This is a genomic window from Phaeobacter gallaeciensis (assembly GCF_001678945.1).
Taxonomy (GTDB): domain Bacteria; phylum Pseudomonadota; class Alphaproteobacteria; order Rhodobacterales; family Rhodobacteraceae; genus Phycobacter; species Phycobacter gallaeciensis_A.
On sequence record NZ_CP015124.1, the window covers coordinates 1771232 to 1827665 of the forward strand.

Here is a 56434-nt window from a genome sequence, read left to right on the forward strand (position 1 = left end):
CACGACCAGAACCCAAATCCGAAATCCTACCCACAGGCTGTATTCACGCAGGGCTTGCAGGCAACGCGGTGACGGATACTCTGACGGCTGAATAAGCCCCCATGACCGGAGTATCCCGATGACCCCCGTTTTTGCCGCACCCTGCGATAATGCTATTGTGCTTTATGTTATTGATCAGGCGTCCTGCGAAACCTGGCTGCAAACCCAGCCAGATCAGGTCGCAGGATGGGCGCGGGCACATGGGTTCAAGGGAGCGATCGGTCAGGTGCTTCTGGTTCCGGCCTCCGATGGAACCGGCCCGGCAATGGCGCTGGCCGGATACGGCAACGCAGCACAGCGTGCGTGTCAGCGGTTTACGCTGGCGGCGGGAGCCGAAAAGCTGCCCGAAGGGATCTATACACTTGCAAGCGGGGGCGATGGCGGCAACGCAATTCCCGAGGCAGCTCTGGAACAGGAATGTTTCGGCTGGCTGATGACGCAGTATCGCTTTGATCGCTACAAGGAGGCCAAGGCGCCCGGTGCTGCTCTGGTTGCACCCGAAGGTGTCGATGCGAAAGCCGTCGAATCGCTGGTGGCCGCCGAATGCCTAACCCGCGATCTGATCAATACACCCGCCGCCGATATGGGCCCTGACCAGCTGCAGGCCGCAGCCGAAGATCTGGCCCGCGAATTCGGCGCCACGGCACAGGTGACGCTGGATCAGGACCTTCTGGAACAGAACCTTCCGATGATTCATGCCGTTGGCCGGGCCGCCACAGCGCGCCCCCGCCTCATTGACCTACGCTGGGGCGACAGCGGACCCAGGCTGACCCTGGTGGGTAAAGGCGTCTGTTTCGACACCGGCGGGCTCAACCTCAAACCCGGCAGCAGCATGGGGTTGATGAAGAAGGACATGGGCGGCTCTGCCACCGTGCTGGGGCTGGCGCGGATGATCATGGCCGCAGAGCTGCCAGTGCAGCTGCGCGTGCTGATTCCCGCGGTTGAAAATGCGGTTTCCGGCAATGCCTTCCGGCCCGGCGATGTACTGACCTCCCGCAAGGGGCTGACGGTCGAGATCAACAACACCGACGCCGAGGGCCGTCTGGTGCTGGCCGATGCCCTGACACTGGCAGATGAGGATACGCCTGACCTGCTGATCTCCATGGCGACGCTGACCGGCGCCGCGCGGGTGGCTGTGGGACCGGATCTGGCGCCCTTTTACGCCAGCGCCGATGCGGATGCCGCTGCCATTGCAGGCACGGCGGGGCAGATGGCTGATCCAGTCTGGCGCATGCCTTTCCACGACCCTTATGAGACGATGATCGAACCCGGCATTGCCGATCTCGACAACGCGCCTGCCGGCGGCTTTGCCGGCTCTATCACCGCAGCTCTGTTCCTGCGCCGCTTTGCGGGCAGCAGCCGCTACATGCATTTCGACATCTATGGCTGGACGCCCAGCGCTGCCCCTGCCCGCCCCAAGGGCGGTGTCGGTCAGGGCGCGCGGGCGATCTTTGCCGCGCTGCCGGAGATGTTGAACTTATGAGCGGCCCCGTGATGGACACCGCTGCGCAGGAGCGCGCGCGAATCGCCCTTCCGGTTGTCGATGTTCTGCGACGTCCCGATGGCCCGCGCGACCGGCAGTTTCTTTATGGGGCGCCGGTCTTGATTCTCAGCTCACAGGATGGCTGGGCGCAGATCCGGGCCGAGAAGGATGGATATACCGGCTATGTCCCGGTGGCGGCCCTGACCGCTCCGCTGGAAGCAACCCATTGGGTCAGCGCCCCGGCGACCCATGCCTATGCGCAAGGTGATTTCAAATCGGCGGACCAATGCAGCCTCAGCTTTGGCAGCCTGCTGCGGGTCAGCGAGACCTCCGGGCGTTTCGCGGCAACTGAACTGGGGCATGTCCCCGCCACGCATCTGATGCCCATCGGCAGCCTGATGCAGGATCCGGTCACGGTGGCCGAAGGGTTCCTTGGCACGCCCTACCTCTGGGGCGGCGACAGCCGCTTTGGCATCGACTGTTCCGGGCTGGTGCAAGCCGCGCTGATGGCCTGCGGCATTGCGTGCCCCGGCGACAGCGGCCCGCAAGAGCGGGATCTGGGCCGCGCCCTGCCCGAAGGCAGCACCTATATGCGCGGTGATCTGTTGTTCTGGAAAGGCCATGTTGCCCTGGTGCGCGACGGCGAGAGCATCATCCACGCCAATGCCCATGACATGGCCGTGGCGATCGAACCCCTGCAGGCCGCGATCACCCGGATCGCCGAACAGGGCGATGGCCCCGTCACTGCGCACAAACGTTTATCCTGAAAAGGAGCCTCCTGGTTTGGGGGGCCGGTAAAAGGCTCAGTCGACGGCGCGGATCAGCTTGCGCTCCAGCACCCGCAGCACGGTTTTCAGATCGTGCCCGCGCTTCAGGATCTGGCCGTCGATGCCCACCACCGAATACTGCCCTTGACGGTTGCGCAGCTTGGGGCGTTTTTCGATCCGGTAGAGCGGGTGTTCAGCGGTGCGCCGGAACACCGAAAAGACGGCGCATTCCCGCAGCGAGGAAATCCCGTAGTCCCGCCACTCCCCCGCAGCGACCATGCGACCGTAAAGGGAAAGGATCACCGACAGTTCCTTGCGGTCGAATGAAACCTGTTCTGGGATGCCAGCCCCGGGGAATGACGCCGTGTTTTGAAAGCTCATGATATCAGGTTCGCGTCAATCCGGGCGGGAATCAAGCGGTTTCGGCGCGCACGCCCCCATCGCTGCGATGCACATCGGGCACCCAATCCGCATCCGCCCGGTTCCAGAACCGGTTGGGATTGCCTTCGTCCTGTCCGCGGATATGCAGGGTGCGGCTGGCCGCAAGCAGCTGGATCACCGGCTCTTCATAAGGGTGAACGTCATAGATCGCCCGCAGCAGCGGATCGAGATCAGCACCAGTCTGCGGCACAAAGACCTGCACTTCGACGCAAGGCACCTCGACCGCCGCTCCGCTGGCTGGCCCGGTTGACCCCGCCCGGACGCGAGCGGAACTGCTGCACCCCCGTCGCGGTGGTGAACCCCACCTGATCATAATCGCCCCAGCGCAGCGGATCGCAGGAGATAATCGCATCCATCACCTTTGCGGCGTCACCCTTTGGCACCTGCACCAGCAGCCGGGTGCCGGTCTGAACGGTGTAGCGTTGATCCTGCCTGTCAGATCTGGTTTCAGACATGGGGTCCTCCCCCACTCAGTTCCGTCGCGCTTCCGGACAACTCCAGCCCCAGGATCTGCTGCAGCGCCCTGCGGCCCGGCGCGGTGAGGGTCAGCCCCCGTTTGTGGTGGCGGCGCAGCATCCAGCCGCGCTCCAGCGCATGAGACAGCAGTTGCCGCCCCAGCGGTCCCGCCACATGCAGCCGCCGTTCGGTCCAGTCGAGACAGGGCCGGGCAAAGGGCTGGCGCATGCTGCGTTGCGGATCCGGCAGGGTGACCCCAAGCGGCGCCCACAGATCGGATGGGACGGTATCGAACCCGCCATCCCGCTCCACCAGCATCCCCCGGCGCAATAAGGCCTGCGTCATCGCCACCGCCAGCGGCCCGGCCAGATGATCATAGCAGCTGCGCACCTCGGCCAGTCCACCCGCCTTGCGGCGCTGCGCCAGATACAGACTGTCGGCAGGGGCGATTGCGGCCAGCTGTTCCAGCGCCTGGGCAACCTCGACCCCGGACAGCCGGTGATAAACACAGCGGCCCCGTTTCTCCGCCACCACCAGCCCGGCCTCCTGCAACATCCGCAAATGCGCGGTCGCCGTCTGCGGCATGATCCCGGCGGCTGCGGCAAGCTCTTTGTTGGTATAGGCCCGCCCCTCCATCAGCTCACACAGCATCCGGGTGCGGCTGGCATCGCCAATGGCCTGCCCCAGAATGTCAAAGCGCGGGGTCTGCGGGGGCTTATGCGGGTCTGGTTTGTTCATGTCATAACCCTAGGCGCTGCTGCCCCCGGCCCCAAGGACAAAGACTTCGGCGCAGAGCGAAGGATCACCCCTGCAGGCCGGGCGCGTTCAGGCAAAGCTGCCTTGGCAGAACCAGCCCCGCGACAGCGCCGCGCCATGGGCAAAGAACACCCACAACCGGGCCCCGCAGGTGGTCACCACCACCCAGTAATCGCGCACTCCGCTGCGCCAGTTCGGATCCTCCAACCACCATTCCGGGGCGATGCGCTCGGGGCCTTCGGCGGTGGCCAGCTCCCAGTCGCGCCCGCGCCAACGGAACCGTTCGGGCACCTGGGGCACATCCGGGGCCATCACCAGTTCCGGGCGCCACAGCAACAAGGGGCGCGCATGGGGCGCCGCAGGCCAGTCCTGCGCAGGCTCTGACCAGGCGGCAGCCAGCACCTTGGCGGTTTTTTCCGGGATATGCGTCTCGACCGGGTGGCGCCGGGTGATCGCCTCCAGCCCGACCCGCGCGCCGATACGTCCGATCAGATCTTCCAGCGCCACGGTCTGCCCGCCCGCCTGCCGGGTTCTGGCGGCGGCAGTGGCCTCCAGATGACCGGCCTGGGTGCGGGCATGGATGGGTTCGGCCTGCATGGCCTCAAGACGCAGCATCTCGATGCCGAACCCCGCGTCGATCTGCTCCAGCTTCATCGCCAGCAGCGGCCGGATGCGGTCCGGGTCCCGGCTGGGTCGCGCCAGACCGACGGTCACGATCTGGGCTGCCTGATCGACCCGGTGCGCCTCAAGCCGCAGCAGACGCGCGCCCTTGCCGCGTTCCTCAAGCAAGGCGCAAAGCCGGGGCAGCATTCGGTCGATCCCCGCCTGAAGATCCTCCACCAGGCCGATCGGCTCGGGCAGGGTCAGGCGCACCGCAAAACTGTCAGGCACCCCCGCCGGGGAGACCGGTTCCGGGGTACTGCCCATGGCCTGATCAAGCCGCAGCACCAGCCCCCGGCCAAAGCGCCGCGCCAGACTGGCCCGGGGCTGATCCAGAAGATCGCCGATCTGCCGCAAGCCAAGTCGGCCCAGCTGCGCCACGGCTGATGCCTCCAGCCGCAGGGCCGCCACCGGCAGGGGCGCCAGCACCCGGTGCGCCTGCCCCACCGGCGCGATCCGTTCGGGCTGCTGCGACAGCTCGACCGCCTGCGGTGCCGCACCACCCCGGGTCCAGTGCCTGCGCCCCGCCTTGCCCGAAGGCGCCCCTTGCCCCGGCGCCGCCGGGCGTACAGATATGCGGGCTGCGCGGGCGCGGGTGGCGCGGGCCTCCTGATCGATGGCATCGCCGGACCGGTCCACCGGCAGCCCGGCCGCCTGCCCTGCATAGCGCGCCAGCGCCCAGGCCGCGCCCAGTGTATCGGCCAGCCCCATCCGCACCGTGATCCCCATGTCCGCGCAGTCCGCATCGATCTGCGTCAGCAGGGCCGCCTCGCCATCAAAAAGATGTGAACAGCCGGTCATGTCGAGATTGATTTCATCCGGGACCTGCGGCGCAACCCAGGGGCTGAACTTGCCCGCCCAGCGCCCAAGAGCCATCAAAAATGCCGTTTCCGCCGGAATATTGCGCTTACGAGTCAAGAGCGTAGCGCAAATGGCATGGGCATCACGCAGCGGCTGCCCAACAAAAAGCCCCTCGGCCTCGGCCGCCTCATTTAACGCAGAAATAACCTGTGTGTTGGAAAGTTCCTCCACAATGGCCAGAGGCCCGGCAAGACTGCCACGCCCCGCGCGCATCACACGCTCTGCTCCGAGACGCGGAAACCAGAGCGACAATATGCGGCGATGGGACATGACACGATCCGGTTTGATGGTCCAAAATTTTCGAAAACAAGCAGTCGGCACCGCCTATGTTCTACATTTGTTCCAATCATTCGATTCGGTCAATCCACCCCCACACACAGGAGCCGCGCTCATGACGCATCCGCTCATGCCCTCTGTCTCGCCGCGCGGCTTGCGCAGTATTCCTGTCCTTCTGGTGCTGGGTCTGGCCCTGGCAGGTGCGCAACTGGATGCAGCCGCACCGATCGCAGACAAGCACGTCAAGCGGCGGGTCGAGCTGATGGCTACCCAGAAAGCGGCCATTACCACGCTGGCTGACATGATGGCCGGGCGCACCAGCTTTAACGCCTCCAAGGCCAAGGCCGCCCGGCGCACGCTGGTGAAAACAACAGGCGACATCCGCAAACGGTTCAAGAAACCGCGCATGGATCCCAATTCACACGCCAACCCGCTGATCTGGCAACAATGGGATGATTTCGAAACCCGGGCAGAGACCGCCAAGGATGCCGCCAAACAGCTGAACGCATATACCCTGAACGGACTGCTGCGGACGGTGCCGAGCATGGTGCAGGCTTGCCTCAGCTGCCACGAAACCTACCGGAATGCGCCCAACGATTTCATCACCCACTGAGGGAGACGTGACACAGGAGGGCCGCCCAGAGGGCGGGCCTCCATCAACGGCACTGCGCTGCGCCGGAGCAGGCGACACAGACTAAGGACAGGCTCGTCCTGGTCAGCCACCATAACGGGCCAAGAACAGCTCCACCGCCCCTGCGATCACCCGCTCGCGCTCTTCGGCCGAAAACTCGGTATCGATGTTGAAGATCAGACGCGGCACCAGATCGGCCCGGCACAATTCGGCAAACTGATCCGCGGCAAGGTCGAAATCCTCGATCTGCAATTCCCCCCGTGCAGCCGCGCCTTTCAGGTAATCGCGCAGCCGGGCCCTGACCACCATCGGCCCACTTTCATAGAACTGGCGCCCAAGATCCGGGAAGCGATCTGCCTCGGCCACGCAGATCCGGAACATGCGCAGGCCGAATTCCGACAGGCTGACCGACAGGATGTGGCGCCCGGCAGCGCAAAGCACATCACGCGGTGTGCAGCAGGCCCCAGCCAGATCCATCGGCGCATCCGCCTGACGGGCGCATTCGTTGCGGGCAACTTCCATGAACAGCAGGCGCTTGTCGGGGAAATAGCTATAGAGCGTTGCCTTGGACACACCCGCAGCACGGGCGATATCGTCGACGCTGGCGCCTTCAAAGCCATCGGCCATGAACACCTCGCGCGCGCCTTCCAGAACCTGGTCAAACTTGCGTCCGGTCCTGACAATGCTGGCTTGCTCATTCATGACCGGTCCTCGTGGCGCTGGCGGGATGACCGGATCACTTTAGCCTACCCATCCGCTGTTCAACAACTCCCCAGTCATCAACACTCCAGCAGCACCCGGAACACCCGACGTCAAAGCATGAGCAACAACGACAAATGCTGCACTCTGCCGCAGCGCGCCTCTGCCGATGGGTCTTGCGCTTTGTCCTCATGCCCATATGGTTAGAACCATTCTAAAAAGATGAGGCCCAAATGCGCTTTCTTCCACAGCGAAAACGGTTTTCGGACCTGACCGGCCAGGAGATCCTGGCGCTGGCCATTTCATCCGAAGAAGACGACGCCCGGATCTATCGCGGCTATGCCGCGCGGCTGCGGGAGGATTTTCCTGCCACCGCGAAGATGTTCGATGGCATGGCCGCCGAAGAGGATGAGCACCGCACCCGGCTGATCGCCTTGCATGAACAGCGGTTTGGCCCGGCGATCCCGCTGATCCGGCGGGAACACGTGGCCGGTTATTACAACCGTCGCCCAATCTGGCTGATGGAGAACCTCAGCCTTGAGCGGATCCGCGAAGAAGCCAAGGCGATGGAGGCGGAGGCCGAACGCTTCTACCTCGCCGCAGCAGCCCGCACCCAAGATGCCGCCACCCGCAAATTGCTGGGCGATCTGGCGGCCGCCGAAGCGGGTCACCGCGACACCGCCGCCGAGCTGGAAGAGGCGCATCTGACGGGCGATGCGCGATCTGAGGAAGACCGCACCGCGCACCGGCAGTTCGTGCTGACCTGGGTGCAGCCGGGGCTGGCCGGGCTGATGGACGGTTCGGTCTCCACCCTGGCGCCGATCTTTGCTACCGCCTTTGCCACGCAGGACACCTGGACAACCTTCCTGGTCGGCGTTGCTGCCTCTGTGGGGGCGGGCATTTCCATGGGCTTTACCGAGGCAGCCTCGGACGATGGCGAGCTGTCGGGGCGCGGATCGCCGATGAAACGGGGCATTGCCTCGGGGGTGATGACAACGCTCGGCGGGCTTGGCCATGCCCTGCCCTATCTGATCCCCGAGTTCTGGACCGCGACGACCATCGCCTTTGTCATCGTGTTCGTGGAACTCTGGGCAATTGCCTGGATCCAGAACAAATACATGGAGACACCGTTCTGGCGCGCCACGCTGCAGGTGGTTCTGGGGGGAGCACTGGTTCTGGGCGCGGGCGCCCTGATCGGCAGCGGCTGACCGTCCGGAGCTACAGCGGCGGAATGCTCCCGCCCGTCGGCAACAGGCCCAAGGCCTGCCCCCTCCCGTTGGGCATAGCGCCGCGCCGACGCGCGGCGGGTTGCGCACCATCACCACCGGGGCACAGGCCGAAGCAGGAAAAACCATAGCCAAAGCATATCCCTGCCGTGCGCCAGCGCGGCGCGGTCCAACGGGAGCCCTGCATGTTTCATGAAGAGGCGACGGGCGGGAGGGGCGCGCCTTACCCTAATCGCAGTCACTGCTGCGGCGGGCTTGAAAGCCGCGAGGTTTCGCCAGACATATCCTGACAACACCCCGGCGATCCAACGTACCGCTACTTGTTTCCCAATGTCAGACAGGCAGTTCGATTTTGCAGAAATCAAAAAAACATATAGTTTTAAAGTAGTTTCAATTCACTACACGACGTACAGCACGTCGCCTGTTGTGCGTCTACTGCCTCAGTACCCCCAAGGGACGAAAGCCCGTTTTCCACAGGCTATCCACGAATTAGCCCACAGGGATTTCCAGATGGCTTTGTGATCCGGGAACACGGTATTTTCTGTCACGGGCCGACGCAGGAAGCATCTGACAGAAACCAGCGTTTGGCCCCTTGAGAACTGTCAACAATAGGATGACTAATGAACAAATCTTCCTGCAAACAACAGAAATCCAACCTCCTAGGCATCAAAAGTAAGACGCGTATTGGAGAGGTGAGCATTCTAATGCGCACCAGCAGCCCTGCATTGATCGGCTTCACCGTCGCAGCCGGTTTGGCGTTCTGGTGGATGATCCTCGGCTAAAACATATTGGTCAGGCGCCTTTGAGGGGGGCCTCTATCTCCTCCCTCACCGCCTGTTTGATGGTCCCGAATGCCGTTACGGCCAGTACATCCACCAGCCTACTGCAAACCCGGGCCGAAAATGCCAGCCGACGCAATCAGGCTTTTCGTTTTGGTAAAATCAGGTTACCAGTTCAGCGATGGCTGACATATTCTTCAGAACCCTGCCCTTCTTTGCGATCATCGGCCTTGGCTACTGGGCCGGGCGCACGCGGTTCTTCACCGAAGAGGCCACGGCCTATCTGACGAAATTTGTCTTCTTCTTCCCACTTTCGGCGATGATTTTCCGCTTTGCCGCCAACCTGTCCTTTGCCGAGGTCTTCGATCCCAACCTGATCCTCGGCTATCTGGCAGGCACCGTCGCGGTCTACCTTATCGCCACGGCGGTGGCGGCCCTCAGGGGTCTGGATGTGCCCACCGCAGCGGTCGAGGCGCAATGCGCCGCCATCGGCAACGTCGGCTTCCTCGGGTTGCCGATGATGGCGATCCTGTTCGGCGAAGCCTCCATCGGGCCGATGATGGTGGTGCTGAGCGTCGATCTGGTGGTGTTCTCCTCGCTCATCGTCATCCTGATCAATGCCGGGCGCGGATCAGGTCTGGGGCCGCGCACCCTGAAACTGGTCGCAATGGGACTAGTGCGAAATCCGATGATCGTGGCCATCGTCGCCGGGCTGGCCTGGTCCGCCTCGGCGCAGCCGATCCCGGCGCCGGTCAATGATTTCCTGTCGATCCTCGGCGGCGCCGCCACCCCCGGCGCGCTTTTTGCCATCGGCGCCTCGCTGGCCTCGAAATCGGCCGAGCGCATGCAGGTTGCCGTCTGGCTCAGCTTTGCCAAGCTGGTGCTGCATCCGCTCTGCGTTGCCATTGGCGTGTTGTGGCTGGTGCCCGTCGCCAGCTTTCCGGCCTCGGTGGCCATCGCGGCAGCCTCGCTGCCGGTGGCGGGCAATGTCTACATGCTGGCGCAGCATTACAACGTCGCGCCGCACCGGGTTTCAGCGGCGATTCTGATTTCGACCGCGCTGTCGATCCTGACCGTACCGCTGGCTATCGCCTGGGCGTCTGGACTTTAATCTCCACCAACCGGCCAGCATTCAGTCTTTTGCAAAGCTTCTGACGCAAAAAGGCTGCGACAGGGCGCCGCGACACTGGACCCGGCCCCCGTCGGCGGGTAGCTGATAGGCACTCATTTGCAAGGAGCCTCACCATGGAAACCGTATCGGAAAACAAATGCTTTGGCGGCGTGCAGGGCGTCTACCGGCACAAGAGCACGGTCACCAACTGCGATATGACCTTTGGCCTGTTCCTGCCGGAAGAGGCAAAGGATGGTCCGGTGCCGCTCCTGTGGTTCCTGTCCGGGCTGACCTGCACCCATGAAAACGCCATGACCAAGGCGGGCGCGCAGGCCTGGTGCGCCGAGCAGGGCATCGCCATTGTTTTCCCCGACACCTCGCCGCGCGGCGATGATGTGGCTGACGATGAAAACTACGACCTGGGCAAGGGCGCGGGGTTCTACGTGAATGCAACCCAGGATCCCTGGGCGCCGCATTACCAGATGTGGGACTATATCGCCGAAGAACTGCCCGCCTTTCTGGGCGCAAACTTCTCGGTCGATCTGGAGCGGCAAGCGATCTCCGGCCACTCCATGGGCGGCCATGGCGCGCTGACGCTGGCGATGAACCTGCCGGGCCGGTTCCGCTCGGTCTCGGCCTTTGCGCCGATCTGCAACCCGACCGCCAGCGACTGGGGCCGCAAGCAGCTGACCGCCTATCTGGGCGCGGATGAGGCGGCATGGGCGAAACATGACGCCAGCCTGATGATGCGCGACACCGGTTTTGACGGACCGGTTCTTGTCGACACTGGCACCGCCGACCAGTTCTATGAGCTGCTGCGCCCCGAAGCCCTGTCACAGGCTGTCGCCGAACGCCGCCAGCAGGCCACGCTGCGGCTGCAACCGGGCTATGACCACAGCTATTTCTTCATCTCCACCTTCATGGAAGAGCATGTCTCGTTTCACGCCGAGGCGCTGTACCGGGACTGATCCGCAAAAGGACCGAACCACATGAGCCAGTACGACTACGATCTTGTCATCATCGGCTCTGGCCCCTCGGGCCGGACTGCCGCCATTCAGGCCGGGAAACTCAAACGGCGGGTGCTGGTCATCGACCGCAAGGACCGGCTGGGGGGCGTTTCGGTGCACACCGGCACGGTGCCGTCGAAAACCCTGCGGGAAACGGTGCTGAACCTCACCGGCTGGCGCGAGCGCAGTTTCTACGGCCGCGCCTACCGGGTGAAGGATCAGATCGACGCCGAGGACCTGAAGGCGCGCCTCCACATGACGCTGGACCACGAGGTAGACGTGCTGGAGCACCAGTTCAACCGCAACCACGTGGACTGGCTGGCAGGGCTTGCGCGCTTTACCGGTCCAAACGAGATTGAAGTGGCGACAGAGGCCGGCGACACCACTCGGATCACCGGCGAGAAATTCCTGATCGCCACCGGCACCCGCACCTATCGCCCCGATGACGTGCCCTTTAACGGCAAGACCGTGGTCGATGGCGACGAGTTCCTGGAAATGGAGGAAATCCCGCGCTCGCTGATCGTGGTCGGTGCCGGGGTCATCGGCGTGGAATATGCCACCATGTTCTCGGCGCTTGATGTGCGAGTGACCCTGATCGAGCCGCGCGAGACCTTCCTGGATTTCATCGACCGCACCATCATCGAGGATTTCACCCATCAGATCCGCGAAAACGGTGTCGACCTACGGCTTGGCTCGGCCATCGAGAAGATCGAGGACGAAGGCAGCCATATCGAGGTCAGCATGGCCAATGGCCGCCATGTGCGCGGTGAAATGCTGCTGTTCGCGGCCGGACGCATGGGCAATACCGACAATCTTAACCTCAAGGCCGTGGGGCTGGAGACCGACCACCGAGGCCGCATCAGCGTCGAGCGCAAGACCTACCAGACCTCGGTGCCGCATGTGTATGCCACCGGCGATGTGATCGGGCACCCCTCGCTCGCCTCCACATCCCTGCAGCAGGGCCGCGTCGCCGCCTGTCACGCGCTGGAGACGCCCACCGTACCCGAAAGCCCCTGGTTCCCCTATGGCATCTACTCGGTGCCGGAAATCTCCACCTGCGGCATGTCCGAGGAAGAGCTACAGGAGCGCGGTGTGCCCTATGAGGTCGGAATCGCGCGGTTCCGCGAAACCTCCCGCGGGCATATCATGGGGCTGGAACACGGCATGCTGAAGATGCTGTTCTCCCTCAAAACCCGCCGGGTGCTGGGCGTGCAGATCGTCGGCGAAGGCGCGACCGAGCTTATTCACATTGCCCAGGCGGTGCTGAACCTTCAGGGCACGGTGGAATACTTCGTCCAGAACACCTTCAACTACCCGACCCTGGCCGAAGCCTACAAGATCGCGGGTCTGGATGCCTTCAACCGGATGCCCATCCCGGATGAGTTCAAGGTGAAGCAGCCGACCAAAGCGCCCGAGAAATCAGAGCCTAAAAAGGCGAAAGAGTGAGCGCGCTTTTCATCGATGCCGACGCCTGCCCGGTCAAGGCAGAGGCCGAGCGGGTCGCCACCCGTCACGGGCTGAAGATGTTCGTGGTCTCCAACGGCGGCTTGCGCCCCTCGGCCAATCCGCTGGTGGAAACCGTGATCGTCTCCGAAGGCGCCGATGTGGCCGATATGTGGATCGCCGAACGCTGCGGACCGGGCGATGTGGTGGTGACCGGCGATATCCCTCTCGCCGCCAAATGCATCGAGACCGGCGCCCGGGTACTGCGCCACAATGGCGAACGCTTCACCGAGGCCAACATTGGCCAGCAGCTGGCGATGCGCGACCTGATGGCCGATCTGCGCGCCGCCAACCCGCTTGGCGCGGGGGGCAGCGGCAAGGGCTTCACCAAAGCGGACCGCTCGCGGTTTCTGGACAGTCTGGAGCGCGAGATCCGGGCCGCCAAAAAGTCCTGAACGAAAACAATTTTCCGGCAACAAAGTCTCACCCAGAGCCTTGCGGCGGAGAGGCAACTCCGTCACTGATCAGGCAAGCGTGCAGGGGGGGCCCATGAGTCAGGAAATCAAAGTCAGCGTTCTGGGGCTTCTGGCCGCCGCCGGATCGGCCATCAGTTTCTCCGTCATCGACGTGATCTTCAAATTCCTGTCCGGGGACTACCCCCTTTATCAGGTGGTCATGGTCCGCTCTGTGGTGGCGCTTCTGGTGCTGGCGGCGGTGATTATTCCCCTCGAAGGGGGATTTAACATCCTGCGCACCCGGCAGCCGAAACTGCACCTGATGCGCTGCTGCGCGGTGCTGTTTGCCAACATCTGCTTCTTCACCGGGCTGGCCATCATGCCCATCGCCGAGGCCGTCGCCATCGCCTTTGCCACGCCGCTGATCGTGACTGCCCTGTCGGTCGTTGTGCTGAAGGAACGCGTCGGTCCCTGGCGCTGGGGTGCAGTGGCTGTGGGGTTCCTTGGCATTCTGATCATCATGCGGCCCGGCCCCGGCAGTTTCCAGGCCGCCGCGATCCTGCCATTCCTGGGCGCCTGCGGCTATGCCACGCTGCACGTGCTGACCCGCCGGGCGGGCGGCGCCGACAAGGCGGCGACCCTGTCGTTCTACCCCACCTTCGGCTTTCTTGTGGTCAGCGCGCTGGTCGGCCTTTTCACCGGTGACGGGCGGTTTGCCACCGGCGACAACGCCGCAGTGGATTACATCCTGCGCGCCTGGGTCTGGCCCGCGCCCCAGGACTGGTGGCTGTTCATCGGGGTCGGACTGGCCGGATCCGTTGGAGGCTATCTGGTCAGCCAGGCCTACCGGCTGAACGAAGCAGGACTGGCCGCGCCGTTTGAGTATATCGCCATGCCGATGGCCGTGCTCTGGGGCGTTCTGGTGTTCGATGAATGGCCCGATCTGCCGGTCTGGGCCGGTTCGGCCTTGATCATCGGCGCCGGCCTTGTTTCAGTCTGGCGGGAAACCCGGCGCAGCCGCCCGGTGGCCCGCCCGCGCCCACGCTCGGCCGGGTAATGTAACGGAACAGGAAGCAGCAGATGCCCATCGACGCCGTCGTTTTCGACATTGGCCGCGTGCTGATCGAATGGAACCCCGAGGCCTTCTTTGACGCCCGCCTCGGCCCAGAGCGCCGCAAGAGGCTGTTTGCCGAGGTCGATCTGCACGGGATGAATCTGGGCGTGGACCGCGGCGATGATTTCCGCGCCTCGGTCTACGGGCTGGCCGAGCGTCACCCGGAGTGGTCCGAGGAAATCCGCCACTGGCACGACAGCTGGATCGAAATGGCTTCTCCCGAGATCCCGCACTCGGTGCGACTGATGCGAGCGCTACAGGCCCGCGACATCCCAGTGTTTGCCCTGACCAATTTCGGCGTCGGCACCTTTGCCGTGGCGCGCCAGACCTATCCGTTTTTCGATGAATTCGATCGGGCCTTCGTGTCGGGCGATCTGCGCACCATCAAGCCCGAGCCCGAGATCTACGCGCATCTGGAACGCGACACAGGCATTGCGCCGGAGCGCCTGCTGTTCACCGATGACCGCCCCGAAAACATTGACGCCGCCGCGCAACGCGGCTGGCATACCCATCTATTCACCACACCCGACACCTGGGCCGCGCGCCTGGTGGCAGAGGGGCTGTTGACCCCAGAGGAGGCAAAATGAGCATTCCATCCATCGGTTTCAAAGAGGGCGAGGCCCTGCTGGACTGGGTCGGCTTCACCGAGGCGCTGGCCAAGGGGCATGATCTGCCCAAGGCGGAAATCGGCGATACTTTTCTGTACCGCGATCCCGACACGCTGCTCAGCCGCTCCGCCTGGATCGATGGCATGGGGCTGGCCGTAAAGACGGCGACGATCTTTCCCGGCAACCCCAAGGCGGGCAAGCCGATGGTCAATGGCGCGGTCTGTCTTTACTCCGATCAGGACGGTACCCTGGACGCGCTGGTGGATTTCCACCTGGTGACCAAGTGGAAGACCGCGGGCGACAGCCTGCTTGGCGCCATGCGTCTGGCCAACCCCGACAGCCGCGACATCCTGATCGTCGGAGCGGGTACCGTCGCCGGATCGCTGGTCGAGGCCTTTGGTGCCGCCTACCCCCGCGCCCAGATCCGGGTCTGGAACCGCACCCAGTCCAAGGCCGAAGAGATGAAGGCCAGCTATCCGCAGATCGAGGTCGCCGCCGATCTTGAAGCCGCCGTGCGCTCGGCCGATATCATCGTCACCTCCACCATGTCATCGACCCCGGTGGTTCAGGGCGCATGGCTGAAACCCGGCCAGCACCTGAACCTGATCGGTGCCTATCGCCCCGACATGCGCGAGACCGATGACGAGGCGCTTTGCCGCGCGCGCATCTATTGCGACAGCTTCGACACCACGCTGGATCACATCGGTGAGTTCAAGATCCCGCTGGCCGAAGGCGTCATCCAGCGCGGCGATGTGCTGGCGGATTTCTATTCCCTCGACAGTTTCCCTGCCTATGATCCGGAGGCGATCACCCTGTTCAAGAACGGCGGCGGCGCCCATCTGGACCTGATGACGAGCCGCCACATTCTGGAGAAATGGCGCGCGAAGGGCTGACGTGCGGCCAATAATCAAAGCCTATGAAATATTGAAGGGACAAGGAGTAAGCCTGATCAATTCTCGATCTCGCCAGAGGAGCTGCGGTTTTCTGACGTCCTGTCGATGCAAGTGACCTTTGAGCCCGAAGATCGAACAGCATCAGGGTTGGAGGCCAAGGCGCGCGACATCACGCACGCGCGTCTCGCAGGTACTCCAACCCAATCTCACCAGATTTTTCAAGGAAGCTCAGGACACTAAGAGTGAAACGGTTCTCCTTGCTTGGATCGAGGACGGGTTCACCATCGACCACCGTGATGCCATCAAACATCCGAGTGAATTGGCTTTGCCTTGCCTCTGACATGGTCCAGTCAGCATCAAAGGCAACGCCGTTTTCCGGCTGAACGACCAGCCCTTCTCCAGCAGTATCCAGTGTCGCATAGCCTTTATCATAGTTGGCGGCATGTACGCTGGAGAAGACGTCAACCTGGAGTCTCAACTCGCCACGCTGGAATTCGTCCCGCCGTTTGGCCAGAAGATCGGCGCGTATTGCCGCCAAATCATCCTCTTGTAGCGGCTCGCCAAGCTCCGTCCGTTCCGTGGCATCCCCCGCGAATTGCCCGAACTCATCACTGCGCGCCATCTCAAACGTGGTTTTGATTGCATTCATTTGCATATCGACCATCGCGTTGATCTGATGATCGATGAGCTCTTCTTCGGTCATGCCTACGTACTGCTCACCAAACAAGATCGACCGGGCATTACTGAGCATCTCTGCGCCCTGCGACGCAAGGGATGACTGCAGGCTGAATTTCATCTGCAACAGACCGGCTGCTTTTGTCTCATCGGACAGCTTCTGAGATTGCTCAAGCTCCAAATCGGACAGTATCGTGTCCTCCGGCAGGCCTTCTCCTGGTTCAAGTTCAAGATCCTGATTTGCCAGCCCGCGGAAAACCGCGCCAATAGTCTCCAACTCATTCCTGACGAGAGATTGGATCTTTTCGAGAACATCCTGCGTCTTTCGCGACAGCGAGGCCGAGCCAACCGACGTAACCCTTGGATCAGAATAGACGCCAGTCATGTCTGTGCTGACACCACGGCTAAAAACACTGGCCGGGCCGGGCGATGCAGCAGGTTGTCCAGCCGGATCAGCCGCCTTGGGCTCTTGAAATAGCGAAGTCGTGTAAGTGCTAAAAGTATTATTGATTTGCATGGTTTACCTCACGATACGGCGGCCGAGCCTCGAATTGACCCATCCACTGTATCACAGTGATACCCATAAAAACGGGTAAACGATGCAGGATACAATCGTTAAAGTTGTCTTGGGCGACATGCCAGCACGGCTGCTTCCGTCACACGACGTGATGCTCAAGGCTAGCACCCAGGTTCAAAAATCATCGCGGAGCTAAGAAGCATTCTTGGACGTTACGCCGCGAAGCCGACACTGCTGCGGCATTCGGCACCGGCTGAATTCACCTCACGCCGCCACGCTCCCCAGCGGGCGTTCCCGCACCGGCAAATGCACGATGGCGCTGAAGGCCCCGACGGCGACACCGATCCACCACACGAAGGTGTAATCGCCATAGGCATCATACATCCGCCCCCCCAGCCAGACGCCCAGGAAGCTGCCCAGTTGGTGGCTGAAGAAGACGATCCCGTAAAGCGTCCCCATATAGCGCAGCCCGTAAATATGCGCGACAAGGCCCGACGTCAGCGGCACCGTCGCCAGCCACAGGGAGCCCATGACGATGGAAAAGACAATCACCGACGTCGGCGTAATCGGCACCAGGATGAAGGCCGCCGCCGCGATGGTCCGCCCGGTATAGATCGCCGCCAGCAGGTATTTCTTGGAGTAGCGGTTGCCCAGATATCCCGCCAGCAGGGTGCCCCCCACATTGGCCGCCCCGATCAGCGAGATCGCAACCGCCCCCAGCGCCGAGGTCGAAGTGATCCCGAGGCTGTAGAGCGCGCCGCCCGGCATGATCGGCCCGCACATCTCGGTCACGAAGGCCGGGAAATGCGCGGTCACGAACGCCAGCTGATAGCCACAGCTAAAGAATCCGAGGAAGATCAGCGTATAGGACGGATCCTTGAAGGCCTTGATCAGGATGGTGCCCATGCTCTCTTCAAGCTCAGATTTGCTCGCCATCTGCGGCGCGCGCATAAGCGGCAGCGTCAGGATCAGCGCCAGCACCACGCCTGCAAAGATCAGGAACACGGTCTGCCACGTCAGGAAGGACAGCATCCATTCCGCCCAGGGCGCGCCAAAGATTTGCCCGGCAGAGCCTGCCGCCGTGACAATCGCCAGCGACATCGAGCGGTTTTCATCCGAGCTGGCCCGCCCCACGACCGCCAGAACCACGCCAAAGCCGGTGCCCGCAATGCCAAAGCCCACCAGCCATTCATAGGCCTGCATCTGGAACGGCGTCACCGCGCCTGCGCTCAGCACCAGCCCCGCCGCATAAGTAAGCGCGCCAAGGATGATGGCCTTTCTGTCACCGATCTTCTCGGCCACCGCGCCAAAGATCGGCTGCCCGATCCCCCAGGCCAGGTTCTGGATCGCGATCGCCAGCGAGAACTCCGCGCGCAGCCAGCCGAACTCTTCGGCGATGGGGATCTGGAACACCCCGAACGAGGCGCGCACCGCAAAGCTGACCATGATGATCACGCAGCCCACGATCAAAACGGGGGTAAACAAGGGTGTTTTCTGTGCCGCTGCGCTGCTCATTCCGGGTCCTCCAAGTCAGAGCTGCGACGGTAGGCATTGCGGCCCCGGGGTCAATTCAAGAAATCTGCGCACTCACATAAGGAAAATTGATGTGAGGGTTTGGATGTTGCGTCAACCTTGCCCCAGCAGAGCCTTGGCTCCAGCCCAAGCCTCCTTAGCCCTCATCATGATTGGAGTGACCCATGCTTCGAACCCCGTACCATAATGCGCGGCGAGAGTCAGAATGGTGTCGGAGTTGGCCAAGAACCATCCCACTAGGGCAGATCCAGCTTCCCCCAGTGGCGCCGTAGCCATCTGGCTGAGAACAAACCCACCGACAACGATTATGGCATTCCGGTTCTGATCCCTCTGCCCCGACTGCAACCGCTCCAAATGACGCGCGTGGTCGTGGAACAGCTGCGACAGCTCGCGAATACCTTCGCCAAAGGCCTCGGGCGTTCCTGCAATCGCACCGGACAGCGCATCCTGCGCAGGCTGAATCTCAGGCTGCGGCGCGGCTGCATATCGGGCAGCGCGTGCCTCTGCCGCCTCCACATCCGGGTTATCCAGAAACAGCGATGGACCAAGTTGCAGGACTCGCTCCAAGGCGTCCACCAGATCGGGGCCAAAGGCCTCTTCCCCTTCCCGCTCGCCCCGACGATCACAAACACCCCGCAGGGCTTCATGTTCAAAGTAGAGATCCAGCATATCCAGTTCATCAAAGTCCCGATCCGCGTGGACGCGATATTGGCGGACCTGTTCGGCAAGGCGATAATGCTGGTTTCCCGCCAGTTGCCAAAGCGTCGTCAGGGCTGTGATCAGCCGATCATGCGCTTTGCGTTTGACCCGATCCTGCCGCTCCGCCTCGGTCGGGAAAGAAGCGACAAGATCGGCCCGGCCATCCTCGGCGATTTCAACGGCCATGCTGTCGGACTGATCGGGGTGTTCCGTCGGTAGCGGCGGCCAATTGTCCGCAACCTCGTTCAGGTAGTCGAGGGTTTTCTGTGTTCGCTCCTGATCATCTTCGAGCACTGAAAGTTCTGCCAGCCTTGGGTCAAGATGAGTGGCAGGAGTATCAAAATACGCGAGCCCTGTCGCAAGCTCACTATCCTGTATCAGCGACGATAAATGCCGAATTGGTCGCAAGTCCCGAATAGATGAATAAGTTACACTCAGCCACTCAAGCCTTGTGCAGTCCGACAGTGGGCTAATATCCTCAACCGGTGTTTCATCCAGTGTTATTGACCTAAGGTTCGATAGGCCCTTGAGGACCCGAACATCCTTCACAGCTGTCTGGTCAAGAAACACGACACGCAGTCTATGTAAGTCGGTTAATGGATCAATATCAGATACTTGAGTATTAACAAACGAAATTAATTCTAACGCGGTGAGATCGCGCAATGGCGCTAGATCCGACACTTCCGTTTCATCAATTTCAAGAATAGTGAGATGTCTCAACTTGCTAACAATACCAAGGTCAGACACTCTCGTATTCGAAAGCTTCAGCGTCTTGATACTTGTCAGCCGCCCCAGTTCGACAGGCAGTTCTTCAAGATCCTCTAAATCTGAAAGGTCGAGATCTCTCTGACCGGCCTCCTCTGCCGCGATGATCATGCGACGGGCCTCTTCGAAATGCTCTTCTGCGCTCATGGGCTGTACTGAAATCTTTTCACTTTCCTATGACGGGTCCACCTTTACACAGCGACACAGGCCCTGTCATGCTGCAAACCGCACCAGCGCGCCTTTTCAACCGCACGTCCCCGCGTTATGGCTGACCCCATGACCCAGGTAAGCGCGCTTTATCAGTCCCGCAGCGAGGCAGGCCAGATCCGCCCGGATCCGGCGCAGCAGGCTGTTCTGCCGGAATTTGACCGTATTGCCCAAGGCCTCATGGCGCCGCCGGTGAAACGCGGCCTCTTCCGCAAGGCTACTCGGGAAGAGGTCAAGGGCCTCTACCTCTGGGGCGGCGTCGGGCGCGGTAAATCCATGTTGATGGATCTCTTTGTCGATAGTCTGGACGGGATCCCGGCGCGGCGGGTGCACTTCCATGCTTTCATGCAGGAGATCCACGCCAAGATGCACGAGGCGCGCCAGAGCGGCGTGCAGGATACCCTCGCGCCGGTGGCAAAGGAGGTCGCCGAGTCGGTGCGCCTTCTGGCCTTTGATGAGATGCAGATTACCGACATCACCGATGCGATGATCGTCGGGCGGCTGTTTGAATCCCTGTTTGAGGCAGGCGTCACCGTGGTCACCACCTCGAACCGGGTGCCGGATGATCTTTACAAAAACGGCCTCAACCGCCAGCTCTTCCTGCCCTTCATCGATCTGATCAAGGAGAAGATGCAGGTCTGGGAAATGGTCAGCCCGGTCGATTACCGGCAGGACCGGCTCAAGGGCTCACCGGTCTATTTCTCGCCTGTGAATGCCGACTCCCGCGCCCAGCTCCGCGCCATCTGGGAGGATCTGTCGGGCGGTGATGCCCAGCCCCTGACGCTTGAGGTGAAGGGCCGCGAGGTCGTGCTGCCCGGTTTCAGGAATGGCGTGGCAAGGGCAAGTTTTTATGACCTTTGCGGCAAAATGCTGGGGCCGGGCGATTATCTGGCCATCGCCGAAGAAGTGAAGGTGCTGGTGCTCGAGGATATCCCGCGCCTGTCCCGCAGCAACTTCAACGAGGCAAAGCGTTTCGTCACCCTGATCGATGCGCTCTACGAGGCGCAGGTGCGGCTGATCTGCACCGCCGCGGCCGAGCCGGAATATCTATACGTCGAAGGCGACGGTGCCTTCGAGTTCGAGCGCACCGCCTCGCGCCTGCGGGAAATGCAAGACAAGGATTGGGGACAGGACGGCTGAGCCTGCCCCGCGCCGCGCAAGCGGCGCCACGCCCAACGGGATGAGATCGCAAGATCGAAGACGGGCGGGAGCGCCCCTGCCCGCCTTTGCCTAATCCCTCAGCCGTTTTCGCGCAGGATATGGCCCGCCAGATAGAGCGATCCGCAGATCAGAACCCGCGCGGAGGGATCTTTGGCGATGATTGCCTGCAGCGCCGACAAGGCATCTTCGGCCCGGGTCGCGGTGATGCCGACGGATTGCGCCGCCGCCTCGGTTTCCTCAGCGCTCAGCGTCGCCGCCTCGCCGGGGATGGAGATGGCCGTTAGGCTCTCCACATGGGGCGCGAGCGGTGCCATGTAGCCAGTCACATCCTTGGTGTTCAGCATGCCGCAGATCAGATGCGTTGGCCGTTTCGGCAGCCCCGCCAGCACATCCGCCAGCGCATGACCAGCCGCCGCGTTATGCCCGCCGTCCAGCCAGAGTTCGGCGCCCGCGGCAGCCTCTACCAGAGGACCGGTCTTCAGCCGCTGCATCCGGGCAGGCCATTCAGCCCGCGCCATCGCCGCCTCACAAGCCACCTCATCCGCGCCGAGGTGGCGCAGGGCGGCCAGAGCCATTCCCGCGTTCTGCACCTGATGCGCGCCGATCAGCGCGGGCATCGGCAGGTCCAGCAGCCCGGTTTCATCCTGAAAGATCAGCCGCCCGCGTTCCTCATAGACATGCCAGTGCTGTCCATGGGCGATCAGCGGCGCGCCAAGGCGAGCGGCGACATCCTCGATCACCTCCATCGCCTCATCCTCCTGCGGACCGACGACCACCGGTACGCCGCGCTTGATGATGCCTGCCTTTTCGCCCGCGATCTTGGCCAGGGTATTGCCAAGGAACTGTTCGTGATCGATCGACACAGGCGTGATCACCGACAGGGCGGGTTTTTCAATCACGTTGGTGGCATCCAGCCGCCCGCCAAGTCCGACTTCGAGCAGCGTGTAATCCGCAGGAGTGCGGGCAAAGGCCAGCAGCGCAGCGCAGGTGGTGATCTCGAAATAGGTGATATTCTCACCGCCATTCTTGGCATAGCACTCGTCGAGCACCTCAGTCAGATGCGCCTCCGAGATCAGTTCTCCGGCCAGACGGATCCGTTCGTGAAACCGCGCCAGATGCGGCGAGGTATAGGCATGCACCGATTTTCCGGCCCCTTCGAGGCCCGCACGGATCATCGCCTGGGTCGAACCCTTCCCATTGGTGCCTGCGATATGGATCACCGGCGGCAGCCTGTCCTGCGGGTTATCCAGCGCCGCCAGCAGCCGCCAGACCCGGTCCAGCGTCAGGTCGATGATCTTGGGGTGCAGCGCCATCATGCGATCGAGGATGGCGTCGGAACTCGCTTTGGTCATGGGTGGCTCCCGAACCGGATCTGATGAAAAAGCCCGCCCGCCGGATCAGGCAGACGGGCGCGGCAAAGCACCCAGCGCGGGCGCTTCTTTCTATGACAGGGCTATTTGCTATCGGCCTCTGCGGCTGCGGCAGATCCCGCGTCGTTTTCGACCTCTGGCGCAGGCAACTCTTCGGCAACCGGTTCCGGCGCAGGCAGATCGCCGTGCACCTGCGGTGGCATGCTCATCAACATGCGGACGATGGTGATCAGTTCCTCACGCAGTTCGGTGCGCGGGGTCACCCGGTCCAGCATGCCGTGATCAAGCAGGTATTCCGCGCGCTGGAACCCTTCGGGCAGTTTTTCGCGGATGGTCTGCTCGATCACCCGGGGGCCTGCAAAACAAATCAGCGCATTGGGTTCGGAGATCTGCACATCGCCCAGCATCGCATAGGAGGCCGTCACACCGCCGGTGGTGGGATGGGTCAGAACGACGATATAGGGCAGGCCTGCCTCTTTCAGCATCTGCACCGCCACGGTGGTGCGCGGCATCTGCATCAGCGACAGGATGCCTTCCTGCATGCGGGCACCGCCTGCGGCAGAGAACAGGATAAGCGGCCGGTGCAGCTTTACCGCTTCTTCGGCGGCGGCAATGATCGCATTGCCCACATACATGCCCATGGAGCCGCCCATGAAGGAAAAGTCCTGCGCCACCGCCACGATGGGCGTACGGCCCATTTCACCAGCAGCGACCAGCATGGCTTCTTTTTCGCCGGTTTTCTTCTGCGCCGCCTTCATGCGGTCTGGGTATTTCTTCTGGTCGCGGAACTTTAGCGGGTCTGCCAGCGGCTCGGGCACCTCGACCTCGCTGAACACACCACCGTCGAACAGGGCCGTGAACCGGTCCCGCGGGGTGATGTGCATGTGATGGCCGCAGTTGGTGCAGACGTTCAGATTGTCCTTCAACTCGCGGTGAAACAGCATGGTGCCGCACTCATCGCACTTGGTCCACAGGTTCTCTGGGACTTCGCGGCGCGAGAAGATCGAGTTGATCCGCGGCCGGACGTAGTTGGTGATCCAGTTCATATCGTGCCTCTGTAGGGGCTGTTTGGCCCCTCAGATAAGACTCATTGCGCACAAATGCAATCAGCGGCGTATCGCAAGCCGCGCCGTGAGCCATGTCACCAGCATCATGGCAAAGTCGACCGCCAGCCAGGGGCGCAGCGCAGCGCCATCGGACATTTCATAGGGCATCAGGTAGAGCGACAGTCCATACAGACTGGTGGGAGAGGCAAAGACCAGAAGCGCGGTGACGTTGTTGAAGAAATGCACCGCGATGGCAGGTCCCAATGTGCCCGCCCGCGCGGTCAGATCCGCCATCATGCAGCCGAACACCCCGGCCCAGAGGGTGATCAAAAGCGCATTCTCTCCGGCCTCGGCCGGCAGGTAATGGCCCAGCGCGAACAGGGCCGACGGGCCAAGGATCCAGACCGCCGGGCTTTTGAAGCGCGCCGCAAGCCCCTGCTGGATATAGCCACGAAAGACGATTTCCTCGGCACTGGTCTGGATCAGCACCACCAGCAGCGACACCGGCAACAGCGACAGCCACAACCCCGGTTCCAGATTGGGCTGCAGCGGTTCCCCCATATCATAGGGCGGCAGCAGCGACAGGGCGATGCCCAGCGCCAGAAGGTACAGGCTAACCCGGATGAACTGCCGGACCAGCGGTCTCGGATGACCGACGACCGACAGGAAGGACCGATCCTGCAGCAGCCGCGCGCACAGCGCCACGCCCACGGTGATGAACAGGAACCCGCCCAGAAGCACCAGCATCGCCCCCGGCGTGCTGCCATCGCGCAGCCCCTGCAGCCAGACGCCGGGGAACAGCGCCGCCAGCAGCGGCAGCACTATCGAGGACAGGGCAAAGCTGATGAGGTAGATCAGAACCAGCCCAAGCCCCAGCCGCCACAGCTGCGGTTTCCTGCGGGCGCTGCGCACCAGCGCCTCATGGGCGGAATAATTCTGTCTATTCAGCATTCGGATCCGCATCCTTCAGAGGTCTGTCTTCACTGATCGTACCGCCCGTTTGGTGGGCAATGGACACCATTTTGTCCCGGGCAGTCGCCAGATTACCCGCCACCGTCTCTAACAAGCGCAGCGCGACGTTGATATCGCTTTCGATCACCGCGCGGTATTCCGCAGCACCGATGCGCAGGAAACGGCAATTCTCGGTAGCGCGCAGGTTCATGGTCCGCGGCTGATCCAGAATCACCGCTAGGTCCCCGATCAGCCGCCCCGGTTCGATCACCGTCACCGGCGGCGCCCCGGCGTGCGCATCGGGGAAGGTCAGATCGGCTCGGCCCGACAGGCACAGGTACACTGCATCACCGCTGTCGCCGTGGGAAAAAACCATCTCCCCGGCCGGAACCTCGTGCCAGCCAGCCGAAAATGCCAGAAGACGCTGGTTGCGCGCATCTAACTGCGAGAACAGCTCGGTTGCGGCAATGATATCGAACTTGGCAGAGAAATCGGCCGCGGCGGCGCCTTCCGGGCTGCCCAGTGGGCGCCGCTCGACCCCGTCGATCCGGCCATCGCGGATTTCGACATAAAGATCGTAGCGCTCCGGATGCTGGATGGTGTCTTCCATGAAGATCATCGTGGTCTGGGGCATCAGATCGCGCAGCTTTTCGCGTGTACGCAGCCGGTTTTCCGCCGTGTGGCTGGCCAGCACCTTGTCCAGGATCAGAATGTCCGGCCGTTTGATCGCGGCCCGGGTAAAGGCGGCCCGTTCCTGAAACACCGGCTCCAGCAGCGATCCGCCCAGTCCGGTCGGCAGATCGTAAAGGATCAACGCCAGCCGTTTGCGCAGCCCGTGGGTATCCAGCACCTCGGCCACCAGCGATTCAACCTGCGCTGCCCGCGCCCCAGCCCGCAGCGAGATCTTGCCGAAGAGAGCATTTTCAAGAACCGTCAGCCGCGGAAAGTAGGATTTCGGATCCAGAGGTCGGAACAAGCCGCCGGTCTGGGCGATCAACTGCGCCGCATGACTCTGGCGGATTTTCAGGATACGCTCCTTGAACCCGGCCGGTAGCCCGCTGCCGATCTGCTCTTCGGTCAAAAGGAACGGCACCGTCATCAGCAGCGCCTGCTCTGCCTCGGGCAGATCATCAGCCCCCTGCGCGGCATAGCGTTCGGCAGCGCTGCAAATCCGGCGATAAAGATCTTCTTCAAGGCCAAGCCGCTGGAACAGCGGGTGATCGATATCTTCGCGTCCAAAGGTCTTGATCAGGGTTTCCACCACGCCAAGACCGATCCCCATGGTTTCCCCGGTCAACCCTTGCTCACGCACCAGTCGCAGCAACAGCCCGTCCGGTGCCAGCAATTCTTCGACCGGGATGTCGCGCGACGGCGCCGCAAACAAAAGGTTGCCCGCCAGTGGCATGGCAGGGTTGAACCGCTCGGGATCGAAATGGTGGACGGCATCATCCAGACCTTCGGCCTCCAACCGTTCACGGATCAGCGGGCGCAGGCGGATGATATGCTGCACCAGCGCTGGGTGGGTGCCATCCTGGAACCGCGCGTGCAGGGTGCGCTGGAACAACTGCTCGTCGATGCCCATTGCCTCGATCAGTTGGAACCACCAATCGCGCACATCGCCTTCGGATCCCAGCCCTGCCAATTCGGGATTGACCCAATCCGCCTCCAGAAGATCGCCACTGTTGCCTGCGCGCTTGGATTCGACCTGTTTGCGAAGGGTGGCCTGATCCCGGCTGCTCTTGCCCGGGCGGCTGCGCAGCGGCATCAGCACGTTGTCGCCAAGTGATCCGGAAAACAGATAGGGATGCGAATAGGCATAGCCGATCCGGGCCGCGATCACCCCCTGATGCAGGCTGTCGAGCCGGTGCCCCGCGACCTGAATGCTGCCCTGCGACGGCAAGGTTTCACGGACCAGCAACTGGCCGAACGCCGCGCGCTCTGCGTCACTGGTGCTTTTGACCGCAACGCGGGCGCCCGCCGGAATGGTCAGCGAAATATCCTGCAGGACCACCGTCCCGTCGGCATCGCGCACCGAGACATTGCGCAACTCGATATCGCCGCGCAGATGCGGGATCTCGCTCGGCTCGCCTTCGATCAGCTCGGCATCGATCATGCCGCGCGGCGCGAACCGCTCCAGCATGATTTTCCAGCGCAGACTCATGTCCTGCACCTGATTGTAATAGGTCAGCAGTTCCTTCCACGGGGCCGACAGATCCTTGTAAGCGGCCAGCGCCGCCACCAGCGCGCCCACCGTGATATCGCCCCGGATCGCCAGCACCCCGCCGGCCGAATAAAACACGAAGGGTGTCATATGGCCGATCAGGTTGTTGAGGAACTTCATGAAGTATTTTTTGGTGTAGATCCGGCGGCGGATCTCGAACAGACGCCCCAGCCGGTCCGACACTTGCGCCATCCGGTAACGCCAGCCGCCATTGGCGCGCAGATCGCTCATCCCGGCGGCGGTTTCTCCGATTTCCGAGGCCAGCATCCGCACCTCCTGGATGCGGTCCTTGTTCAACAGGTTGATCTGCCGCTGCAACATCGGGATCAGCCAGGCCTGCAGCGGGATCAGCGCGATCGAGACCAGCCCGAACCAAACACTTTGCATGAACAGAAAGGCCACGATGGTCAGCATCTGCCCCAGCTGGAACACCGGCTGCGCCACCGCATCCCCCATCAACCCGCCCATGGGTTCGCTTTCGGAAGTGATCATCGACACCAGCTCACCCTGGCTGGTGGTGCGGAAATAGGGTTTCGGGAACCGCAGCATCCGGTTGATCAGCGTGTAGCGCAGCCGCCGCAGCAGGCGTTCGGCCACGATCCCCTTCAGCGTGTTGAGCCGCATCTTCATCATGCCGCCGATCACCACCGCTGCAAGGAAGCCAAAGCACAGGATCAGCAGGTATTCCACCTGCGCGATATCTTGGCCCCAGACCATGATGACAGGCGTTTCGGCCCCGATAGCGTCGTTGATGATCCGCTTGGGCAGCTCTAGCGAGGCGTAGAGAAACGGAAAGGTCAGGACCGTCAGCGCCAGCAAGACCAGCTGCTGACGGCGCGAATACGCCCAAATAAAAGAAAAGAGAGTCGCGGGCAGATCCTGCGGGCGCTTAAGCGGCCCGCTGCCCGCCCTCATGGGCGTCGGACGTTTCATCGTGATACCTGTGCCACGGCCGGGCCTGTGCCGGTCTGAAAGAATCCTGCGTAACTATGCATCTGGCTGCGCCTTGGCAAGGTACCCCTCGGGCGGGTGTTCACTCTTGTCGTAAGTGTTTCAGGCCTTTATCCCTTTTGTAAACGCAGGATAACGATAATCTGATGCCGGGGGGAGCAGGGGATCTGCGCGACAAAGCAATCATGACGGCTGTCACGGGCACGATCAGGACAATGTGCTCTGCGCGGCGGGACAGCATGCCCTGCGCGCAGCAGCGCCTACAACCCCGTCTGGGCATTGCTGCGCTTGGTCTCTGCGCCCTGCTCAGCGCCTGCGGCCAGGTGCCCGGCGGCGGATTTTCTTTTGCGGCGCCCGGTGGCACAGGTACGCCTTCCAGGCTGACAGAGGTTCGCATGCAGGGCGCCGAGGTGGTGCTTGCGGCGCCACGAGGTTATTGCTTTGACCCCAAGATGCTGCGGCGCGACGCGGCAGACGGGTTTGCCCTGCTGCCGCGCTGTGACCTGCTGGGCGGGCCCGGTTTCTTTGGCAGTCGCAACGCGGGCGTTATCACCGCCACTTTTGGAGAACTTCCGGCCAAGGGCAGAGTGCCATCGGTCTCCGATCTGGCAGCCAGCACGCCCGGCGCCCATATCGTCGCCCGCCGCGAGAATGGCCCGTTGCCACTGGTTAAATTGGATATGCCGGGACACAGCGCCGCCGGAGCCAGCCCCGAACATTGGCGCGGCGCCATGGTGCTGGAGGGTCACGTGATCGTGCTGGCGCTTTATGCCCCGGCAAAAAGCCCCTTGCTGACCGAGCGCGGCGCCGCGCTGCTGGAGCAGATGGCGGAGCTGACACGGGAAGCATCGCGACCAGAACCCGCCCCCGAGGAAGTCGCACAACGCGCCCCGGCAGATCGCAGCCCCCGCCGCACCGCCTCAGGCGCATTGCGTCCCCTCGCCCGCCCTGATGCCCGGACCGGTCATGCAGGCGCGCCCGAAGGTGACAGTGGCGGAAAACTCTCTCTAAGAAAGCGGATTGCCGGTTTATTTGACTGATGTTGCAGGGCTAGATTGGCGCAGGCACCAACCGCAACACCACCACGGCAACGATAAAGGCAGGGCAACCGAAGTCATGAGCAGGATCCTGGACAAACTGCTGCACCGCCGCGCCTTGCGCCGTTGGCGCCGGATCGTTGCAGGAGCTGGCAGCATTCCCCTGACCGAATTGCGCCGCCAACGCACAGAGGCGCGGCAACTCAAGACCGAGCTGGACCAGCTGATCCATGTTGCGGACGGACGTCTCGCCCTGCCCCAGATCGGCTCCTCCTCCTTTGCGCGCCCGCATGGCACCGATTGGTCCTGGCGCCCCGAACCCTGGCGCGGGCCGCTGCCGGTCGCTGGTCTGTCTTCGGTCCCGTCCAAGGCCAAGCTGGGCGAGGATGTGCAGATGTTCCACGATTGCAGCTATTCCGAGCTGACCCTGCGCCAGCTGCGTAACACCCGTGAAGAGGACCTCGCGCCCTTTGGCCTGCGTATGGATGTGTTCAGTTTCGATGGTTCCTTCCTGTCACTGGTGATCGCCCTGCCCAAGGACGCGGGCAGCGGGCTGACCCGGCAGCATCTGATCCGGGTCGACAGCATCATCGAAACCGAGAAGCCGCTGGAGATCTTTGCCCGGCTCAACATCAGCCATGGCCCCAATACCGAACAGATCGTGCGGGAACTGCCGCTGGGCGACCGCAAGGTGACGGTCGAGTACGATCTTGCCTATTCCAACCTCAACGAAAAGCGCATCGAGAATATCTGGCTGGACCTGATTTTCGAAGCACCGGACATGAACCAGGTGGTCTTGCGCGACCTGACTTTTGCGCGCCACCGCCGCGCCAACCTGTGAGGACCCGTGACATGAGCGACCTGACCGTCACCAAGATCCGCTTTCGCAATGGCAAATGGGAAGGCCGGATCAGCAACGCCCCCGTCACGGGAACACCGCCGGACATCCGGGTTCTGTATCTGGATCAGCCGGTTGAACAGGTCGCACTTAGCGAAGGCAGCCGCGACAGCGAATGGGAGCTGATCATCACCGTACCTACCGAAGCCATCGCCGATGGGGTGCACAGCTTCGTCATCACCGACGCGGCGGCGGACCAGACGCTGGCGCATTTCACCCTGATCGGCGGTGATGTGGCAGCCGAGGATATGCGCTGCGAAGTGGAGCTGCTCCGGGCCGAGCTTGATATGCTGAAACGCGCCTTTCGGCGTCACTGCGTGGAAACCGCCTGAGGCCGTGCACGCTTTGCAAGGTCGGCTTCGATTTCAATGAGCCGCTGTTTGCGCCACAATCCGCCGCCATAGCCAGTCAAGTTGCCATCCGCCGAAAGCACCCGGTGACAGGGCACCACCAGCGCCAGCTGGTTGCTGCCATTGGCCCGCGCCACCGCGCGGCTGGACGAAGGGCGGCCAAGCTCCTGCGCAATCTGGGAATAGCTGCGGGTCTCTCCTGCCGGAATGGCCCTTAGGTAATCCCAGACCTCGCGATGAAAGGCGCTTCCATGCAACGCAATCGGCGTTTCAAACCGGGCGCTATCACCGCTGAAATAGCGCTGCAGTTCTTCAGCGACCTGCTGGGTGGGCGCAGGCCGTCCAAAGCCGATGCCGCCGGGTTGCGAGGATTGCAAGCGTGCCATTTCCCGCGGCAGCGCCTTGCGGTCGGCAAATTCCAGCAGATGCAACCGGTGCGGACAGCTGACCGCGATCATCGCGCCCAGCGGCGTGTCGATCCAATCCGCCAGCAGCAGCGCGTCCTGCCGGAAGCTGCCCGGCGCCAGCCCGGTCAGCCGGGCAAAGGCCGCGCGAAAGGCTGAAGGGGACTCGAACCCCGCTTCGATCTGGGCGGCAATCACCGGCTCTCCGGCCTTGAGCGTGGTAAACCCTTCGCGCAGGCGTCGCTGGCGGGCCATTTCCAGGAAGGTCATCCCGAAATGGCGCCGGAAACTGCGCCGCACGGTAGAGGGATCAAACCCCATGCGCGCCACATCCGCTTCGCGCCAACGATAGGCGGGGCGCTTCTCCAGCGCCGCCAGAAGCTGCTGCACCATCGGATCCTCCCCGGCGGCCGCCGCCAGCGGCGTGCAGCGTTTGCAGGGACGGAACCCGGCCTCAATACAGGCGCCGGGTGTGGCGTGGAACTGGCAGTTCTCACGCTTTGGTTTACGCGCCGGGCAGCTGAGGCGGCAGAAGATCCCCGTCGAGGTCACGCCCACATAGGCGCGCCCTTCATAGGTTTCATCACGCGCCAGCAGCGCCGCATAAAGCGTTTCGGAATCAGGCAGGTCGAACATCATACCCTACCCTAACGCAGACCGGTCCCGGCTGCCGCCGGTTTCCGGGCATCTCTTCTCATCAAGTGCAAGGAAACGGAGGATACCAGCCTCTCTCCTGAATCGCGCACCTCTGGCCTGAGCACACGGAGAATCGGCCCGTGATATTGAATAACAGTTGAGCGCACACTTATTTTATAAGGAGTACGGGAATACCGACTGGATCCCCGGCAAAGCCTGTGCCTGGCCAGACGGTGAACGGCTGATGGTCATAAGATGCAGAGGCAAGACCATGCTGCCTGCATAAGGAGGAAAGTGACATGAAACTTTTGGCGACAGCAGCGACAGCTGTTCTGATGGCATCTCAGGCATTTGCCGGTTCATACGAAACAAGATGCGAAACCCAGATGGTGCCGTATCAGGAGACCGTCAAAGGCGGCAGTCCCGAAAAGGTCATTGGCGGGGCGATTGTTGGCGGCGTGATCGGCAAGGTGGTGACCGACAAGAATGCCGGCGCTGCCGTCGGCGCAATTGTTGGCGGCGCCATCGCCAATGAAACCAGCAAGAACACCGTCACCAGATACAGAGAAGTCGAGACCTGCACCAACGTATTCATTCCGGACCGCATCACCGATGACGCGCAGCTTCAGAAGGTCTTGCTGGATCTGAACGACGGCAAACCCGTGAGCAAGGAAATGACCATGGACGCGCAATACACGATTGGCGTGGCCTACGATGGCAAATGGGGGCCGAAGTCTCAGCTGGCGGCAGAGAAATATCTGGCAAACCTTGCGCCCGACGCGCCGCTCTATTCGCTGGTAGTCAATGACGTGGTCATCGTCAGTTCAGCCGACATCAATGCAATCGACGAGATCAGGGCAGCCCTGCTTGAGGCTGGTGTTGCTTCGCAGATCTTCACCGATTTGAAGTGACGCCCTGACAGCGGACGGGTTCAGCCCCCGATACCATACATCCGGTCTCAGGGGCCTACGCCTGCATAACAAAACCATTGAAAAAGGCCGCCCCGGATGGAGCGGCCTTTGGACAATCAGGTGGATTTTGGGATCAGTCGTTCGGACCCAGCGCCGACAGACCTTTTAGGATGTCAATGGCATAGGCCAGCTGATAATCCTGTTCGCGCAGCTCGGCGGCCTTTTCGGCCTTGGCGCGGTCTTCTTCGATCTGACGGATTTCATCCTCGGTCAGGCTGTCGTTGTTGAGACGCCCGCGCAGGTCCGCTTCGGAGCGGGAGCGGTTTGCAACCGAGCTTTCCTCTTCTTCCTCGCCAACACGACGGCGAGGCTGCTCGACCACGATGTCGGGGCTGACGCCCAACGCCTGGATCGACCGGCCCGACGGCGTGTAATAGCGTGCAGTGGTCAGGCGCATGGCGCCATCGCCCCGCAGCGGCATCACGGTCTGAACCGAGCCTTTACCGAAGGATTTGGTACCCACCACAATGGCGCGGCGGTGATCCTGCAAGGCACCTGCAACGATTTCCGAGGCAGAGGCAGAGCCGCCGTTGATCAGTACCACGATCGGCTTGCCACCCGACAGATCGCCGGGCGTCGCGTTGAAGCGTTCGCCATCTTCCGGGTTGCGGCCACGGGTCGACACGATCTCTCCGGTTTCAAGGAAGCTGTCGGCCACCTGGATCGCCTCGGTCAGAAGGCCGCCCGGGTTGTTGCGCAGATCCAGAACGATGCCGTTCACATTGTCGATGCCACCGGCGGCTTCGATCTGCTCTTTCAGACCGGATTCCAAGTTCGGCGTGGTCTGACGGTTGAAGGTGGTGATCCGCATCACGACAGTGTCGCCTTCGGTGCGGGCACGCACGGCGGTCAGTTTGATGGTGTCGCGGATGATCGACACGTCAAAGGGTTCCGCCTCACCTTCGCGCACCACTGTGATGATGATCTCGGAGCCGACCGGGCCGCGCATCATTTCCACCGCTTCGTCCAGCGACAGGCCGAGGACGCTTTCGCCATCCACGTGGGTGATGAAATCGCCCGCTTCGATCCCAGCCTCATCGGCGGGGGTGCCATCGATGGGCGAGACAACCTTGACGAAGCCCTCTTCCTGGGTGACCTCGATGCCGAGACCGCCGAATTCACCGCGCGTCTGCACCTGCATATTGGCGGCGTCGTCGGGCGACAGGTAGCTGGAGTGCGGATCCAGCGAGGAGAGCATGCCGCCAATGGCAGCTTCGATCAGCTCTTTCTCGTCGACCTCTTCGACATATTGGGAGCGGATCCGTTCAAAGATGTCACCGAACAGGTCCAGCTGTTCATAGACCGTTGTCTCGCGGGCGCTTTCCTGCGCCAGCAGCGGGCCTGCGACATAGGTTGTTGCAACGATCCCTGCCAGCGTGCCGCCAAATGCGGCCATCGCAAATTTTTTCATGAAACCTTCATCCACCTTTTCCGGTGCGGAACCACGTTTCCGGGTCCACCGGACTGTTGTCCATTCTGACTTCTATATAGAGCGTTTCTGTGCGGTCAGTTCCACCCCCTTCACCGCTTAGTGACAAAATCGCACCAGCCTGCGGGGTCTGACCGCCCATCAAACCCACCGGGGTGCCTTCGGGAATGACCTGACCGGCAGTGCCATAGACCTCTGCCAGCCCTGACAGGATAAACAGCGTGTCCGGCTGCGGTTCCAGAATCACCACGTTACCCAGATCCAGCAGTGGCCCGCGATAGCGGATCGTCGCCGCCGTGGGGCTGGTCACCAATGCCCTTGGTCGGGCCGCAACCAGAAGGCCCGGACGGGCAATCCCGGCGGCATCGCGGTCGCCATAGCCGCGCAGCACCAGCCCTTCGACCGGCAACGGCAGATCGCCGCGCAGATCGCTGATGTCGGCGCGGCTTTCGATCACCGCACCATCGGCAATTTCCGACAGCCCGCTGGCAAAGCCGGACAGTGTCTCGGTCGAGGAGATCAGCACCGCCGTGCGCATCGGATCCTCGGTAAACCGCCGTGGCAGATCGGTGCGGTCGGCAATCGCGGTCGAAAGCGCGGTGCGCGCCTCCTGGATGCCGCTCAGCCCCTCTTCCAGCTTGCCCGCCGCTGCCTGCTGCAACAGGCGCAGGGTCTGCACCTCTTCCAGATCCGCGCGCAGCGTCTCGGCCCGCGCGTTGAGCCCCGGTGCAACCTCGGCCAGCATCATCGCCGAGCGCGCCGCCCCCAAAGGCCCCGACGGATGCAGCATCAGTACCGGCGGTGAGGAGGTTTCAATGGTCTGGATGACCCCCAACAGCTCGGCAATTTCGCCTTCGCGCGACTGCAATTGCGCGGTGAGCTGGGTTTCCCGCCGTGCCACGCCGCGCAGCCCGTCCCGCATAGCAGCCAGACCGGCTTCATAGGCGTGGATCGTCTCGCTCAGCGCCTTGACCCGGTCGCGGGCGCCATCGGCCTGTTCCATCCGCAGCGTTGCTGCCTCCAGCTGGGCGGCGGCCTCCCGCGCGGCGCGGGCAGCTGCCGTCTCGGCGCGCAAAGGTGCGGCCATCAGCAGGCACAGGGCCAGCCCCGGGATCAGGCGAAAGGCACGGTCAATCATGCAAGCAGGCTCTCTCCGGTCATCTCATCCGGTTTCGGCAGGCCCATCAGCTCCAGCAGCGTCGGCGCCAGATCCGCCAGCCGCCCATTGCGCAGCTTGGCGCCTTCGGGGCCGCCAACCAGCGCCAGCGGCACCAGATTGGTGGTATGAGCAGTGTGGGCGCCGCCGGTTTCCGGGTCAATCATCACTTCGCAATTGCCGTGGTCCGCAGTCACCAGCATGGCGCCGCCCGCCTTTTCCAGCGCTGCGACGACCTTGGCCAGCCCCTGATCCACCGCCTCGCAGGCCTTGATCGCCGCCGGAATATCGCCAGTGTGGCCGACCATATCCGGGTTGGCGTAATTGGTGACGATCAGGTCATAGCCCTTCTCGATCGCCTCAACGAATTTCTCGGTCACCTCAGGCGCCGACATTTCGGGTTGAAGGTCATAGGTCGCGACCTTGGGCGATTTCGGCATGTAACGGTCCTCGCCCACCTCCGGCTCTTCCTTGCCGCCATTGAGGAAGAAGGTCACATGCGGGTATTTCTCGGTCTCGGCCAAGCGGAACTGGGTGAGTCCCTGTTTCGCAACCCATTCCCCCAGCGTATTGACGATGGGCGCCTTGGGATAGCAGGTGGTCATATAGGCGTTATGTCCTTCGGAGTATTCCACCATTCCCAGCAGCCCGGCCCACTGCGGACGCGGGCCGGTGTCGAAATCGGCAAAGCCCGGCTCGCCGATAGCGCGCAGGATCTCACGCGCGCGGTCGGCGCGGAAGTTGAGACAGAAGAAGCCATCCCCATCCTGTGCGCCCGTGTAGCCCGACACCACGCTGGCGCTAATGAATTCATCAGTTTCCGACTGGTTATAGCCGTGATCCACCGCGTCGTGGGCATCGCGCACCGCACGGCCCTCGCCATTGATCATCGCATCATAGGCTTCCTTGACGCGTTCCCAGCGGTTGTCGCGGTCCATGGCATAATAGCGCCCCGTGACCGTGGCCACGCGGGCACCTTCGGGCATCTTTTCCTTCAGTTCCTCGAAATAACCAAAGGCCGATTTCGGGGCCACGTCACGGCCGTCGGTCACAGCGTGCAGCCAGACCGGAACCCCTGCGTCGCGGATCGCTTTGATCGCCGCCAGGATATGGGTGATATGCCCGTGCACACCCCCGTCCGAGACCAGCCCCATCAGATGCGCGGCGCCGCCGGTTTTCTTCAGCTTGGCGATAAACTCCTGCAAGGCAGCATTGTCAAAGAAAGAACCATCCTCGATGGCAAGGTCGATCTGGCCAAGATCCATTGCCACCACCCGGCCGGCGCCGATATTGGTGTGGCCGACCTCGGAGTTGCCCATCTGCCCCGAAGGCAAGCCCACATCCGGCCCATGGGTGATCAGCCGCGCGGTGGGGCCTTTTTCCATGATCGCATCAAAAGTCGGCGTCTTGGCCAGATAGGGCGCGTTCGCCACCCCCGGCTCCCCGGCGCCCCAGCCATCAAGAATACAGAGTACGACAGGTTTGGGGACAACGGGTTTCGGTCTGCTCATCGGTTCATCTCCGCCATGGTCGGGCTGTGTCAGCGTTGAGAGGCCTTCTACAGGCTTGGCGCGAAATGCGAAACCGCCGTTAGCGCCAGATGTGGCAATGGGCGCAGGTAGACATAAGGGCCGCGCCCGACCCTGGGTGGGTGCAAAGCGCCCTCCCACGGGGGAGGGTCGGGCGCGGCCCGGCGGTGCCGGACCAAGCTGTCCTTACCCCTCTGGCGTCAGCAGATGCCGCAGCAGCGCGACGGGATGGGCACGCAAAGACAGGCGCAGGGCGACGTAATCCTCCACCACCTCTTCGCCCAGGGTCATCTGCGGCAGGTGGGCGGTGGGTTCATCAATGGCCTCGCCTTCCAACTCGCGCTCGAACAGCGGCAGGGGTTTCTTTGCGGTGATCGCCTTGGCCTGCCACAACGCCTCACGGCGCGACAACCCCAGCACGGCAAAGGCATCGGCCTCGGCCAGTCGTTCGATCACCGGCGGCGGCAGGCCCGCCTTACGCCAGACGTCCTGCACCTCGGTATAGCCATTGCCGCGCGCCGCCGTGAGCCAGCTGACGTCCTCATCGCTCAGCCCCTTGATCTGCCGGAAGCCAAGGCGCAGCGCCAGCCCGCCCTGTCCGTCCGGCTCCATCACGTTGTCCCAGTAGCTGGCGTTGATGCAGATGGGGCGCACCTCCACCCCATGGGCGCGGGCGTCCCGCACGATCTGCGCAGGCGCATAAAACCCCATCGGCTGCGAATTGAGCAGAGCGCAGGCAAAGATCCCCGGATGGTGGCATTTGATCCAGGCCGAGGCATAGACCAAGAGCGCGAAACTGGCAGCGTGGCTTTCGGGAAAACCATAGGCACCAAAGCCCTCGATCTGGGAAAAGCAGCGTTCGGAAAACTCCGCATCATAGCCATTGCGCGCCATGCCGCGCAGGAACAGGCTGCGGAACTCGGACACATTGCCATGCTTGTTGAAGGTCGCCAGCGAACGGCGCAACCGGTCGGCTTGTTCAGGGGTGAAGCCCGCCCCCACCATGGCGATCTGCATCGCCTGCTCCTGAAACAGCGGCACGCCCATGGTCTTGCCCAGCACCTCACCCAACGCATCGGAAGGGAACTCCACCGGCTCCTCGCCATTGCGGCGACGGATATAGGGATGCACCATATCGCCCTGAATGGGGCCGGGGCGGATGATCGCCACCTCGATCACCAGATCGTAGAAATTGCGCGGCCGCATGCGGGGCAGGAAATTCATCTGTGCCCGGCTTTCGACCTGAAAAACGCCGATACTGTCAGCCCGGCACAGCATGTCGTAGACCGCCGGATCCTCGGGCGGCAGCGTCGCCAGCGCGTAGTCCAACCGGTGATGCTGCCGCATCAGGTCAAAGGCCTTGCGGATGCAGGTCAGCATGCCAAGGCTCAGCACATCGACCTTGAGAATGCCCAGCGCGTCAATATCGTCCTTGTCCCAGCAAATGACCGTGCGCCCCTCCATGGTAGCGTTCTCGATCGGCACCAGTTCATCCAGTCGGCCCGCGGTGATGATGAATCCGCCGACATGTTGGCTAAGGTGCCGCGGAAAGCCGATGATCTGCCCCACCAGATCTAGCGTCTGGCGCAGGCGGGGCGCGTCGGGATCCAGTCCGATCTCGCGCAGGCGGGCATCGCCGCCGCCGCTGCGGTCAAAACTGCCCCACAGCTGCGAGGACATGGCAGCAATGGTATCTTCGCTCAGCCCCATGGCGCGGCCCACCTCGCGGATGGCGCGCTTGCCCCGGTAATGGATCACCGTCGCGCAGAGCCCCGCCCGGTGGCGACCATAGCGGTCATAGATCCACTGGATCACCTCCTCGCGGCGCTCATGCTCAAAATCCACATCGATATCCGGCGGCTCATCGCGGGCCTCGGAGACAAAGCGCTCAAACACCATGGTGCCGGTTTCCGGGCTGACCGAGGTGACGCCCAGGCAATAACACACCACCGAATTCGCCGCCGAGCCACGCCCCTGACACAGGATCCCGCGGGAGCGCGCGAAATCGACGATGTCGCGCACAGTCAGGAAATAAGGCTCGTATTTCAAACGGGCGATCAGGGTCAGCTCATGCTCCAGCATGTCGCGCACCTTTGGCGGCGCGCCTGCGGGATAGCGCCAGATCAGCCCCTCTTCTGCCAGACGGCGCAGACGCGCGGACGGGGTTTCACCCTCCAGCCCCTCATCCGGGTAGTCATAGCGCAGCTCATCCAGCGAGAACGTGAGCCGCGCTGCGAGATCCTGCGCCCGGGTCAGCGCCCCCTCATGCCCGCGAAAGATCCGCTGCATCTCATGCGGTGCGCGCAGGCGCTGTTCGCCATTGGCAAGAGCAGCGCGGCCCAGATCCTCGACCCGGCAGCGCAGGCGAATGGCGCTAAGGACATCCGCAAGACGGCGGCGCGCGCCGTGGTGCATACGTGGGGCGGCGCTGGCAATCGTGGGTAGGTTCAGCGCATTTGCCTGCTCCTCCAGCCTGGCAAAGCGACGCCCGTCCCGCCCATCATAAGCAGGCGCCATCATCAGATGCACCCGCCCGGCAAAGCGGCGCGTCAGCGCCTCCATATGCGGCGCCCATCCGCCCGCGCCGCCCGGCAGGTGTTCCGCCGGTGGCAGAAGCAGCAGGTGCAACCGCTCGCCCTGCTCCAGAAGATCAGCCAGTTCCAGATGACAGGCACCTTTCTCGGCCCGCAACCGCCCAGCCGAGATCAGCCGACACAGGCTCCCCCAGCCCATGCGATCCTCTGGCAAGGCGATCAGCGGCGGCGCATTGGCGAACACCAGCCGCGCGGCCGGGATCAGCCGAGGCACTGCATAGATCGGAAAAGACGGCGCTGGCGGCACATCCGCAGGCCGGGGCGGTCCGATCAGCGCATTGTCCCGGTCCCAGGCCTGCCGCTCTGCCACACGCCGGGCAATATCGCGGCAGTGACTGTGCGCGCGCACGATCCCGGCCACCGAGTTCTCGTCCGCAATGGCCAGCGCCTCAATCCCCAACGCCACCGCACGCTCCACGTACTCCTCCGGGTGCGACGCCCCGGTGAGAAAGGTGAAGTTGGACAGAATCGCGAATTCAGCAGACATGCCTCCAGTATATATTCACGTTTTGTTCTTATTTCGAGTCACCCATTCCGCCACAAGGTGCCGCCCCGCGGATCCCGCCCGAAGGGGGATCCGCGCCACGCCCAACCGGGAAAATCCGGCCCTGCCGGTTTTAAAACGGGCGGGGGCCTCTGCCTGCTTTCCCCATCAGCCGGATGCGCAGGATCCGGGTCGCCACCGCCCTGACACTGCGGGCAATGTCGCGTCAGAACAGGAGACAGACATGCTGACAATCACCGCCCTTACAACCGACACCGCCCGCGCCCTGCAGGCCGGAGGCCTTGATGCAAACGGCCAGACACCGGAACGCAGCACATCAGGCGGAGCCGGAAATCCCTGCCGCCACTGCCTGCGTTACATCCCCGAAGGCGCCGATATGCTGATCCTCGCCCACCGCCCCTTTCCAGACCCGCAGCCCTATGCCGAGGTCGGGCCGATCTTTCTTTGCGCAGAGGAATGCGCACGCCACGAAGGGGACGCGATGCCCGAGGTGCTGCAAGGCTCCCCCGATTATCTGATCAAGGGCTACGGACAGGATGATCGCATCGTCTATGGCACCGGCGCGGTGGTGGAGGCGGAGCGCATGATGGGACAGGCCGAGGAGATCTTCGCCGATCCCCGCATCGCCTATATCCACATCCGATCGGCCCGCAACAACTGCTATCAGGCGCGAATTGATCGAGAGTGAATGCAAGTAGGCCAGCGCCCGACCCAGGGTGGGTGCAACGCGCCCTCCCTGGGCGAGGGTTGGGCGCTGCCCGGCCTGGCGGCCGGACCAACAGGTTGGCGCCTACAGCGCTTTCCCCATGGCATAGTTATGCATGGCCACGCCCCGGCGCAGGAAATCGCGGCGCCCCTCATCGGTGAATCCTTGCCGCAGGAAGAACCGGCGGGCGGCCTCGCTGGCCTCGACGTAAAGTCCGGACAGGCCCTGTGCAAAGGCCTCCTCCTCAAGCCGAGCATAGAGCAACGCGCCTAGGCCTGTGCCCGCATGATCCGGCGCGATGTAGAAACAGTCGATATGGCCATCCGGCTCCAGCTCGATGAACCCCTGCGCCACGTCATCCTGATCCGCTGCGACCCAGATCTGTCGCCCATCAGTTGCGCGCTGCTCGATCACATCGGCGGGCGCTTCCTCCGGGCTCCAGGCCACGCATTGCGCCGGGGTGTAGTCCCGCGCGCCGATCCCGTGCACGGCGGCATGAAAGATGCGGCCCCAATCCGCCGCATCACGCTCCTCGAATGGACGAATGCGCATCGGGGTGCCCCTCAGGCAGATTTCGTAAGCGCGAGGAAGACATCCTCCAGATCCGCCTCTTCGGTCTTCACATCGCGAATCGAGATCCCGGCGGCGCGCACGGCGGCCAGCACATCCTCGGCGCTGGTTTTCTGGCTGTGATAGCGCAACACCACGGCGCCATCACCGCGCAGCTCGGACTCGATGCCTTCGCCTTTTGGCAGATCGCTCACCGGAGCGGCCGGATGCACCACCATGGCGCGGGCATCGAGACGGCCCAGCAGATTGGCGGTGCTGTCGCGCGCCACCACCTCGCCCTGGTTGATAATGGCGATCTCGTCGCACATCTCCTCGGCCTCTTCCAGATAATGGGTGGTGAGGATGATGGTCATGCCCTGCTGGTTCAGCTTGCGCACGTTTTCCCACAGCATCTGACGCAGCTCGATATCCACCCCGGCGGTGGGTTCATCGAGCACAAGGATATTGGGGCGGTGCACCAGCGCCTTGCCTAGCAAAAGCCGCCGCCGCATGCCGCCCGACAGGGTCCGGGCATAGGCTTCGGCCTTGTCCTCCAGCCCGATCATGCGCAGGATCTCATCGCTGTAGCGTTCGGATTTCGGCACGCCATAAAGACCCGCCTGCACCTCCAGCGCTCCACGCGGGGTGAAGAAGGGGTCAAGATTCAGCTCCTGCGGCATCACCCCGATCGAGGCGCGGCTCTGGCGCGGATTTTCGTCCTGATCAAAGCCCCAGATCGTCACCTTGCCGCTGGTTTTTACCACCAGCCCCGCAAGGATGTTGATCAGGGTGGACTTACCGGCCCCGTTCGGCCCGAGCAAGCCAAAGACCGATCCGCGCGGCACCGTCAGATCGATGCCCTTCAGCGCGTGTTTCTCGGGCTGGCCCTTGCCGCCCTTGTAGGTTTTGCGCAAGCTTTCGATCCGGATTGCATCATCAGTCATCGCGGCTCTTGCTCCCTCGGCTGTCCTGTCACATAAAGCCCCTACCCCATCAGCAAGAGGATCGCCAGCCGATGACCATCGAAGCGCCTGAAACCAAGATCGTTGACAGCTACCGTGTCGCCTGCGACGGCGGCGAAGGCGCGCTGGGACATCCGCGGGTTTACCTGCAGATCCCCGAGGATACCGGCTGGGTCGAATGCCCCTATTGCGATTGCAAGTACATCCACAAGGATTTCGAAGGTAAAGCCAACTGATCCCACCTTTTCCGGCAGATCAGCATGCCTGAGACGACGAAAGGCGCCCACGGGAGACCGGAGGCGCCTTTTCTATATTCTATCGTCATTTGGGCCAGTCAGCTCGGAATTATCCGCTATCTGGCCCGTGGGCTCAGACCATGTCGAGTTCGTCCTCGTCCATAGCCGCCTCTTCGCCCGCACCCGCGTCACTCTCTGCATCCGGCTCAAGGCTCAGCGCCGCCATGAGGTCTTGACCGGACTCATCACCAGAGGCCGAGAAGCCCTCAAGCGCGTCATCATAGGCCATCAGCACCTCATCAGCATCCTGAAAGCCGCCTTCGGGTGCATCGATTCGGAACAGTTCCTCGGGTTCCCCATCCGCGCCATCGCCATAGAAGATGATGGATTCGATTGAGGTTACTTCGCCATAGACCTCGTCCGTATCGAAGTAGGACAGGTAGTTTTCAAAGGTCGGCTCGGTGCCCTCGGGCAGTGCGATATTGTTATAGGGGTTCGGATCGGGTTCTTCGTCCAGAATATAAGTACCGCCCAGGGGCGCGCCCGTGTCAGAGAACTCCTCACCAAAGAAGATCTTGCTGTAGGTGGGGTCTTCCGGCTCCTCGGGCACCTCCGGCTCTTCGGGGTCCGTGGAAACGCCCTTGATCGATCCCGCATCAGTGGTTGTCGAGGTGGCCCGAATACCGAAAATATCAATATCTTCAAGGCTGTCGACATCCAGAGACACCGTCAGCGTATCGCCATCCGACAGATAGGTTTCCTTGTCTTCCCCCTCCGGACCAAGACCTGGATCGCTCAGCGCTGCAGCATCGTCCCACTGGATCTTATCGCCTTCAAGCCGGGTCCCGTTCATGTTGAGCGGACCATCCAGCGAGGCGCTGTCACCCGAAAAGTCGTCGTCGCCAAAATAGACGGCATTCACATCCATCGCCCCTTCGACGACCGAAATATCGGCAAAGAATTCGCCATTTTCCTCATAAAGGGAGACCGTGTAGGACAGCCCTTCTGCTTCATAATTGAAGACCTTTGCATAATCCGGCATCCGGTTCTCCTTCACTCAAACGCAAGGTTGGTGGAACAGATTTTTCCAAATTCAGCATCCCCCCAGGCTCCCACCTCGGGCACGCGCGATTGACGCTTGATACACCAGAAACTTAAAATGCCGGAGAAAAACCGCCGACACGGGGTGGAAACAGACTGTTTACCGCTAGCCCGATGCCCGATTTTCGTGCCGCCAGTCTTGGCACCTCGTCAGGCCGATAGGCCGGACAGCCCCCGCCCCTCCCCGGCAAAAGGGAAGCGGGCCGTCCTTACCAATGCCCCGCAATCCTGCTGATTGCCCGGCTTTGCGGAAACTCCAATTGCCCTTGGCCATCGGATCACCGATAACCCGGAAACAGAACACGAACGGTTTCCCGGGAAGGAGCGCGACAGTCATGAGCGGTACGCAATTCGGCAAAGGCTGCCATCTTCACCTGATCGACGGCTCGGCCTTCATCTTTCGGGCCTACCACGCGCTGCCGCCGCTGACGCGCAAGTCCGACGGGCTGCCAATCGGCGCCGTCGCGGGTTTTTGCAACATGTTGGTGAAATATATCGAGACCAATACCGGCCCCGATGCGCCCACACATGTGGCAGTCATCTTCGATCACTCGGGCAAGACCTTCCGCAACGATCTTTATGATCTTTACAAGGCCAACCGCCCGCCTGCGCCCGAAGACCTGCGTCCGCAGTTCCCGCTGACCCGCGACGCCACCCGCGCCTTCAACATCGCTTGCAAGGAGATCGAAGGCTTCGAAGCCGACGACATCATCGCCACCCTGGCCCATCAGGCACGCGATGCGGGCGGGCGCTGCACCATCATTTCCTCGGACAAGGACCTGATGCAGCTGGTCGGCGGCGGCGTCGAAATGCTGGACGCGATGAAGAACAAACGCATCGACAGCGACGGCGTGATGGAAAAATTCGGCGTCGGCCCCGACCGGGTGGTCGATGTGCAGGCACTGGCAGGTGACAGCGTCGATAACGTCCCCGGCGCGCCGGGCATCGGGATCAAGACCGCCGCGCTGCTAATCAATGAGTTCGGCAGCCTTGATGAGCTGCTGGACCGCGCCGAAGAAATCAAACAGCCCAAGCGCCGCCAGACCCTGATCGAGAAACGTGACCAGATCGAACTGTCGAAAAAGCTGGTGCAGCTGGACTGCGACATGGTGCTCGACTTTTCGCTTGATGATCTGGAACTGCGCGAACCCGATCCGGATACGGTACTGAATTTCCTGACCGAGATGGAATTCCGCACCCTCAGCGCCCGGATGGCCAAGCAGATGGGCCGCGAAGCGCCGGTGATCCCCGAGCCCACTGCTACCCCCGCTGCGGCAGCAGAGGACGATCCGGCAGAGGCCGTGCCTTTCGACGCCGAAAAATACGAATGCGTGCGCGATGCCGAGGCGCTGCAGGTCTGGATCGACCGGATCCGGGGCCGCGGCTGGGTTGCCTTTGACACCGAGACCACCGGCCTCAATGAAATGACCGCCGATCTGGTAGGTGTATCCCTTTGCGTTGAGCCGGGCGAAGCCTGCTATATCCCCCTCACCCACAAGGCCGAGGCAGGCAGCGACGATCTTTTTGGATCGGATGCCTTGGCCGAGGGCCAGATGGATTTCGACACGGCACTTTCGATGCTGAAACCGGTGCTTGAGGATCCCGCGATTCTCAAGATCGGCCAGAATATGAAATACGATGCCAAGATCATGGCCCGCCAACGCGGAGCGGGCTTTGCGGATGGCATCACCGTCGCGCCCTATGACGATACCATGCTGCTGTCATACTCCCTCCACGGGGGGGAGCACGGTCACGGCATGGACACGCTTTCGGAACGGTACCTTGATCACACGCCGATCCCGATCAAGCCTCTCCTGGGCACCGGCAAATCCGCGATCACATTCGACCGGGTGCCGATTGCCGATGCCGTGCCTTACGCAGCCGAGGACGCCGATATCACCCTGCGCCTGTGGAAGACGTTCAAGCCGCAGCTGCACCGCGAAAAGGTCACCACCGTCTATGAAACGCTGGAACGGCCCCTGTCGCCGGTGCTGGCCCGGATGGAGCGCCACGGCATCAAGGTGGATCGCGACACGCTGAGCCGCATGTCCAACGCCTTTGCCCAGAAGATGGCGGCGCTGGAGGATGAGATCCACACCCTCGCCGGTGAAAGCTTCAACGTCGGCAGCCCGAAACAGCTGGGCGAGATCCTGTTCGACAAGATGGGCATCGAAGGCGGCAAGAAAGGCAAGACCGGCGCCTATGCCACCGGCGCCGATATCCTGGAAGAACTCGCCACCGAACATGAACTGCCCGCGCGGGTGCTGGACTGGCGGCAATTGTCGAAACTGAAATCGACCTACACCGATGCGCTGCAGGATCACATCAACCCGGAAACCGGCCGCGTGCATACATCCTACGTGCAGACCGGCGCCAACACCGGACGCCTCGCCTCGGCCGATCCGAACCTGCAGAACATCCCCGTCCGCTCCGAGGAAGGCCGCCGCATCCGCGAGGCATTCGTGGCGGAGACCGGCAACAAGCTGCTGTCGCTCGACTACAGCCAGATCGAGTTGCGCATTCTCGCCCATGTGGCCGATATCGGCACGCTGAAACAGGCCTTTGCCGACGGGCTGGACATTCACGCCATGACCGCCTCCGAGGTCTTTGACGTGCCGCTGGATGAAATGACGCCCGACATCCGCCGCAAGGCCAAGGCGATCAACTTTGGCGTCATCTACGGCATCTCGGGATTTGGCCTGGCGCGCAATCTGCGCATCCCGCGGGCCGAGGCGCAGGGCTTCATCGACCGCTATTTCGAACGTTTCCCCGGTATCCGCAAATACATGGACAGCACCGTGGAGTTCGCCAAGGAGCACGGCCACGTGCAGACCCTGTTCGGGCGCAAGATCCACACGCCCGAGATCAACGCCAAGGGACCGCGCGCCGGTTTTGCCAAACGGGCCGCGATCAACGCGCCCATTCAGGGCACCGCCGCCGACGTGATCCGCCGCGCCATGGTCCGGATGCCGGATGCCATCGCCCACCTGCCCGCCAAGATGCTGTTGCAGGTGCACGACGAACTGATCTTCGAGGTGCCCGAAGCGGCGGTGGAGGAAACCACCGAGACCGCTCGCCGGGTGATGGAAAGCGCCGCAGATCCGGCGGTGCATCTGGATGTGAAACTGACCGTCGATGCCGGGACCGGCGACAACTGGGCCGAAGCCCACTAAGCGCGCCCGCCCTGATCCAACCTGTTCCCAGACCTAGAAGTATCCCCCGGCTGCCAAGCAGCCGGGGGTATATCTTTCAGTTACTGGCTTTTTACCTGCAGGCTGGGTTGGCCGCGCGCCTACTCACCCCGGCCGAACAGCGCGTCCATCTTGCGCGCCAGCTTGGCATCCTGCGCGCTGAGCCCGCCCACATCATGGGTGGTCAGAACCACCCAGACCCGATTGTAGATATTGCGCCACTCCGGGTGATGGTTCCATTTCTCGGCCCAGATCGCCGCGCGGGTCATCCAGCCAAAGGCCTCATCAAAACCTGCGAACAGATAGACCTTGGTGATGGCATCGCGCCCTTCCACCATGCTCCAGCCCGCAGCGAACAGCGGATCCAGCAGCGGGCCACGGGTGGCCTCGGAGAGTTTCTCGGTCATTCCTGTTCCTCCACTTGTGCCTTTCGGAACGGACCATAATCGGTAAGGATCTCGATCTCTTCCTCGACCGCGGCCCGCTCGGCCTCCAGATAGCGTTGTACCGCATCTGCGAACCCGGGATCACCAATCCAATGCAGGCTGTGCGTCTGCGTCGGCAAATAACCGCGCGCCAGCTTGTGCTCACCCTGCGCGCCGGCCTCGACCCGCTTCAGCCCCATCGCGATGGCCTGTTCAATCGCCTGATAATAGCACAGTTCGAAATGCAGGAACGGGTGATGCTCGATGCAGCCCCAGTAGCGGCCATAGAGCGTCTCACGACCGATGAAGTTCAGCGCCCCTGCAACTGGGTGCCCGTCCCGTTCGGCCAGCACCAGCAGCATGTCATCCGCCATGACCTCATGCGCGATATCGAAGAAGGCGCGGCTGAGGTAGGGAGAGCCCCATTTACGGCTGCCGGTGTCCTGATAGAACTCCCAGAAGGCGTCCCAGTGTTCCGGGCGCAGATCAGCGCCAGTGTAACAGGTGATCTCACCGCCAAACGCCTGCGCCTGCCGCCGTTCCTTGCGCAGGGTCTTTCGCTTGCGCGACGACAGGGCAGCAAGGAAATCGTCGAAATCGGCATAATCGTCGTTCAGCCAGTGATATTGCTGGGTGGCGCGGCTCATCAATCCGATTTCGGAACCGATCTGCGCTTCCTCCTCGGTGCAGAAGGTCACATGCAGCGAAGAGACGTGATTGTCCGCCGCCAGTTGCACCGCGCCCTGCACCAGCGCCGAATGGCCGATGCCCTCGGCCCCCGGGCGCACCAGCAGGCGGCGACCGGTTGCTGGGGTAAAGGGCACCGCGATCTGCAGCTTGGGATAATAACGCCCGCCCGCCTGCTCATAGGCATGGGCCCAGTTGTGATCGAAGATATATTCGCCCTGGCTGTGCGATTTGGCATAAAGCGGCGCGCAGGCGATCAACTGCCCGTCCTGATAGGCGGTCAGATATTGCGGCTGCCAGCCGGTGCCGCGCCCAACTGATCCGCTTTGCTCCAGCGCCAGCAGGAACCGATGGGTGGTAAAGGGATCAAGCGGGCGCCCGCCCTCTGCTGCCTCGGGGCAGGCGCAGGCGTCCCAGTCCTTGGCCGCGATCTGCGACAGGGATTCCAGAACCTGAATTTCGATCCGTGCCTGATCCATACGACCTCCTTTGCCCATCAGTATCTGGCCCCTGACCGGGGCGGATCAAGACGGCAGCGGGGAAAGATAATTCTCAAAGGTCACATTGTCGGCAAAGCTGCGCGCCTCCGCCTCTTCGGCAGGCGAGGTTATGGTCCAGCACAGCACCGGAACCCCGGCATCGCGCAGCGCCTGCACCCGGGGACGGGCCAGATCGCTGGCTTCGTGGCTGATGAAACAGGCCTCTGCCCGGTCAAAATCCGGGATATTGCGCAGATCGTTGCAGACCGCGCGGGGCAGTTCAGGCCATTCTTCGGGCACATAGGCGCTGGTGACGATGCCGCGTGCGATATGAGGCGCCAGACGCGCCAGTTCCGCCACCGAATGCGGGTTGAAGGACATCAGCGCCACCGGCCCGTCATAGCCCTGCAAGGCCGCCACGGCGGCCTGTTCCAACGCCCCCACGTTCGCGCCCATCTGACCGTCCTGATCCTTGATCTCGATCAGCAGCGGCGCCTGCCCCGCCACCAGCTGCAGCACTTCGGCGAAATCCGGTATGCATTCGCCATCGCCGCCGCTCAGCGGGATCTGGCACAGCGCCTCTGCCGTGCGGGCCCGGACCGGGCCGGTCTCTTCGGTCAGGCGCTCCAGCGTATCGTCGTGAAACACCATCGGCTGGTCGTCGGCAGAGAGTTGCAGATCGATCTCGATCGCATAGCCCGCCGCGATGGCCGCGCGGATCGCCGCGCGGCTGTTTTCAGGTCGCCCCGCCGCCAGATTGTGCAGCGCGCGATGCGCCACCGGCAGCTTCAGGAACGGGGCCGGTAGTGCGGGCCTCATTTGATCTGGAACACCGCGTCGATTTCAACAGCAACGCCCAGCGGCAGAGAGGGGCTGCTGACGGCGGAGCGCGCGTGCCGACCGGCATCGCCAAGCGCCGCCACCAGGAAATCGGAGGCACCGTTCACCACCTGCGGCTGCTGGGTGAAATCGGCGGTGGAATTGACAAAGGCGCCCAGTTTCACGACCCGCACCAGACGCTCCAGATCACCGCCGCAAGCCGCCTTCAACTGTGCCAGAAGCGCGATGGCGCAGCGTTTTGCCGCCGCCTGACCGGCCTCGACCTCCATGTCATCGCCAAGGGTGCCGGTAATCAGCCCGCCTTCATCCGCCGAAATCTGACCGGAGACATAAACCATGTCCCCTGCCACGACGTAGGGCACGTAGTTTGCCGCCGGTGCCGGGGCTTCGGGCAGGGTAACGCCCAGTTCTGCAAGTTTGGCTTCGATGCTCATGACGGCTGTCCTCCAGATCACTGTTTGGAGGCGACGCTAGCGCCGAAGCAGGCCGCCGAAAAGAGCAAAACGCTCTGTCGGCGGCCCGCGTGATCAGGTTTCGCGGAAGGCCTTGACGAAATAATCGCTCAGCGGTTTCAGCAGATAGGCCATGGGCGAATGATCCTTGGTGCGGATATAGCTTTCCACCGGCATGCCCGGGATAAGGGCGGTATCCGCAGGCAGTCTTTCCAGCTCGCCTTCGTTCAACTCGATCTCGGCGCGGTAGTAAGAGACCCGCGTACCTTCGTCCTCAAAAGCGTCAGCAGAGACCTGCGTCACCTTGCCAAAGAGTTCCGGAGTCTGGCGCTGATCCAGCGCCGAGAAGCGCAGCGTCACCGACTGACCGACAAAGATCTGATCGATATCCGTCGGCACGACCTGCACCGCGATCACCAGCGGCCGGTCTTGCGGCACCAGATACAGCACCGGTTCTGCCGGGCGGATCACCGAACGCGGCGTGTGGACCTGCATACCATAGACAACGCCCGAGACCGGCGCGGTGATATCCAGCCGGTTCAGCCGCTCCAGAACCGAGCGGCGGGTTTCGGCCAGCTCCAGCTCCTGATAGCGAAGATCGCGCAGACGGGTGATCGCCTCTTCGCGCTGGCGCGAGCCAAGCGTCAGGATCTGGATATCGATTTCGGTGATGCGGCCTTCGGCCTGGGCCTGATTGGCCAGGAGCTCCCCCAGAGAGCCGCTGAGGTTCGCCTCGGTGCGGCGCAGGTTCAGAACCGTGCCAGCCTGCGCCAGCCCGCGCTCCAGCAGGGTCTGCTGGTTCTTCAGCTCTTCGCCGATCAGCTCCAGCTGCACCCGCATGGAATCCTGCTGCGCCTTGATGCCGACGATCTGATCGTTGATCTGGGCGCGACGTTTCTCCAGTTGCTCGATCTCGCGGGCAGTGGAATCACGGCGGGCCAGGAACAGACGCTGCTGCCCTTCCATCAGGTCGCGCACCTCGGGCCGCTCCGGCGCCAGCGCTACAAGTTCGGGATCAAAGGTGATTTTCTCCGCCTCGTCACGCTCGGCCTCAAGCCGACCACGACGGGCCATCATCTCGAACAGCTGGCCTTCGGTGATCACCAGCCGCGAGTGCAGTTCGGCCGCATCAAGACGCAGCAGCGTTTCACCGGCGGCAACGGTATCGCCTTCGTCAACCAGGATTTCCGAAACGATGCCTCCATCCAGATGCTGAACCACCTGCCGGTTGCGATCCACCTCAATCCGGCCGGTCGCCACAACTGCGCCCGCGATCGAGGACATCACCGCCCAGGTTCCAAACCCACCGACCAGAATCAGTAGTCCAAGAAGCCCGATGGCCAGCGGACGCCGGGCGGACCAGTCTTTTTCGACGCTCATTGTACACCTCCGGGGGCCCGTGCCTTGCGGATCGTCTGATGGTTCGCGACCATTTCCTGCAGTACCTTGTCCTTGGGACCAAAGGCGGTCTGTACACCCTGGTCGATCACCAGCAGCAGATCGCATTCCTGAATGGCCGCTGGACGGTGGGCCATGATCATCACCGATTTTCCTTCGGCCTTGAGCTGTTTGATCGCCTGATTGAGCGCCACCGATCCGTCATTGTCGAGGTTCGAATTGGGCTCGTCCAGAATGACGAAAACCGGATCATCATAAAGTGCACGAGCCAGGGCAACCCGCTGCATCTGACCGCCGGACAAACGCCCCCCACCGGAAGAAACCGCGGTGTCATAGCCGTCAGGCAGCTTGACGATCATATCATGCGCGGCAGCCTTCTTGGCCGCAGCGACAACCTTTCCGGCATCAGGCTCCTGAGACAGCCGGGCAATGTTCTGGGCGATGGTGCCGTCAAACAGCTGCACCCGCTGCGGCAGATAACCGATGTGGCGGCCCAGAACGTCCGGCGCATATTGATCGATGGAGGCCCCGTCCAGCCGCACCGTGCCCGCTGCCGGGCGCCAGGCGCCGGTCAGCGCCTTGGCCAGGGTGGATTTACCCGATCCCGACGGGCCGATCACGCCGATGGCCTGTCCCGGTTGCACCCGGAACGACACGTTGCGCAGCTGCGCTTTGTTGTCGCCGGGCGGCACCACCGCCAGCCCCTGCACCTCGAGCAGCGCCTTGGGCTGCGGCAGCGCGGTGCGTTCCTGTTCCGGCGGTACCTTGGCCAGAAGTTCGCCGAGGTTGCTCCAGCCTTTCATGGCGCGCTGCACCATGGGCCACTGACCGAGACCCAGCTCGATCGGGGCCAGCGCCCGGCCCATCAGGATCGACCCGGCGATCATCGCCCCGGGGGTCATCTCGCCCTGCAGCACCAGATAGGCGCCCAGCCCCAGCATCGCCGATTGCAGAAACAATCGCAGCGTCTTGGTGAGGGTGGTGAAGCCGCCGCCAGTGTCATTGGCCGCGATATTGTCCTTCAGCGCCGACGTGCGCGCCTTCTGCCAGCGCTGGAAGGCGGCGCCGCGCATCCCCATGGACTGGATCATCTCCGCCTCGGTGCGGATTTCCTCGGACATCAGGTTGGCCTTGTGGCCGGACATATTGGCTTTTTGCAGCGGCGTACGGCTCAGCAACTGGTTGAGAAGGGCAATCCCGATCAGCACCGCCCCGCCACCCAGCGCCAGCAGGCCGAGCCAGGGGTGGAACAGAGCGATCCCCGCCAGGAACACCGGTGTCCACGGCAGATCGAAAGCAGCGCCCAGCACCGGCGATGAGATCAGCCGCTGGATCGATTCCAGATCGCTGAGGCCGGTCTGGGCGACCGGATCCCGCGCCACCGCCGAGCGGCGGATCATGGCATCGAACACCCGCTGGTCCAGCGCCGCCTGGAACCGGGCCCCGGCCCGGGCCAGGATCCGGCCACGGGCGTAATCCAGAAGACCCATCATGCCGTAAAGGAACACCACCAGGAGCGACAGGGCGACCAGCGTGGCCTCGGAGCGGCTGCCCAGGACCCGGTCATAGACCTGCATCATATAAAGCGGGCCGGTCAGCATCAGCATGTTCACGAAAAAGCTGAAAACTCCGGTAGACCAGAAAAGCCCACGGTTGCGGCGACGCACATACCGAAGCTCATCAAATCCCGGTTTTATATTTTTTTCCTTCATCGCTGGTTCCAATACCTGTTCAAGCGCGCCTGTTCATACTAAAGCAGGGCAGCGAGCTGCCCGCAGAAAACCTGTTCCAATTCTGCCACAGTTTCACAATCAAGGCCTTCAAAGGGTGGGAAGCAGAAGGATTCCCAATAAGTGCGCACGGTGTGCTCCAAATTTGGACCAAGGGAAACCCAGACCCGATGACTTTTTTTACGCGATCATTTGCAACGCTCTCTGCCCTGCTTGTATCAGCTCTGCTTTTGGCTGGCTGCGCGACACAGGATCCGGCGGCAAAAGCTGCGGGCGAAATCTTCGATCCCTATGAAAATACGAACCGGGCAGTGCATCGGTTCAACCTTGGCCTTGACCGAGTGGCCTTCCGTCCGGCCTCCAAAGGCTATGTCGCGATCGTCCCCGACCCCATGGTCACGAGCTTTTCACATTTTGCTGAGAACCTCTCGATGCCGGGTCAGGCCGTGAATGCGCTACTTCAGGGCAACCTCAAGGAATCCGGGATCGCGCTGGCGCGGTTTGCCATCAACACCATCGTCGGCGTCGGCGGCCTCGGCGATCCGGCCAGTGCCTTTGACATTCCGCCGGTCGATACCAATTTCGGTGAAACGCTGCACGTCTGGGGCGTTGGCGAAGGCGCCTATGTGGAACTGCCGGTTTACGGTCCTTCAACAACCCGTGACGCAGTGGGCATCGCCGTTGATTTTTTCACCAATCCCATTTCCTTTGCTGAGCATAATCCAGCCGACAACATCGGTGTCTACGCAGAGATCGTGCGTCGGCTTGGAGACCGTGGAAGATATTCTGATACCGTGGATTCGATTCTCTACGAAAGCGCCGACAGCTATGCGCAGGCCCGTCTGATCTACCTTCAGAACCGCCGTTTTGAGCTGGGTGAAAGCAGTGAGATCACAGAGATCGATCCGTTTGAACTGGATACCGAAGGGTTTTGAACGATGAACCGCCGTATGTTTCTTGCCGCAGCTGGTGCTGCAACCATCACCGCGCCCAGTGCGCTCTGGGCTTTGAACGAAAACTCGGCCAGCCGGTTGATCGACAATCTTGTCACTGACATCAATCGCGTCATTGCCTCGGGCAAGTCCGAAAATGCCATGTACCGCGATTTCGAGCGGATCTTTGGCCAGTACAGCGACACCTCTTATATTGCTGCCTATGCGATGGGCGTCGATGCTCGCCGCGCCTCGGCAGCGCAGAAACGGGCCTTCTCTGACGCCTTTCAGGGCTACATCTCGCGCAAGTATGGGCAGCGGTTCCGTGAATTCATCGGCGGTCGCCTCGAGGTGACCGGTGTGAAGCGCGTCAAGAAATGGTTCGAGGTCAGCACCACCGCCTATCTCAAGGGGCAGGCGCCGTTCGAAGTGACCTTCCTGGTTTCCAACCGCTCCGGCAAGGATCTGTTCTTCAATATGTATATTGAGGGCGTAAACCTTCTGCTGACCGAACGGACCGAGATCGGCGCCATTCTCGACCGCAACCGCGGCGACATCGACAAGATGATCTCAGAGCTGAAACGCCTCAGCTGATCCCTGCCACTTTTCGCTATGATCCACTGGTTTGCCTTGCCTGTGGTCGCGGCATCGCGACTACACGGGTCGCCGCGACCTCTCCCCGCCAGCCTGCCGGGGGCGCCAGCTCAGTTGCCGAAGATATCCCTCAGGATGCCATCCACCGCGCGGCCCAGCTCCTGACCAATCCGGGGGCCGCGACGCTGATCCCTGTCTGAGGGCTGCGGCGTGGGCAGTGGATCCGGCGCCTGCATCGGCAGCGGTTTCGGCTCCAGGCCCTCGTGCACCCGCACCATCGCCTCTTGCCAGATCTCGGCCGGTAGCCCGCCTCCGGTCACACCGGTCAGCGGCGTGTTGTCGTCATAGCCCATCCAGACCCCGGCGACGTAATCCGCCGTGAAGCCGATGAACCAGGCATCCCGCGCCGCCTGGGTGGTGCCGGACTTACCCGCCGCCTGCCAGCCGGGGATCTGCGCCCGCCGTCCGGTGCCTTCGGCGATCACCTTTTCCATCATCCAGACCAGTTGCTGCGCCGCCTTGGTGCGGATCACCCGCTCTCCCATACCGCCGCTGGAGCCCATCAGCGGTTCACTGTCTTCCACAAGGCTCAGCGAGGTCACCCCATAGGGGGTTACCGAAGAGCCGCCGTTGAGGATCCCGGCATAGGCGCCGGTCATGTCCAGAAGCGTGCTTTCCGAGGCGCCCAGCGCCAGCGCCGGACCTTCAGCCATCTCGTTGTCGATGCCAAAATCGCCAGCCACCCGGCGCACCAGATCGCGGCCCACCGCTTCGGAAATTTTCACCGCAGGAATATTCAGCGAATCCCGCAGCGCCTGTGTCAGGGTGATTTCGCCATAGTATTTGCGGGTATAATTCTGCGGGCACCATTCGCCCGATCCCGGAATATCCATGCAATAAGGCGCATCCAGCACCCGGTCGAGCGGCGAGTATCCCAGCTCCAGCGCCGTGGCATAGACAAAGGGTTTGAAAGCGGAGCCCGTCTGCCGTTTCGCCTGGGTGGCGCGGTTGAAGACGCCGGACACCCGCGTCTTGCGCCCGCCCACCATGGCGCGCACGGCGCCATCGGCGCTCATCACCACAATGGCGGCCTGAGCCTTTGACCCTTCGCGCACCTTGTTCTCAAAAACATGATCCACCGCGCCTTCCACGGCTTTCTGAAGGCGCTGGTCCAATGTGGTGCGGATCACCACGTCCTCGGTGGTCTGATCGCCGAAATAGCTGGGGATCGTATCCATTACCCAATCGGCGAAATATCCCCCGGCCCGCGCCTCGGCAGCTTCACTCAGCTCGGCGGGGTGGCTTTGCGCGTATTGGGTTTCCTTGGCTGTCAGATAGCCCTGTTCGTTCATCAGGCGCAGCACGGTGGCGGCGCGGTCCTGCGAGCGTTTGAGATTATTGGTCGGCGCCAGCGAAGACGGCGCGGTCAGAAGACCGGCGATCATCGCACCCTCGGCCGCGTTCAGCTGGTTCGCGGATTTTCCGAAATAGCGCTGCGCCGCCGCCTCGGCCCCATAGGCGCCGCCGCCCATATAGGCCCGGTTCATATAGATCGAAAGGATCTCGTCCTTGGTGTATTTGGCCTCCATCGCCATGGCGTAGACCGCCTCGGTCGCCTTGCGCCAAAGGGAGCCCTGACGGCAATCGGCCTCATAGGCGCGTTCGCTTTCCCAGACCTCGGGGTCATAGACCTCGCCAAGGCATAGCAGCTTCGCCGTCTGCTGGGTGATGGTCGAGCCGCCATGTCCGGACAGTGGACCGCGCCCTTCGCTCAGGTTGATGCGCACCGCGCTGGCAATCCCGCGCGGCGAGACGCCGAAATGACGGTAGAACCGCTTGTCCTCGGTGGCGACCACCGCGTTCTTCAGGTGTTTCGACACGGTCTGTGTGGTGACGACGCCGCCAAACTGATCCCCGCGCCAGGCAAAGACCTCTCCCTTGGCATCCAGCAGGGTGACCGAGCCACGCGCCCGCCCATCCAGCAGCTGCGTCACCTCGGGCAGCTTCATGTATTGATAGCCGACCGCCAGGGCGACGATGCCAGTGCAGATCAGCCCAACGCGCCAGGTAAAGCCCCAGACCAGACGCAGCAGCCATCGAAACGGTGCCAGCAGGGTCCCGATCAGCCCGCGTTTGCGTTTGGGGGTTGGTTTGCGCGTCGCTGCTGCCTTTTTCCGCGGCGCAGCCTTCTTGGGCGCTGCGGCAGGTTTTCGGCGCCCGAAGAGAAACCCAAAGATCCCACCACCAGAGCTGCCTTTTCGTGCGCCCCGGCGCGCGGGCTTTGCCCCTTTGCCGGATCTGCTTTTGGGATAGCGTTTATCCGCCACCAGCGGCTTGCGCCCTGATCCTTGTGCCATGTCAGTATCCTGCCAGTGTCCTGCCCGGTTTGCCCGTTTTGGCGACAATAAACCGATCCCACTGCTTTGTAGAGGGGCAGTTTTGCCGGAAACTCCCTCCTCAAAACGCTCAAAATGCAGGCATTGACCACTTTTTAAGCAAAATAATTAGGCCCGAGGCCGCCATTCCGCCCTGCAAACAGGCTCTTCCGGTTCCCCCGACTCGGGGTGGCCGCTTTGCTGCAGGTGCGAATGGAGCGGCCTAAGTGGTCCAGAAATAGGGTGTCGAGATGAAAATGATCATAGCAGCCATCAAACCCTTCAAACTCGAGGAGGTCCGCGAAGCGCTGACCGGAATCGGCGTTTCAGGTCTGATGGTGACGGAAATCAAAGGCTTTGGAGCCCAGGCGGGCCACACGGAAATCTACCGTGGTGCGGAATACGAAGTGAACTTCGTCCCCAAGGTCAAACTGGAAATCGTGGTGCCAGGGGAGCTGGCGGATCAG

51 protein-coding genes (1 of these 51 only partly in view) are annotated in these 56434 nt (G+C 62.5%); 23 read left to right on the forward strand and 28 right to left on the reverse strand.

What is annotated here, in order from left to right; all coding sequences use genetic code 11:
• The first annotated feature begins 118 nt into the window (after positions 1-118).
• Positions 119-1522 carry a leucyl aminopeptidase family protein gene (locus JL2886_RS08555; RefSeq protein ID WP_065271625.1) on the forward strand — a complete coding sequence of 468 codons (1404 nt, stop codon included), beginning with the start codon at positions 119-121 and terminating at the stop codon, positions 1520-1522.
• Positions 1519-2289, forward strand: a complete 771-nt coding sequence (locus JL2886_RS08560) for a C40 family peptidase (protein WP_237028440.1) — start codon at positions 1519-1521, stop codon at positions 2287-2289. The genes JL2886_RS08555 and JL2886_RS08560 overlap by 4 nt, the downstream gene beginning before the upstream one ends.
• Before the next feature lie 36 nt (positions 2290-2325).
• On the opposite strand, the gene JL2886_RS08565 is transcribed toward JL2886_RS08560, so the two are convergent.
• The 5 genes from JL2886_RS08565 to JL2886_RS08580 form a co-directional block, all read right to left on the reverse strand.
• The gene (locus JL2886_RS08565) at positions 2326-2670 is read right to left on the reverse strand and encodes a DUF2794 domain-containing protein (protein ID WP_065271626.1); all 345 of its coding nucleotides are present in this window, start codon (positions 2668-2670) and stop codon (positions 2326-2328) included.
• Positions 2671-2701: 31 nt separating this feature from the next.
• Positions 2702-2920, reverse strand: a complete 219-nt coding sequence (locus tag JL2886_RS19695) for a hypothetical protein (protein ID WP_237028441.1) — start codon at positions 2918-2920, stop codon at positions 2702-2704.
• A complete protein-coding gene (locus tag JL2886_RS19700; RefSeq protein ID WP_237028442.1) occupies positions 2901-3185 on the reverse strand; it encodes a hypothetical protein in 285 nt (94 codons plus the stop codon). Before JL2886_RS19700 ends, JL2886_RS19695 begins: the two co-directional genes overlap by 20 nt.
• Positions 3178-3924, reverse strand: coding sequence for an ArsR/SmtB family transcription factor (locus tag JL2886_RS08575; RefSeq protein WP_065271627.1), 747 nt, complete (start codon positions 3922-3924; stop codon positions 3178-3180). Before JL2886_RS08575 ends, JL2886_RS19700 begins: the two co-directional genes overlap by 8 nt.
• Positions 3925-4011: 87 nt before the next feature.
• Positions 4012-5733, reverse strand: a complete 1722-nt coding sequence (locus JL2886_RS08580) for a Y-family DNA polymerase (RefSeq protein ID WP_065271628.1) — start codon at positions 5731-5733, stop codon at positions 4012-4014.
• A 121-nt stretch (positions 5734-5854) separates the two neighbouring features.
• Here JL2886_RS08580 and JL2886_RS08585 point away from each other — a divergent pair, with 121 nt between their 5' ends.
• The gene (locus JL2886_RS08585) at positions 5855-6352 is read left to right on the forward strand and encodes a c-type cytochrome (RefSeq protein WP_237028443.1); all 498 of its coding nucleotides are present in this window, start codon (positions 5855-5857) and stop codon (positions 6350-6352) included.
• A 102-nt stretch (positions 6353-6454) separates the two neighbouring features.
• Here JL2886_RS08585 and JL2886_RS08590 read toward each other — a convergent pair whose 3' ends face one another.
• Positions 6455-7072: a TetR/AcrR family transcriptional regulator gene (locus JL2886_RS08590; protein WP_065271630.1), complete on the reverse strand. Its 618-nt coding sequence runs from the start codon at positions 7070-7072 to the stop codon at positions 6455-6457.
• A gap of 230 nt (positions 7073-7302) precedes the next feature.
• Here JL2886_RS08590 and mbfA point away from each other — a divergent pair, with 230 nt between their 5' ends.
• The 9 genes from mbfA to JL2886_RS08630 all read left to right on the forward strand — a co-directional run bounded on the left by mbfA (position 7303) and on the right by JL2886_RS08630 (position 15705).
• Complete coding sequence (mbfA, locus tag JL2886_RS08595; protein ID WP_065271631.1) at positions 7303-8277, forward strand: iron exporter MbfA; 975 nt, start codon at positions 7303-7305, stop codon at positions 8275-8277.
• Positions 8278-8915: 638 nt separating this feature from the next.
• Positions 8916-9077 carry a hypothetical protein gene (locus JL2886_RS19430; RefSeq protein WP_156767918.1) on the forward strand — a complete coding sequence of 54 codons (162 nt, stop codon included), beginning with the start codon at positions 8916-8918 and terminating at the stop codon, positions 9075-9077.
• A gap of 178 nt (positions 9078-9255) precedes the next feature.
• The gene (locus tag JL2886_RS08600; RefSeq protein WP_065271632.1) at positions 9256-10185 is read left to right on the forward strand and encodes an AEC family transporter; all 930 of its coding nucleotides are present in this window, start codon (positions 9256-9258) and stop codon (positions 10183-10185) included.
• Between the two features lie 134 nt (positions 10186-10319).
• Positions 10320-11153: an S-formylglutathione hydrolase gene (fghA, locus tag JL2886_RS08605; protein ID WP_065271633.1), complete on the forward strand. Its 834-nt coding sequence runs from the start codon at positions 10320-10322 to the stop codon at positions 11151-11153.
• 21 nt (positions 11154-11174) lie between these two features.
• Positions 11175-12638: a Si-specific NAD(P)(+) transhydrogenase gene (gene sthA, locus JL2886_RS08610; RefSeq protein WP_065271634.1), complete on the forward strand. Its 1464-nt coding sequence runs from the start codon at positions 11175-11177 to the stop codon at positions 12636-12638.
• The gene (locus JL2886_RS08615) at positions 12635-13090 is read left to right on the forward strand and encodes a YaiI/YqxD family protein (RefSeq protein WP_065271635.1); all 456 of its coding nucleotides are present in this window, start codon (positions 12635-12637) and stop codon (positions 13088-13090) included. The genes sthA and JL2886_RS08615 overlap by 4 nt, the downstream gene beginning before the upstream one ends.
• Before the next feature lie 94 nt (positions 13091-13184).
• Entirely contained in the window at positions 13185-14147 is a 963-nt protein-coding gene (locus tag JL2886_RS08620; protein WP_065271636.1) for a DMT family transporter, read from the forward strand.
• 23 nt (positions 14148-14170) lie between these two features.
• Complete coding sequence (locus JL2886_RS08625; RefSeq protein ID WP_065271637.1) at positions 14171-14791, forward strand: HAD family hydrolase; 621 nt, start codon at positions 14171-14173, stop codon at positions 14789-14791.
• Complete coding sequence (locus tag JL2886_RS08630) at positions 14788-15705, forward strand: ornithine cyclodeaminase family protein (protein WP_065271638.1); 918 nt, start codon at positions 14788-14790, stop codon at positions 15703-15705. Before JL2886_RS08625 ends, JL2886_RS08630 begins: the two co-directional genes overlap by 4 nt.
• Positions 15706-15874: 169 nt before the next feature.
• Here the strand turns inward: JL2886_RS08630 and JL2886_RS08635 are convergent, their stop codons facing one another.
• The 3 genes from JL2886_RS08635 to JL2886_RS08645 all read right to left on the reverse strand — a co-directional run bounded on the left by JL2886_RS08635 (position 15875) and on the right by JL2886_RS08645 (position 20041).
• Positions 15875-16897: a hypothetical protein gene (locus JL2886_RS08635; protein ID WP_133245387.1), complete on the reverse strand. Its 1023-nt coding sequence runs from the start codon at positions 16895-16897 to the stop codon at positions 15875-15877.
• A gap of 264 nt (positions 16898-17161) precedes the next feature.
• Complete coding sequence (locus JL2886_RS08640) at positions 17162-18412, reverse strand: MFS transporter (RefSeq protein ID WP_065271640.1); 1251 nt, start codon at positions 18410-18412, stop codon at positions 17162-17164.
• 111 nt (positions 18413-18523) lie between these two features.
• Complete coding sequence (locus JL2886_RS08645; RefSeq protein WP_065271641.1) at positions 18524-20041, reverse strand: leucine-rich repeat domain-containing protein; 1518 nt, start codon at positions 20039-20041, stop codon at positions 18524-18526.
• Between the two features lie 129 nt (positions 20042-20170).
• Here JL2886_RS08645 and zapE point away from each other — a divergent pair, with 129 nt between their 5' ends.
• Positions 20171-21241 (forward strand): cell division protein ZapE, encoded by a 1071-nt coding sequence (gene zapE, locus JL2886_RS08650; protein WP_065273604.1) that lies wholly within the window; start codon positions 20171-20173, stop codon positions 21239-21241.
• 98 nt (positions 21242-21339) lie between these two features.
• On the opposite strand, the gene JL2886_RS08655 is transcribed toward zapE, so the two are convergent.
• From JL2886_RS08655 to JL2886_RS08670, 4 genes are all read right to left on the reverse strand, one after another.
• Positions 21340-22614 carry a bifunctional folylpolyglutamate synthase/dihydrofolate synthase gene (locus JL2886_RS08655; protein WP_065271642.1) on the reverse strand — a complete coding sequence of 425 codons (1275 nt, stop codon included), beginning with the start codon at positions 22612-22614 and terminating at the stop codon, positions 21340-21342.
• 101 nt (positions 22615-22715) lie between these two features.
• Positions 22716-23678 (reverse strand): acetyl-CoA carboxylase, carboxyltransferase subunit beta, encoded by a 963-nt coding sequence (gene accD, locus JL2886_RS08660; RefSeq protein ID WP_065271643.1) that lies wholly within the window; start codon positions 23676-23678, stop codon positions 22716-22718.
• A 60-nt stretch (positions 23679-23738) separates the two neighbouring features.
• Positions 23739-24629 carry a CPBP family intramembrane glutamic endopeptidase gene (locus JL2886_RS08665; protein WP_065271644.1) on the reverse strand — a complete coding sequence of 297 codons (891 nt, stop codon included), beginning with the start codon at positions 24627-24629 and terminating at the stop codon, positions 23739-23741.
• Positions 24619-27765 (reverse strand): ABC transporter transmembrane domain-containing protein, encoded by a 3147-nt coding sequence (locus JL2886_RS08670; RefSeq protein ID WP_065271645.1) that lies wholly within the window; start codon positions 27763-27765, stop codon positions 24619-24621. Before JL2886_RS08670 ends, JL2886_RS08665 begins: the two co-directional genes overlap by 11 nt.
• Positions 27766-28196: 431 nt before the next feature.
• Between JL2886_RS08670 and JL2886_RS08675 the strand changes: the two genes are divergently transcribed.
• From JL2886_RS08675 to JL2886_RS08685, 3 genes are all read left to right on the forward strand, one after another.
• Positions 28197-28841, forward strand: coding sequence for a hypothetical protein (locus JL2886_RS08675; protein ID WP_133245388.1), 645 nt, complete (start codon positions 28197-28199; stop codon positions 28839-28841).
• 76 nt (positions 28842-28917) lie between these two features.
• Positions 28918-29679 carry a DUF6478 family protein gene (locus JL2886_RS08680; protein ID WP_065271647.1) on the forward strand — a complete coding sequence of 254 codons (762 nt, stop codon included), beginning with the start codon at positions 28918-28920 and terminating at the stop codon, positions 29677-29679.
• Between the two features lie 11 nt (positions 29680-29690).
• Entirely contained in the window at positions 29691-30068 is a 378-nt protein-coding gene (locus JL2886_RS08685) for a hypothetical protein (RefSeq protein WP_065271648.1), read from the forward strand.
• Here JL2886_RS08685 and JL2886_RS08690 read toward each other — a convergent pair.
• Positions 30047-31129, reverse strand: coding sequence for a bifunctional transcriptional activator/DNA repair enzyme AdaA (locus tag JL2886_RS08690; protein WP_065271649.1), 1083 nt, complete (start codon positions 31127-31129; stop codon positions 30047-30049). The two genes, JL2886_RS08685 and JL2886_RS08690, sit on opposite strands and share 22 nt — an antisense overlap.
• Before the next feature lie 296 nt (positions 31130-31425).
• Between JL2886_RS08690 and JL2886_RS08695 the strand changes: the two genes are divergently transcribed.
• Positions 31426-32037, forward strand: coding sequence for a glycine zipper 2TM domain-containing protein (locus JL2886_RS08695; protein WP_116560363.1), 612 nt, complete (start codon positions 31426-31428; stop codon positions 32035-32037).
• A 133-nt stretch (positions 32038-32170) separates the two neighbouring features.
• Here JL2886_RS08695 and JL2886_RS08700 read toward each other — a convergent pair whose 3' ends face one another.
• The 4 genes from JL2886_RS08700 to JL2886_RS08715 all read right to left on the reverse strand — a co-directional run bounded on the left by JL2886_RS08700 (position 32171) and on the right by JL2886_RS08715 (position 39292).
• Complete coding sequence (locus JL2886_RS08700; RefSeq protein WP_065273605.1) at positions 32171-33508, reverse strand: S41 family peptidase; 1338 nt, start codon at positions 33506-33508, stop codon at positions 32171-32173.
• 7 nt (positions 33509-33515) lie between these two features.
• Positions 33516-34664 carry a murein hydrolase activator EnvC family protein gene (locus JL2886_RS08705; protein ID WP_065271651.1) on the reverse strand — a complete coding sequence of 383 codons (1149 nt, stop codon included), beginning with the start codon at positions 34662-34664 and terminating at the stop codon, positions 33516-33518.
• Positions 34661-36193 (reverse strand): 2,3-bisphosphoglycerate-independent phosphoglycerate mutase, encoded by a 1533-nt coding sequence (gene gpmI, locus JL2886_RS08710; RefSeq protein WP_065271652.1) that lies wholly within the window; start codon positions 36191-36193, stop codon positions 34661-34663. The genes JL2886_RS08705 and gpmI overlap by 4 nt, the downstream gene beginning before the upstream one ends.
• A gap of 204 nt (positions 36194-36397) precedes the next feature.
• Entirely contained in the window at positions 36398-39292 is a 2895-nt protein-coding gene (locus JL2886_RS08715) for an error-prone DNA polymerase (RefSeq protein WP_065271653.1), read from the reverse strand.
• Between the two features lie 241 nt (positions 39293-39533).
• On the opposite strand from JL2886_RS08715, the gene JL2886_RS08720 reads away from it, so the two are divergent.
• Entirely contained in the window at positions 39534-39998 is a 465-nt protein-coding gene (locus JL2886_RS08720; RefSeq protein ID WP_065271654.1) for a DUF1203 domain-containing protein, read from the forward strand.
• 102 nt (positions 39999-40100) lie between these two features.
• On the opposite strand, the gene JL2886_RS08725 is transcribed toward JL2886_RS08720, so the two are convergent.
• Together JL2886_RS08725 and JL2886_RS08730 are read right to left on the reverse strand one after the other, a co-directional pair.
• Positions 40101-40568 carry a GNAT family N-acetyltransferase gene (locus tag JL2886_RS08725; protein WP_065271655.1) on the reverse strand — a complete coding sequence of 156 codons (468 nt, stop codon included), beginning with the start codon at positions 40566-40568 and terminating at the stop codon, positions 40101-40103.
• An 11-nt stretch (positions 40569-40579) separates the two neighbouring features.
• Positions 40580-41509, reverse strand: coding sequence for an ABC transporter ATP-binding protein (locus JL2886_RS08730; RefSeq protein WP_065271656.1), 930 nt, complete (start codon positions 41507-41509; stop codon positions 40580-40582).
• Positions 41510-41580: 71 nt separating this feature from the next.
• On the opposite strand from JL2886_RS08730, the gene JL2886_RS08735 reads away from it, so the two are divergent.
• Positions 41581-41763, forward strand: a complete 183-nt coding sequence (locus tag JL2886_RS08735; RefSeq protein ID WP_065271657.1) for a zinc-finger domain-containing protein — start codon at positions 41581-41583, stop codon at positions 41761-41763.
• A 133-nt stretch (positions 41764-41896) separates the two neighbouring features.
• Here JL2886_RS08735 and JL2886_RS08740 read toward each other — a convergent pair whose 3' ends face one another.
• On the reverse strand, positions 41897-42805 hold the full coding sequence (locus tag JL2886_RS08740; RefSeq protein WP_065271658.1) for a hypothetical protein: 909 nt from the start codon (positions 42803-42805) through the stop codon (positions 41897-41899).
• A gap of 394 nt (positions 42806-43199) precedes the next feature.
• Here JL2886_RS08740 and polA point away from each other — a divergent pair, with 394 nt between their 5' ends.
• A complete protein-coding gene (polA, locus tag JL2886_RS08745) occupies positions 43200-46037 on the forward strand; it encodes a DNA polymerase I (RefSeq protein WP_065271659.1) in 2838 nt (945 codons plus the stop codon).
• A 119-nt stretch (positions 46038-46156) separates the two neighbouring features.
• Here polA and JL2886_RS08750 read toward each other — a convergent pair whose 3' ends face one another.
• The 6 genes from JL2886_RS08750 to JL2886_RS08775 all read right to left on the reverse strand — a co-directional run bounded on the left by JL2886_RS08750 (position 46157) and on the right by JL2886_RS08775 (position 52048).
• On the reverse strand, positions 46157-46462 hold the full coding sequence (locus tag JL2886_RS08750; protein WP_065271660.1) for a 4a-hydroxytetrahydrobiopterin dehydratase: 306 nt from the start codon (positions 46460-46462) through the stop codon (positions 46157-46159).
• Positions 46459-47646: a GNAT family N-acetyltransferase gene (locus tag JL2886_RS08755; RefSeq protein ID WP_065273606.1), complete on the reverse strand. Its 1188-nt coding sequence runs from the start codon at positions 47644-47646 to the stop codon at positions 46459-46461. The genes JL2886_RS08750 and JL2886_RS08755 overlap by 4 nt, the downstream gene beginning before the upstream one ends.
• 45 nt (positions 47647-47691) lie before the next feature.
• Positions 47692-48465: a glycerophosphodiester phosphodiesterase family protein gene (locus JL2886_RS08760; protein WP_065271661.1), complete on the reverse strand. Its 774-nt coding sequence runs from the start codon at positions 48463-48465 to the stop codon at positions 47692-47694.
• Positions 48462-48920: a RidA family protein gene (locus JL2886_RS08765; RefSeq protein ID WP_065271662.1), complete on the reverse strand. Its 459-nt coding sequence runs from the start codon at positions 48918-48920 to the stop codon at positions 48462-48464. Before JL2886_RS08765 ends, JL2886_RS08760 begins: the two co-directional genes overlap by 4 nt.
• 93 nt (positions 48921-49013) lie before the next feature.
• Positions 49014-50318, reverse strand: coding sequence for an HlyD family type I secretion periplasmic adaptor subunit (locus tag JL2886_RS08770; protein ID WP_065271663.1), 1305 nt, complete (start codon positions 50316-50318; stop codon positions 49014-49016).
• Positions 50315-52048: a type I secretion system permease/ATPase gene (locus JL2886_RS08775; protein ID WP_065271664.1), complete on the reverse strand. Its 1734-nt coding sequence runs from the start codon at positions 52046-52048 to the stop codon at positions 50315-50317. Before JL2886_RS08775 ends, JL2886_RS08770 begins: the two co-directional genes overlap by 4 nt.
• Before the next feature lie 188 nt (positions 52049-52236).
• Here JL2886_RS08775 and JL2886_RS08780 point away from each other — a divergent pair, with 188 nt between their 5' ends.
• Together JL2886_RS08780 and JL2886_RS08785 are read left to right on the forward strand one after the other, a co-directional pair.
• Positions 52237-53001 (forward strand): VacJ family lipoprotein, encoded by a 765-nt coding sequence (locus JL2886_RS08780; RefSeq protein ID WP_065271665.1) that lies wholly within the window; start codon positions 52237-52239, stop codon positions 52999-53001.
• Between the two features lie 3 nt (positions 53002-53004).
• Positions 53005-53592 carry an MlaC/ttg2D family ABC transporter substrate-binding protein gene (locus tag JL2886_RS08785; RefSeq protein WP_065271666.1) on the forward strand — a complete coding sequence of 196 codons (588 nt, stop codon included), beginning with the start codon at positions 53005-53007 and terminating at the stop codon, positions 53590-53592.
• Positions 53593-53702: 110 nt separating this feature from the next.
• On the opposite strand, the gene JL2886_RS08790 is transcribed toward JL2886_RS08785, so the two are convergent.
• On the reverse strand, positions 53703-55949 hold the full coding sequence (locus JL2886_RS08790; RefSeq protein ID WP_065271667.1) for a transglycosylase domain-containing protein: 2247 nt from the start codon (positions 55947-55949) through the stop codon (positions 53703-53705).
• 269 nt (positions 55950-56218) lie between these two features.
• On the opposite strand from JL2886_RS08790, the gene JL2886_RS08795 reads away from it, so the two are divergent.
• Positions 56219-56434 carry the 5' portion of a P-II family nitrogen regulator gene (locus JL2886_RS08795; RefSeq protein WP_065271668.1) on the forward strand. It continues 123 nt past the right edge of the window, so 216 of the gene's 339 nt are visible here — the first part of the coding sequence; its start codon is at positions 56219-56221; the stop codon falls past the right edge of the window.

What these genes read in the sequence shown, in the direction of transcription:
- JL2886_RS08750 (WP_065271660.1), bottom strand. Translation starts at nt 46,462, where the DNA reads ATGACCGAGAAACTCTCCGAGGCCACCCGTGGCCCGCTGCTGGATCCG.
- JL2886_RS08670 (WP_065271645.1), bottom strand. Translation starts at nt 27,765, where the DNA reads ATGAGGGCGGGCAGCGGGCCGCTTAAGCGCCCGCAGGATCTGCCCGCG.
- JL2886_RS08560 (WP_237028440.1), top strand. Translation starts at nt 1,519, where the DNA reads ATGAGCGGCCCCGTGATGGACACCGCTGCGCAGGAGCGCGCGCGAATC.
- JL2886_RS08765 (WP_065271662.1), bottom strand. Translation starts at nt 48,920, where the DNA reads ATGAGCATCGAAGCCAAACTTGCAGAACTGGGCGTTACCCTGCCCGAA.
- JL2886_RS08645 (WP_065271641.1), bottom strand. Translation starts at nt 20,041, where the DNA reads ATGAGCGCAGAAGAGCATTTCGAAGAGGCCCGTCGCATGATCATCGCG.
- JL2886_RS08760 (WP_065271661.1), bottom strand. Translation starts at nt 48,465, where the DNA reads ATGAGGCCCGCACTACCGGCCCCGTTCCTGAAGCTGCCGGTGGCGCAT.
- accD (WP_065271643.1), bottom strand. Translation starts at nt 23,678, where the DNA reads ATGAACTGGATCACCAACTACGTCCGGCCGCGGATCAACTCGATCTTC.
- fghA (WP_065271633.1), top strand. Translation starts at nt 10,320, where the DNA reads ATGGAAACCGTATCGGAAAACAAATGCTTTGGCGGCGTGCAGGGCGTC.
- JL2886_RS08695 (WP_116560363.1), top strand. Translation starts at nt 31,426, where the DNA reads ATGAAACTTTTGGCGACAGCAGCGACAGCTGTTCTGATGGCATCTCAG.
- JL2886_RS19700 (WP_237028442.1), bottom strand. Translation starts at nt 3,185, where the DNA reads ATGTCTGAAACCAGATCTGACAGGCAGGATCAACGCTACACCGTTCAG.
- JL2886_RS08590 (WP_065271630.1), bottom strand. Translation starts at nt 7,072, where the DNA reads ATGAATGAGCAAGCCAGCATTGTCAGGACCGGACGCAAGTTTGACCAG.
- zapE (WP_065273604.1), top strand. Translation starts at nt 20,171, where the DNA reads ATGACCCAGGTAAGCGCGCTTTATCAGTCCCGCAGCGAGGCAGGCCAG.
- JL2886_RS08640 (WP_065271640.1), bottom strand. Translation starts at nt 18,412, where the DNA reads ATGAGCAGCGCAGCGGCACAGAAAACACCCTTGTTTACCCCCGTTTTG.
- JL2886_RS08575 (WP_065271627.1), bottom strand. Translation starts at nt 3,924, where the DNA reads ATGAACAAACCAGACCCGCATAAGCCCCCGCAGACCCCGCGCTTTGAC.
- JL2886_RS08715 (WP_065271653.1), bottom strand. Translation starts at nt 39,292, where the DNA reads ATGTCTGCTGAATTCGCGATTCTGTCCAACTTCACCTTTCTCACCGGG.
- JL2886_RS08785 (WP_065271666.1), top strand. Translation starts at nt 53,005, where the DNA reads ATGAACCGCCGTATGTTTCTTGCCGCAGCTGGTGCTGCAACCATCACC.
- JL2886_RS08775 (WP_065271664.1), bottom strand. Translation starts at nt 52,048, where the DNA reads ATGAAGGAAAAAAATATAAAACCGGGATTTGATGAGCTTCGGTATGTG.
- JL2886_RS08720 (WP_065271654.1), top strand. Translation starts at nt 39,534, where the DNA reads ATGCTGACAATCACCGCCCTTACAACCGACACCGCCCGCGCCCTGCAG.
- JL2886_RS08790 (WP_065271667.1), bottom strand. Translation starts at nt 55,949, where the DNA reads ATGGCACAAGGATCAGGGCGCAAGCCGCTGGTGGCGGATAAACGCTAT.
- JL2886_RS08735 (WP_065271657.1), top strand. Translation starts at nt 41,581, where the DNA reads ATGACCATCGAAGCGCCTGAAACCAAGATCGTTGACAGCTACCGTGTC.
- sthA (WP_065271634.1), top strand. Translation starts at nt 11,175, where the DNA reads ATGAGCCAGTACGACTACGATCTTGTCATCATCGGCTCTGGCCCCTCG.
- JL2886_RS08585 (WP_237028443.1), top strand. Translation starts at nt 5,855, where the DNA reads ATGACGCATCCGCTCATGCCCTCTGTCTCGCCGCGCGGCTTGCGCAGT.
- JL2886_RS08685 (WP_065271648.1), top strand. Translation starts at nt 29,691, where the DNA reads ATGAGCGACCTGACCGTCACCAAGATCCGCTTTCGCAATGGCAAATGG.
- JL2886_RS08725 (WP_065271655.1), bottom strand. Translation starts at nt 40,568, where the DNA reads ATGCGCATTCGTCCATTCGAGGAGCGTGATGCGGCGGATTGGGGCCGC.
- gpmI (WP_065271652.1), bottom strand. Translation starts at nt 36,193, where the DNA reads ATGAGCAGACCGAAACCCGTTGTCCCCAAACCTGTCGTACTCTGTATT.
- JL2886_RS08680 (WP_065271647.1), top strand. Translation starts at nt 28,918, where the DNA reads ATGAGCAGGATCCTGGACAAACTGCTGCACCGCCGCGCCTTGCGCCGT.
- JL2886_RS08635 (WP_133245387.1), bottom strand. Translation starts at nt 16,897, where the DNA reads ATGCAAATCAATAATACTTTTAGCACTTACACGACTTCGCTATTTCAA.
- JL2886_RS08600 (WP_065271632.1), top strand. Translation starts at nt 9,256, where the DNA reads ATGGCTGACATATTCTTCAGAACCCTGCCCTTCTTTGCGATCATCGGC.
- JL2886_RS08740 (WP_065271658.1), bottom strand. Translation starts at nt 42,805, where the DNA reads ATGCCGGATTATGCAAAGGTCTTCAATTATGAAGCAGAAGGGCTGTCC.
- JL2886_RS08565 (WP_065271626.1), bottom strand. Translation starts at nt 2,670, where the DNA reads ATGAGCTTTCAAAACACGGCGTCATTCCCCGGGGCTGGCATCCCAGAA.
- JL2886_RS08705 (WP_065271651.1), bottom strand. Translation starts at nt 34,664, where the DNA reads ATGATTGACCGTGCCTTTCGCCTGATCCCGGGGCTGGCCCTGTGCCTG.
- JL2886_RS08625 (WP_065271637.1), top strand. Translation starts at nt 14,171, where the DNA reads ATGCCCATCGACGCCGTCGTTTTCGACATTGGCCGCGTGCTGATCGAA.
- mbfA (WP_065271631.1), top strand. Translation starts at nt 7,303, where the DNA reads ATGCGCTTTCTTCCACAGCGAAAACGGTTTTCGGACCTGACCGGCCAG.
- JL2886_RS08655 (WP_065271642.1), bottom strand. Translation starts at nt 22,614, where the DNA reads ATGACCAAAGCGAGTTCCGACGCCATCCTCGATCGCATGATGGCGCTG.
- JL2886_RS08780 (WP_065271665.1), top strand. Translation starts at nt 52,237, where the DNA reads ATGACTTTTTTTACGCGATCATTTGCAACGCTCTCTGCCCTGCTTGTA.
- JL2886_RS08770 (WP_065271663.1), bottom strand. Translation starts at nt 50,318, where the DNA reads ATGAGCGTCGAAAAAGACTGGTCCGCCCGGCGTCCGCTGGCCATCGGG.
- JL2886_RS08630 (WP_065271638.1), top strand. Translation starts at nt 14,788, where the DNA reads ATGAGCATTCCATCCATCGGTTTCAAAGAGGGCGAGGCCCTGCTGGAC.
- JL2886_RS08675 (WP_133245388.1), top strand. Translation starts at nt 28,197, where the DNA reads ATGCAGGGCGCCGAGGTGGTGCTTGCGGCGCCACGAGGTTATTGCTTT.
- JL2886_RS08620 (WP_065271636.1), top strand. Translation starts at nt 13,185, where the DNA reads ATGAGTCAGGAAATCAAAGTCAGCGTTCTGGGGCTTCTGGCCGCCGCC.
- JL2886_RS08580 (WP_065271628.1), bottom strand. Translation starts at nt 5,733, where the DNA reads ATGTCCCATCGCCGCATATTGTCGCTCTGGTTTCCGCGTCTCGGAGCA.
- JL2886_RS08700 (WP_065273605.1), bottom strand. Translation starts at nt 33,508, where the DNA reads ATGAAAAAATTTGCGATGGCCGCATTTGGCGGCACGCTGGCAGGGATC.
- JL2886_RS08555 (WP_065271625.1), top strand. Translation starts at nt 119, where the DNA reads ATGACCCCCGTTTTTGCCGCACCCTGCGATAATGCTATTGTGCTTTAT.
- JL2886_RS08665 (WP_065271644.1), bottom strand. Translation starts at nt 24,629, where the DNA reads ATGCTGAATAGACAGAATTATTCCGCCCATGAGGCGCTGGTGCGCAGC.
- JL2886_RS08730 (WP_065271656.1), bottom strand. Translation starts at nt 41,509, where the DNA reads ATGACTGATGATGCAATCCGGATCGAAAGCTTGCGCAAAACCTACAAG.
- JL2886_RS08690 (WP_065271649.1), bottom strand. Translation starts at nt 31,129, where the DNA reads ATGATGTTCGACCTGCCTGATTCCGAAACGCTTTATGCGGCGCTGCTG.
- JL2886_RS08755 (WP_065273606.1), bottom strand. Translation starts at nt 47,646, where the DNA reads ATGGATCAGGCACGGATCGAAATTCAGGTTCTGGAATCCCTGTCGCAG.
- JL2886_RS19430 (WP_156767918.1), top strand. Translation starts at nt 8,916, where the DNA reads ATGAACAAATCTTCCTGCAAACAACAGAAATCCAACCTCCTAGGCATC.
- polA (WP_065271659.1), top strand. Translation starts at nt 43,200, where the DNA reads ATGAGCGGTACGCAATTCGGCAAAGGCTGCCATCTTCACCTGATCGAC.